The sequence below is a fragment of the Streptococcus sp. KHUD_010 genome, assembly GCF_040207525.1.
GTDB lineage: Bacteria > Bacillota > Bacilli > Lactobacillales > Streptococcaceae > Streptococcus > Streptococcus hominis.
The window spans coordinates 475,001-532,671 of record NZ_CP157941.1 but is presented as its reverse complement, the minus strand read 5'-3'; the positions used below and the strand labels follow the sequence as shown (position 1 = coordinate 532,671).

56 protein-coding genes, 4 tRNA genes, 4 pseudogenes and 1 riboswitch (2 of these 65 running past the window's edge) are annotated in these 57,671 nt (G+C 38.8%); of the genes and pseudogenes, 12 read left to right on the top strand and 52 right to left on the bottom strand.

Going from position 1 to position 57,671, the window contains the following annotated elements; genetic code table 11:
- The 4 genes and pseudogenes from ABKA15_RS02640 to ABKA15_RS02625 all read right to left on the bottom strand — a co-directional run.
- Positions 1–581, bottom strand: partial view of a phosphatase PAP2 family protein gene (locus tag ABKA15_RS02640; protein WP_049511932.1) — the 5' portion only. 70 nt of this gene lie to the left of the window's left edge; 581 of the gene's 651 nt are visible here — the first part of the coding sequence; the start codon lies at positions 579–581; its stop codon lies off the left edge, out of view.
- Positions 571–1,134: an ECF transporter S component gene (locus ABKA15_RS02635; RefSeq protein ID WP_049511933.1), complete on the bottom strand. Its 564-nt coding sequence runs from the start codon at positions 1,132–1,134 to the stop codon at positions 571–573. The genes ABKA15_RS02640 and ABKA15_RS02635 overlap by 11 nt, the downstream gene beginning before the upstream one ends.
- Positions 1,135–1,282: 148 nt before the next feature.
- A riboswitch (FMN riboswitch) is annotated at positions 1,283–1,507 on the bottom strand.
- Between the two features lie 68 nt (positions 1,508–1,575).
- On the bottom strand, positions 1,576–2,088 hold the full coding sequence (locus tag ABKA15_RS02630; RefSeq protein WP_021001954.1) for a tRNA (cytidine(34)-2'-O)-methyltransferase: 513 nt from the start codon (positions 2,086–2,088) through the stop codon (positions 1,576–1,578).
- Positions 2,089–2,375: 287 nt separating this feature from the next.
- A pseudogene (locus tag ABKA15_RS02625) lies at positions 2,376–3,395 on the bottom strand (IS30 family transposase).
- A 230-nt stretch (positions 3,396–3,625) separates the two neighbouring features.
- Here ABKA15_RS02625 and trkA point away from each other — a divergent pair.
- The 4 genes and pseudogenes from trkA (at position 3,626) to ABKA15_RS02605 (ending at position 8,669) form a co-directional block, all read left to right on the top strand.
- Positions 3,626–4,975, top strand: a complete 1,350-nt coding sequence (gene trkA / locus ABKA15_RS02620; RefSeq protein WP_049512385.1) for a Trk system potassium transporter TrkA — start codon at positions 3,626–3,628, stop codon at positions 4,973–4,975.
- Between the two features lie 3 nt (positions 4,976–4,978).
- On the top strand, positions 4,979–6,418 hold the full coding sequence (locus ABKA15_RS02615) for a TrkH family potassium uptake protein (protein ID WP_049512384.1): 1,440 nt from the start codon (positions 4,979–4,981) through the stop codon (positions 6,416–6,418).
- Between the two features lie 241 nt (positions 6,419–6,659).
- Positions 6,660–7,609: pseudogene (locus ABKA15_RS02610) on the top strand (peptidoglycan bridge formation glycyltransferase FemA/FemB family protein); the annotation flags it as partial.
- Positions 7,610–7,649: 40 nt separating this feature from the next.
- Positions 7,650–8,669: pseudogene (locus ABKA15_RS02605) on the top strand (IS30 family transposase).
- Positions 8,670–9,109: 440 nt separating this feature from the next.
- On the opposite strand, the gene ABKA15_RS02600 reads toward ABKA15_RS02605, so the two are convergent.
- From ABKA15_RS02600 to ABKA15_RS02530, 15 genes are all read right to left on the bottom strand, one after another.
- Positions 9,110–9,595, bottom strand: a complete 486-nt coding sequence (locus ABKA15_RS02600) for a thioesterase family protein (protein ID WP_049513987.1) — start codon at positions 9,593–9,595, stop codon at positions 9,110–9,112.
- Between the two features lie 346 nt (positions 9,596–9,941).
- A complete protein-coding gene (yidD, locus tag ABKA15_RS02595; protein ID WP_049513985.1) occupies positions 9,942–10,196 on the bottom strand; it encodes a membrane protein insertion efficiency factor YidD in 255 nt (84 codons plus the stop codon).
- Positions 10,196–10,921: a pseudouridine synthase gene (locus ABKA15_RS02590; protein WP_049513984.1), complete on the bottom strand. Its 726-nt coding sequence runs from the start codon at positions 10,919–10,921 to the stop codon at positions 10,196–10,198. The genes yidD and ABKA15_RS02590 overlap by 1 nt, the downstream gene beginning before the upstream one ends.
- Positions 10,908–11,474 carry an SMC-Scp complex subunit ScpB gene (gene scpB / locus ABKA15_RS02585; RefSeq protein WP_049513982.1) on the bottom strand — a complete coding sequence of 189 codons (567 nt, stop codon included), beginning with the start codon at positions 11,472–11,474 and terminating at the stop codon, positions 10,908–10,910. The genes ABKA15_RS02590 and scpB overlap by 14 nt, the downstream gene beginning before the upstream one ends.
- Positions 11,467–12,177: a segregation/condensation protein A gene (locus ABKA15_RS02580; RefSeq protein WP_049513980.1), complete on the bottom strand. Its 711-nt coding sequence runs from the start codon at positions 12,175–12,177 to the stop codon at positions 11,467–11,469. Before ABKA15_RS02580 ends, scpB begins: the two co-directional genes overlap by 8 nt.
- On the bottom strand, positions 12,177–12,908 hold the full coding sequence (xerD, locus tag ABKA15_RS02575; RefSeq protein ID WP_049513979.1) for a site-specific tyrosine recombinase XerD: 732 nt from the start codon (positions 12,906–12,908) through the stop codon (positions 12,177–12,179). Before xerD ends, ABKA15_RS02580 begins: the two co-directional genes overlap by 1 nt.
- A complete protein-coding gene (gene cbpB, locus ABKA15_RS02570) occupies positions 12,905–13,366 on the bottom strand; it encodes a cyclic-di-AMP-binding protein CbpB (protein WP_350015374.1) in 462 nt (153 codons plus the stop codon). The genes xerD and cbpB overlap by 4 nt, the downstream gene beginning before the upstream one ends.
- Positions 13,363–13,884 (bottom strand): metallophosphoesterase, encoded by a 522-nt coding sequence (locus ABKA15_RS02565; protein ID WP_049513975.1) that lies wholly within the window; start codon positions 13,882–13,884, stop codon positions 13,363–13,365. The genes cbpB and ABKA15_RS02565 overlap by 4 nt, the downstream gene beginning before the upstream one ends.
- Entirely contained in the window at positions 13,860–14,846 is a 987-nt protein-coding gene (locus ABKA15_RS02560) for a nucleoside-triphosphate diphosphatase (protein ID WP_049513973.1), read from the bottom strand. Before ABKA15_RS02560 ends, ABKA15_RS02565 begins: the two co-directional genes overlap by 25 nt.
- On the bottom strand, positions 14,843–15,637 hold the full coding sequence (gene racE, locus ABKA15_RS02555; RefSeq protein ID WP_003038626.1) for a glutamate racemase: 795 nt from the start codon (positions 15,635–15,637) through the stop codon (positions 14,843–14,845). The genes ABKA15_RS02560 and racE overlap by 4 nt, the downstream gene beginning before the upstream one ends.
- A 93-nt stretch (positions 15,638–15,730) precedes the next feature.
- Complete coding sequence (locus ABKA15_RS02550; protein WP_003023631.1) at positions 15,731–15,979, bottom strand: YneF family protein; 249 nt, start codon at positions 15,977–15,979, stop codon at positions 15,731–15,733.
- A gap of 54 nt (positions 15,980–16,033) precedes the next feature.
- Positions 16,034–17,284 (bottom strand): diaminopimelate decarboxylase, encoded by a 1,251-nt coding sequence (locus ABKA15_RS02545; protein WP_049513992.1) that lies wholly within the window; start codon positions 17,282–17,284, stop codon positions 16,034–16,036.
- 84 nt (positions 17,285–17,368) lie between these two features.
- Positions 17,369–18,052, bottom strand: a complete 684-nt coding sequence (locus ABKA15_RS02540) for a Bax inhibitor-1/YccA family protein (protein WP_049513971.1) — start codon at positions 18,050–18,052, stop codon at positions 17,369–17,371.
- Positions 18,053–18,077: 25 nt separating this feature from the next.
- Positions 18,078–18,569: an HD domain-containing protein gene (locus ABKA15_RS02535; protein WP_049513969.1), complete on the bottom strand. Its 492-nt coding sequence runs from the start codon at positions 18,567–18,569 to the stop codon at positions 18,078–18,080.
- A gap of 45 nt (positions 18,570–18,614) precedes the next feature.
- Positions 18,615–19,355 carry an RNA methyltransferase gene (locus ABKA15_RS02530; protein WP_049513967.1) on the bottom strand — a complete coding sequence of 247 codons (741 nt, stop codon included), beginning with the start codon at positions 19,353–19,355 and terminating at the stop codon, positions 18,615–18,617.
- A gap of 31 nt (positions 19,356–19,386) precedes the next feature.
- Between ABKA15_RS02530 and ABKA15_RS02525 the strand changes: the two genes are divergently transcribed.
- Both ABKA15_RS02525 and yidC read left to right on the top strand, forming a co-directional pair.
- The gene (locus ABKA15_RS02525; RefSeq protein ID WP_003029956.1) at positions 19,387–19,665 is read left to right on the top strand and encodes an acylphosphatase; all 279 of its coding nucleotides are present in this window, start codon (positions 19,387–19,389) and stop codon (positions 19,663–19,665) included.
- Positions 19,666–19,744: 79 nt separating this feature from the next.
- Entirely contained in the window at positions 19,745–20,662 is a 918-nt protein-coding gene (gene yidC, locus ABKA15_RS02520; protein ID WP_049513966.1) for a membrane protein insertase YidC, read from the top strand.
- A gap of 475 nt (positions 20,663–21,137) precedes the next feature.
- Here the strand turns inward: yidC and ABKA15_RS02515 are convergent, their stop codons facing one another.
- Positions 21,138–21,752 (bottom strand): nitroreductase family protein, encoded by a 615-nt coding sequence (locus ABKA15_RS02515; RefSeq protein WP_049513964.1) that lies wholly within the window; start codon positions 21,750–21,752, stop codon positions 21,138–21,140.
- A gap of 101 nt (positions 21,753–21,853) precedes the next feature.
- On the opposite strand from ABKA15_RS02515, the gene ABKA15_RS02510 reads away from it, so the two are divergent.
- Entirely contained in the window at positions 21,854–22,168 is a 315-nt protein-coding gene (locus ABKA15_RS02510; RefSeq protein WP_049513962.1) for a helix-turn-helix domain-containing protein, read from the top strand.
- A gap of 102 nt (positions 22,169–22,270) precedes the next feature.
- Here the strand turns inward: ABKA15_RS02510 and ABKA15_RS02505 are convergent, their stop codons facing one another.
- The 14 genes from ABKA15_RS02505 to nrdR all read right to left on the bottom strand — a co-directional run bounded on the left by ABKA15_RS02505 (position 22,271) and on the right by nrdR (position 36,978).
- Positions 22,271–22,735, bottom strand: coding sequence for an NUDIX domain-containing protein (locus ABKA15_RS02505; protein ID WP_003031591.1), 465 nt, complete (start codon positions 22,733–22,735; stop codon positions 22,271–22,273).
- Positions 22,736–22,832: 97 nt separating this feature from the next.
- Positions 22,833–23,315: a transcription elongation factor GreA gene (gene greA, locus ABKA15_RS02500; protein WP_003029952.1), complete on the bottom strand. Its 483-nt coding sequence runs from the start codon at positions 23,313–23,315 to the stop codon at positions 22,833–22,835.
- Between the two features lie 342 nt (positions 23,316–23,657).
- Positions 23,658–25,262, bottom strand: coding sequence for an endolytic transglycosylase MltG (mltG, locus tag ABKA15_RS02495; protein WP_350015373.1), 1,605 nt, complete (start codon positions 25,260–25,262; stop codon positions 23,658–23,660).
- Between the two features lie 114 nt (positions 25,263–25,376).
- Positions 25,377–25,871: a GNAT family N-acetyltransferase gene (locus ABKA15_RS02490; protein ID WP_049513957.1), complete on the bottom strand. Its 495-nt coding sequence runs from the start codon at positions 25,869–25,871 to the stop codon at positions 25,377–25,379.
- Positions 25,868–26,392 carry a GNAT family N-acetyltransferase gene (locus tag ABKA15_RS02485; protein WP_186832590.1) on the bottom strand — a complete coding sequence of 175 codons (525 nt, stop codon included), beginning with the start codon at positions 26,390–26,392 and terminating at the stop codon, positions 25,868–25,870. The genes ABKA15_RS02490 and ABKA15_RS02485 overlap by 4 nt, the downstream gene beginning before the upstream one ends.
- Positions 26,382–27,713, bottom strand: a complete 1,332-nt coding sequence (murC, locus tag ABKA15_RS02480; RefSeq protein WP_049513953.1) for a UDP-N-acetylmuramate--L-alanine ligase — start codon at positions 27,711–27,713, stop codon at positions 26,382–26,384. Before murC ends, ABKA15_RS02485 begins: the two co-directional genes overlap by 11 nt.
- Positions 27,714–27,793: 80 nt before the next feature.
- Positions 27,794–28,438: a hypothetical protein gene (locus ABKA15_RS02475; protein WP_049513952.1), complete on the bottom strand. Its 645-nt coding sequence runs from the start codon at positions 28,436–28,438 to the stop codon at positions 27,794–27,796.
- A 40-nt stretch (positions 28,439–28,478) separates the two neighbouring features.
- On the bottom strand, positions 28,479–31,589 hold the full coding sequence (locus ABKA15_RS02470) for a DEAD/DEAH box helicase (RefSeq protein WP_049513951.1): 3,111 nt from the start codon (positions 31,587–31,589) through the stop codon (positions 28,479–28,481).
- An 80-nt stretch (positions 31,590–31,669) separates the two neighbouring features.
- The gene (locus ABKA15_RS02465; RefSeq protein ID WP_186832589.1) at positions 31,670–32,008 is read right to left on the bottom strand and encodes a hypothetical protein; all 339 of its coding nucleotides are present in this window, start codon (positions 32,006–32,008) and stop codon (positions 31,670–31,672) included.
- 88 nt (positions 32,009–32,096) lie between these two features.
- Positions 32,097–33,407 carry a ribosome biogenesis GTPase Der gene (gene der / locus ABKA15_RS02460; protein ID WP_049513950.1) on the bottom strand — a complete coding sequence of 437 codons (1,311 nt, stop codon included), beginning with the start codon at positions 33,405–33,407 and terminating at the stop codon, positions 32,097–32,099.
- Positions 33,408–33,745: 338 nt separating this feature from the next.
- Complete coding sequence (locus ABKA15_RS02455) at positions 33,746–34,459, bottom strand: nitroreductase family protein (protein ID WP_049513948.1); 714 nt, start codon at positions 34,457–34,459, stop codon at positions 33,746–33,748.
- Positions 34,456–35,355 (bottom strand): primosomal protein DnaI, encoded by a 900-nt coding sequence (gene dnaI / locus ABKA15_RS02450; protein WP_049513947.1) that lies wholly within the window; start codon positions 35,353–35,355, stop codon positions 34,456–34,458. Before dnaI ends, ABKA15_RS02455 begins: the two co-directional genes overlap by 4 nt.
- Positions 35,356–36,504, bottom strand: coding sequence for a DNA helicase (locus tag ABKA15_RS02445; RefSeq protein WP_049513945.1), 1,149 nt, complete (start codon positions 36,502–36,504; stop codon positions 35,356–35,358).
- Positions 36,505–36,978, bottom strand: a complete 474-nt coding sequence (nrdR, locus tag ABKA15_RS02440) for a transcriptional regulator NrdR (RefSeq protein WP_049513943.1) — start codon at positions 36,976–36,978, stop codon at positions 36,505–36,507. It lies immediately after the preceding gene.
- A gap of 300 nt (positions 36,979–37,278) precedes the next feature.
- Between nrdR and ABKA15_RS02435 the strand changes: the two genes are divergently transcribed.
- Entirely contained in the window at positions 37,279–37,755 is a 477-nt protein-coding gene (locus ABKA15_RS02435; protein WP_225620259.1) for a hypothetical protein, read from the top strand.
- A 46-nt stretch (positions 37,756–37,801) separates the two neighbouring features.
- Here the strand turns inward: ABKA15_RS02435 and ABKA15_RS02430 are convergent, their stop codons facing one another.
- From ABKA15_RS02430 to ABKA15_RS02410, 5 genes are all read right to left on the bottom strand, one after another.
- Complete coding sequence (locus tag ABKA15_RS02430; protein ID WP_049513942.1) at positions 37,802–38,617, bottom strand: endonuclease/exonuclease/phosphatase family protein; 816 nt, start codon at positions 38,615–38,617, stop codon at positions 37,802–37,804.
- A gap of 16 nt (positions 38,618–38,633) precedes the next feature.
- Positions 38,634–40,823, bottom strand: coding sequence for a PTS transporter subunit IIBC (locus tag ABKA15_RS02425; protein WP_049513940.1), 2,190 nt, complete (start codon positions 40,821–40,823; stop codon positions 38,634–38,636).
- A 210-nt stretch (positions 40,824–41,033) separates the two neighbouring features.
- A complete protein-coding gene (locus tag ABKA15_RS02420) occupies positions 41,034–41,723 on the bottom strand; it encodes a response regulator transcription factor (RefSeq protein WP_049513939.1) in 690 nt (229 codons plus the stop codon).
- 8 nt (positions 41,724–41,731) lie between these two features.
- Positions 41,732–43,156 carry an NADP-dependent phosphogluconate dehydrogenase gene (gene gndA, locus ABKA15_RS02415; RefSeq protein ID WP_049513937.1) on the bottom strand — a complete coding sequence of 475 codons (1,425 nt, stop codon included), beginning with the start codon at positions 43,154–43,156 and terminating at the stop codon, positions 41,732–41,734.
- A 91-nt stretch (positions 43,157–43,247) separates the two neighbouring features.
- Positions 43,248–43,784 (bottom strand): DUF177 domain-containing protein, encoded by a 537-nt coding sequence (locus ABKA15_RS02410; protein WP_049513936.1) that lies wholly within the window; start codon positions 43,782–43,784, stop codon positions 43,248–43,250.
- Positions 43,785–43,896: 112 nt separating this feature from the next.
- On the opposite strand from ABKA15_RS02410, the gene ABKA15_RS02405 reads away from it, so the two are divergent.
- Together ABKA15_RS02405 and ABKA15_RS02400 are read left to right on the top strand one after the other, a co-directional pair.
- The gene (locus ABKA15_RS02405) at positions 43,897–44,754 is read left to right on the top strand and encodes an Rgg/GadR/MutR family transcriptional regulator (RefSeq protein WP_049513934.1); all 858 of its coding nucleotides are present in this window, start codon (positions 43,897–43,899) and stop codon (positions 44,752–44,754) included.
- Positions 44,755–44,943: 189 nt separating this feature from the next.
- Complete coding sequence (locus tag ABKA15_RS02400) at positions 44,944–46,173, top strand: hypothetical protein (protein WP_049513933.1); 1,230 nt, start codon at positions 44,944–44,946, stop codon at positions 46,171–46,173.
- A 96-nt stretch (positions 46,174–46,269) separates the two neighbouring features.
- Here the strand turns inward: ABKA15_RS02400 and htpX are convergent, their stop codons facing one another.
- Together htpX and ABKA15_RS02390 are read right to left on the bottom strand one after the other, a co-directional pair.
- A complete protein-coding gene (htpX, locus tag ABKA15_RS02395) occupies positions 46,270–47,166 on the bottom strand; it encodes a zinc metalloprotease HtpX (protein WP_049513931.1) in 897 nt (298 codons plus the stop codon).
- A 1-nt stretch (position 47,167) separates the two neighbouring features.
- Positions 47,168–47,728 (bottom strand): LemA family protein, encoded by a 561-nt coding sequence (locus tag ABKA15_RS02390; protein WP_080984166.1) that lies wholly within the window; start codon positions 47,726–47,728, stop codon positions 47,168–47,170.
- A gap of 147 nt (positions 47,729–47,875) precedes the next feature.
- On the opposite strand from ABKA15_RS02390, the gene rsmG reads away from it, so the two are divergent.
- A complete protein-coding gene (rsmG, locus tag ABKA15_RS02385) occupies positions 47,876–48,589 on the top strand; it encodes a 16S rRNA (guanine(527)-N(7))-methyltransferase RsmG (RefSeq protein ID WP_049513930.1) in 714 nt (237 codons plus the stop codon).
- A 39-nt stretch (positions 48,590–48,628) separates the two neighbouring features.
- Here rsmG and ABKA15_RS02380 read toward each other — a convergent pair whose 3' ends face one another.
- From ABKA15_RS02380 to ABKA15_RS02350, 7 genes are all read right to left on the bottom strand, one after another.
- Positions 48,629–49,456: a glycosyltransferase family 8 protein gene (locus ABKA15_RS02380; protein ID WP_049513928.1), complete on the bottom strand. Its 828-nt coding sequence runs from the start codon at positions 49,454–49,456 to the stop codon at positions 48,629–48,631.
- Positions 49,457–49,477: 21 nt separating this feature from the next.
- On the bottom strand, positions 49,478–50,230 hold the full coding sequence (locus ABKA15_RS02375; protein WP_049513926.1) for an SDR family oxidoreductase: 753 nt from the start codon (positions 50,228–50,230) through the stop codon (positions 49,478–49,480).
- A 32-nt stretch (positions 50,231–50,262) separates the two neighbouring features.
- On the bottom strand, positions 50,263–51,099 hold the full coding sequence (locus ABKA15_RS02370) for an energy-coupling factor transporter transmembrane component T (RefSeq protein WP_049513925.1): 837 nt from the start codon (positions 51,097–51,099) through the stop codon (positions 50,263–50,265).
- Positions 51,092–52,771 (bottom strand): ABC transporter ATP-binding protein, encoded by a 1,680-nt coding sequence (locus ABKA15_RS02365; protein ID WP_049513923.1) that lies wholly within the window; start codon positions 52,769–52,771, stop codon positions 51,092–51,094. The genes ABKA15_RS02370 and ABKA15_RS02365 overlap by 8 nt, the downstream gene beginning before the upstream one ends.
- A gap of 10 nt (positions 52,772–52,781) precedes the next feature.
- Positions 52,782–53,543: a nucleoside phosphorylase gene (locus tag ABKA15_RS02360; protein ID WP_049513922.1), complete on the bottom strand. Its 762-nt coding sequence runs from the start codon at positions 53,541–53,543 to the stop codon at positions 52,782–52,784.
- A 671-nt stretch (positions 53,544–54,214) separates the two neighbouring features.
- Positions 54,215–54,760, bottom strand: a complete 546-nt coding sequence (locus tag ABKA15_RS02355; protein WP_049513920.1) for an ECF-type riboflavin transporter substrate-binding protein — start codon at positions 54,758–54,760, stop codon at positions 54,215–54,217.
- Between the two features lie 18 nt (positions 54,761–54,778).
- Positions 54,779–55,627 carry an S-adenosyl-l-methionine hydroxide adenosyltransferase family protein gene (locus tag ABKA15_RS02350; protein ID WP_037619080.1) on the bottom strand — a complete coding sequence of 283 codons (849 nt, stop codon included), beginning with the start codon at positions 55,625–55,627 and terminating at the stop codon, positions 54,779–54,781.
- 511 nt (positions 55,628–56,138) lie between these two features.
- On the opposite strand from ABKA15_RS02350, the pseudogene ABKA15_RS02345 reads away from it, so the two are divergent.
- Positions 56,139–57,302 (top strand): annotated as a pseudogene (locus tag ABKA15_RS02345) (ISL3 family transposase); the annotation flags it as partial.
- Positions 57,303–57,376: 74 nt separating this feature from the next.
- Here the strand turns inward: ABKA15_RS02345 and ABKA15_RS02340 are convergent.
- The 4 genes from ABKA15_RS02340 to ABKA15_RS02325 all read right to left on the bottom strand — a co-directional run.
- Positions 57,377–57,450, bottom strand: a tRNA-Pro gene (locus tag ABKA15_RS02340).
- 40 nt (positions 57,451–57,490) lie between these two features.
- Positions 57,491–57,564: transfer RNA gene (locus tag ABKA15_RS02335), tRNA-Arg, on the bottom strand.
- A gap of 9 nt (positions 57,565–57,573) precedes the next feature.
- Positions 57,574–57,659: transfer RNA gene (locus ABKA15_RS02330), tRNA-Leu, on the bottom strand.
- Positions 57,660–57,666: 7 nt separating this feature from the next.
- Positions 57,667–57,671: transfer RNA gene (locus ABKA15_RS02325), tRNA-Gly, on the bottom strand; it runs 67 nt beyond the window's last position.

Genomic DNA, 57,671 nt, shown 5'->3' with positions numbered 1-57,671 from the left:
ATCCCCACTCCTAATAAAAGGCTTCCTAAAACATCTGTCGGATAATGCACACCCAGATAAACACGTGACATTACAATGAGAAGAATCATCGCAATCAATAAACCTTGCAATAAACGTTTTGTCTGTACGGTTTGCATTCGTTGGCTAACAATAATCAACAAGGTACCAAAGATTAAAGTTGAAGCCAAAGCATGTCCGCTTGGAAAAGAAAAACCACTTTCTACCACTAAATGTTGAAGTGCAGGACGTGGACGTTGATAAACGCCTTTTAATAGCTTGACTAACAATCCTGTTAACACCAGATTGCCTCCCAACAGCAAAGCCTCACTCCACCATTTTTTATAAATGAAAATCACAAGTAAAAGAGCAACCCAAGTCACAATAACAGGAGTATTAATCAGACTAGTCAAGCTAGAAAAAAACACGGTCAATGCATGCGGCAAATTGCCACGCAAAGTCGTTTGAAGTAGACTATCAAAACCTTTTAATTGACCTGAATGAAACTTAACAACATATCCTAGAATTACAAAAAGCAAAAGGGCGAAAGAGCCCTTGGTTAAAAAAGTTTGTTTATTTTTCATATTTGATTAAAATCGGTTTTAAAAGCAGATAAATCAGCCAGAAGGCAACTGCAAAAACCACACCTTCTAATAGATTAAATGGAATGACCATTGCAAATAGATAGTTTGCCACACCCAGAATCTTTGAAATATCAAAATTAGCAAATGTTGCATAGAGTGGAATAGCATAGGTATAGTTGAGAATCAGCATTGCCAAGGTCAATCCGAGCGTCCCCACCACAGAAGCGATTAGAAAACGAACGGTTGTCTGCTCTTTTTTCCAAATCAAGGCAAAAGCAATTACGAAAACAGCAACCGCAATGATATTCATCGGCAAGCCAATATAAGTATTGACACCTTGATTGTTCAGCAACAATTTGAGCGCCGAACGAACCAATAAAATGCTCAAAACACCACCTAAATCTAGCACCACTAATCCCAGTAGGATTGGTAAAATACTGAAATCCAACTTTAAAAAGCTAGCCCCCGGTAAAATCGGGAAATCAAAGAACATCAGCAAAAATGAAATTGCTGAAAGAATGGCAATAACAGCCATTTTGCGTGTATGTGTCATAACAGGTTCCTCCAATTTATAAAAATTAGAGAAGTTGGAAGGCTTGCTGAAGAATGGTTTCTCCAAATCAACGGAACCTTTGAAATAGTATAAGAAAATCTCCTTAAATAAAATTTAAAAGCTGTAATTTTAGACCTTCTACATTGCCTTTCGTCTTCTCCCATCCAGACTGTACTGTCGGTTGTGGAATTGCACCACATCAGCTTACGCTCGCGGACTTAAAACAGCTATCCAGTTGGCAAAAATTTTGTTTTTAAATGAGGTGGCACTACAAAGATATACCATGAAACTCCAACGCTATATAAAAACAAAAGATTGTCAACGGCTGCAAATTACCGCCGGTCGGGAATTTCACCCTGCCCTGAAGACCCTTTAATCATAACAAAAAAAGCCTGCTAGAGCAAGCATTTTATCCGATGTCGTCCATTCTTTTAAGAAATCCTATTTTAATTTGTCATGTGCATAGTGATGTACTAGCTCCAAACCTGCAAAATTCTGTTGCCGCAAGGCTTCATACACCAGCATACAGACTGTATTTGACAAATTCAGACTTCTGACATGTTCATCATTCATCGGAATCCGCAGGGCTTTTTCAGAATGAGCACGCATAAAATCTTCTGGCAATCCCTTATCCTCACGCCCAAACATGAAATAGTGATTTCCAGCAGTTGCAAAATTTTCTTCCGCATAAACCTTCTCCGCAAACTTAGAGATCAAATACAATTGTCCGTCCATTTTACTCATGAACTCTTCTAAATTGTCATAATAAGTAATGTCCAGCTTATCCCAATAATCCAAGCCAGCTCGTTTCATCTTACGATCATCAATCGGAAATCCCATTGGTAAAATGATATGAAGAGGCGAATTGGTCGCCGCACAAGTCCGTGCGATATTTCCTGTATTTTGAGGAATTTGTGGTTCAAAAAGAACAATGTGATTTTGAAATGTTGTCATATCTTATAGCCTTCTCATCTATCTTAGTGAACTGTGATTGCTACCAAGCAAAAAAATAGCCACACTGCCCGGAGTCAAGCTCAGCAGACAGCGTGGTTTAAGGCTCATTAACTTACATCACAACAGGTTTGAGGTAAATCAATGAGGGTACTTTCTTAGTATATCACTTTCTTAGCACATGTCAACAAAAAAAGCTTTATTTTTTTATATTTTCTAGATTTATATGACGAATCCCAATTGTCAAGTCAAGTGCAACAAAGTTGTTCCTCTGATTAAGTGAGTATCTTTCAAGCTGTTTGAGCTAGCTCAAACAGCTTTTTTGCGGACTGATAGCCATGGATTCGTCTAGGTCTTTCATTGATAGCCTTTGTATAGTCCTCTAAAAGTGTCGGATTTAGTTTTTTTAGTGAGGATCCTTTGGGAATGAACTCTCTTAATAATCCATTGAAATTCTCATTTGTGCCTCGTTCATAAGATGAATAGGCATGTGCAAAATAAACATCTAATCCCTCTATCTTACTCAATGATGAAAATTCGTTTCCATTATCTGCAGTTATGGACTTAATGGGATAAAGTTTCATACACTCTAAGACTGCTTGATTGACATACTCTGCTTTCTTTTCCACGAGTTTCTTTGTGACAGCATAGCGTGTTTATCGTTCTACCAATGTTAAAATAGAAGGTTCTCCTATTGTCTTTCCACCCAGAACAGAATCGATTTCCCAATCTCCAAAACGGGAACGATTATTAATCTCCTCTGGCCTTTCTTCAATTGACTTTCCTAGATGTTTCTTGGTAGAGGGACGCTTGTTAAATTTCTTACGAATCCGCACTGCTCTTGGTAAATCAATAACCTTAATCTCTAACAAACCTTGATGGATATAGTTATAGAGCGTCTTGGTTGAAGGAACAACTGCATCTACATGTTGGAGTCTATAGGTATGAACAAAGGTATCCACGCTATGCACCCTTGGTTTCTCTCTCATCGCTTCTATAAATTTTGTCAGAAAATCGTTCGATACACGATCCAGTTTTAGATAATAGCTGGTTTCTCTAGCATCCCGATAACGGTTATGGGCAGCATCTGCATAATAGTGTTGGTAGTAGACCTTCTGCCCATTGACTTTTTTCAATTGTGTTATGGAACCACGATTAATTTCACGAGTAATAGTAGAGCGATTTCTCCCCAGTCTACGAGCAATTTCAGCAGGTTTGAGTCCTACGCTTAAATAAGCTTCAATTTCTCCTCGCTCAGCTTCAGATAAGTGCTTGTAGGATTGATTTGTGGTAGAATAATTTGTGGACATGTTCATCTTCCTTTATACTGTTTTTCGCAACTCTAGTATATCAGATGAACATGTCTTCTGTGTTGCACTTCATTTTACAACAGGGCATTATATGACGAATTTTCAAGTTTTATCTTTTTATTTTCAATTACTAGACTCTTCTGAATAAAATATCTCTTTTTCTTTCTTCAAAACGATGAAATTTTTGCAAAAAAAGGGTATGACAGAGGGGTATACTTGGGAGGTATAACATGAAAATTATTGTCGTTGGTGGCGGTAAAGTAGGCTCTGCACTTTGTCGTTCACTTGTGGCTGAAAAACACGATGTGATTCTCATTGAGCAAAACGAAGCCGTACTGAATCGCATCACCAAGCGTTATGATATTATGGGCATTGTTGGTAACGGTGCCAATTTTAAAATTTTAGAGCAAGCTGATGTAGAGCATTGCGATATTTTCATTGCCATGACAGAGCACGACGAAGTCAATATGGTATCAGCTGTGTTGGCAAAAAGAATGGGAGCAAAAGAAACGATTGTCCGAGTGCGCAATCCAGAGTATTCTAATTCTTATTTTAAAGAAAAAAATATCCTTGGTTTCTCTCTCATAGTCAATCCTGAATTACTAGCAGCACGCTATATTGCAAATATCATTGAATTTCCAAATGCGCTCTCTGTTGAGCGATTTGCCAATGGACGCGTCAGCTTAATGGAATTTAAAGTTAAGCAAAATAGTGACCTCTGTCAGATGACCATGTCTCAATTTCGCAAAAAATTTGGCAATGTCTTGATTTGTGCCATTAACCGCAATGGACAATTGCTCATTCCAGACGGTGAAATTACCATTTTACAGAATGATATTATCTATGTCACCGGAAATCGGGTAGAAGTCATTATTTTCCATAATTTCGTGCGACCCAAAGTCATTAAAAGTTTGACGCTCATTGGTGCAGGAAAAATCGCCTACTATCTACTTAATATTTTAAAAAATAGCAAAATCAAACTAAAAGTGATTGAAATCAATCCAAAGCATGCTGAATGGTTTAGTCAAGAATTTCCACATTTACATATCGTTCAAGGTGACGGTACTGCAAAAGACATTCTGCTAGAAGAAAGTGCTCAACACTATGATGCTGTTGCCACTTTGACTGGTGTCGATGAGGAAAATATCATTTCATCTATGTTCCTTGAAAGCATGGGCGTGCAAAAAAATATCACGAAAGTCAATCGAACTAGCTTGCTTGAAATCATTGACAGTCAGGAATTTTCAAGCATTGTAACACCAAAGAGAATTGCTGTTGACACAATTATGCACTTTGTCCGCGGACGTATGAATGCTCAATATTCTGATTTACAGGCCATGCACCACCTCGCCAATGGACAACTTGAAACTCTGCAATTTCAAATAAAGGAAGAAAATAAAATGACTGGAAGACCACTTTCCAGCCTCAAACTGAAAAAAGGTGTCTTGATTGCTGCCATTATCCGAAATGGAAAACCTATTTTCCCAACGGGGGAAGACCACATTCAAATGGGCGACCAAATCATCGTCACAACACTAATCCAAAATATCACGCAAATCTATGATTTATTAGAGAGGTAAGCCATGAATAGAAGTATGATTCGTTTCCTCCTCTCAAAATTGTTAATCATTGAAGCAGGATTACTGCTAATTCCACTCATTGTAGCGTTTATCTATCATGAACCCAATCAAAACCTGCTCTCAATTTGCACCACAATTGGTATTCTCTTAGCAGTCGGATTTTTAGGTATCTCTTTTAAACCTAAAAATCATCACATTTATGCCAAGGAAGGGGTCCTGATTGTCGCCTTATGCTGGATACTTTGGTCCTTTTTTGGGGCTCTTCCTTTTGTTTTTTCGGGACAAATTCCTCATCTCATTGATGCTTTCTTCGAGATCAGTTCAGGCTTTACAACAACTGGAGCTTCAATCTTACCAGACGTTTCTGTTTTGTCGCATTCCCTCCTCTTTTGGCGCAGTTTTACCCACTTAATCGGAGGTATGGGAGTACTTGTCTTTGCTCTTGCTATTATGGAAAATAATAAAAATAGCCATTTGGAAGTGATGCGAGCAGAAGTTCCTGGTCCTGTTTTTGGGAAAGTTGTCTCTAAATTAAAGGACACTGCACAAATTCTCTATTTGTTGTATTTAGCACTTTTTGCTATTTTTGTAGTGATTTATTATCTGGCAGGAATGCCTTTATTTGATAGTTTTATCATTGCCATGGGAACAGCGGGAACAGGAGGCTTTAGTGTTTACAATGATGGTATTGCGCATTATCACAGCTCATTGATTACTTATTTAGTGAGCTTTGGTGTGCTCATCTTTGGTGTGAATTTTAATCTGTATTATTTCCTACTACTACGAAAATTCAAAGCCCTTTTTGGCGACGAAGAATTACGAACCTATCTCATTATTGTAGCATCTGCAACGATTTTCATCTGCCTTAATGTCTTTCATATCTACCAAAACCTCTCTCAAACTTTGGAGATTTCATTTTTTCAAGTCTCTAATATTATTACCACAACTGGATTTGGTTTGGGGGACATCTCAGCTTGGCCACTCTTTTCTCAATTCATCCTTCTCATTCTCATGTGCATAGGAGGGTCTGCTGGTTCAACCGCCGGCGGTTTAAAGGTGGTTCGTTGCTTAATCTTAGTCCGCATTGCTAAAAATCAAGTATTGTCCACCCTCTCACCAAAGTGGGTATTGACTCTGCACGTCAATCATAGTGTCATTGACAAAGACACCCAGCATAAAATTTTAAAATATCTTGTTCTGTATACGATGAGTATCATCTTTCTCATTTTTATCGTCAGTTTAGACAATAATAGCTTGATGACGGTCGTCAGTGCCGTTCTTAGCTGTTTCAACAACATTGGACCAATGTTAGGAACAACTGATAGCTTTGCAATCTTTGGTCCTATTTCCAAACTCTTACTCTCTCTTGCCATGATTGCAGGGCGTTTAGAAATTTACCCAATGATCCTGCTCTTTATGCCACAGACATGGTCAAAACGATAGCATATCACCTGAAACTCACTGGTCATAGAACTAACATCTCAGACTGTAGACAAATCACCATTTTGGTAGGTTTGTCTTTTATTTTTTAGTGGAAATGCTTCTTTGCTAATTTTTTATTTTCTTTTATCAGCTAAGTCATAAATAAAATCCGTAAGAAACCTGAATTTCCTACGGATTTCGTTTGTATATTCTTTTATAAATACAAGATTTTATAAGTTAACAGTCTCACAATGTTAAAATTCATCAAGTCTTCAATAGTAAAGGTGAACCTATTAGTACAGAAAAGAAGGAACTTGTATCTATGCTCACCAACCTGAATTACCAATTTGATGGCTTACAAAAGGACTATCTTGGAGGTGAAGGTGATTGGCATTTTGTAAAAGACCTAAATGACTTAACAGAAGAAATATTACTAAAATCTTTTACTAAACAAGGAAAATCATCAGTCAAAAAGGCTAAAACACTGGGTATAGAACTGCATAAAATTAAACGTAATGAGCTTTATAAATTTAAGCAGATTACTTCATCAACTTCTGAACGTCGCAACTATAATGATAAGACTTTAGATTATTATGAAAAATTTTATGATAGCTTTGGAAGCAATGCAGAATTTATTATAGCGAGCATAAATTTCAAAAATTATCTGGAGCATTTACAAATTAATCAGAGTGAATTATCTAAAAAGATTAAATTACTACAAGCTTATCTTGAAGAAAACAACCATTCCTCTGAAAAAAACTGAATCAAATTTGAGAACTATCTAGTCAATTTGAAACGTTTGAAATACGAAAAAACGAAGCATACCAACTATTAAAAAAGTATGGAGACGAAAGTACAATATTAGCTGGCAGTCTTTTTGTATACACTCCCCACGAAACGGTCTATCTCTTTTCTGGATCCTATCCTGAATTTAACAAATTCTACGTACCTGTTCTTCTACAAGATTATGTAATGCGAGAATCAATCAAGCGAGGTATTCCCTGTTACAACCTTTTGGGTATTACTGGTCATTTTGATGGTTCTGACAGTGTACTTCGTTTTAAACAAAATTTCAATGGTTATGTCCTAAGAAAAATGGGAACTTTTAGATATTATCCTTTCCCGTTTAAACATAAAACTATTCAAATAATTAAAAAAATTTTAAAGCCCTGTTGTAAAATGAAGTGCAACACAGAAGACATGTTCATCTGATATACTAGAGTTGCGAAAAACAGTATAAAGGAAGATGAACATGTCCACAAATTATTCTACCACAAATCAATCCTACAAGCACTTATCTGAAGCTGAGCGAGGAGAAATTGAAGCTTATTTAAGCGTAGGACTCAAACCTGCTGAAATTGCTCGTAGACTGGGGAGAAATCGCTCTACTATTACTCGTGAAATTAATCGTGGTTCCATAACACAATTGAAAAAAGTCAATGGGCAGAAGGTCTACTACCAACACTATTATGCAGATGCTGCCCATAACCGTTATCGGGATGCTAGAGAAACCAGCTATTATCTAAAACTGGATCGTGTATCGAACGATTTTCTGACAAAATTTATAGAAGCGATGAGAGAGAAACCAAGGGTGCATAGCGTGGATACCTTTGTTCATACCTATAGACTCCAACATGTAGATGCAGTTGTTCCTTCAACCAAGACGCTCTATAACTATATCCATCAAGGTTTGTTAGAGATTAAGGTTATTGATTTACCAAGAGCAGTGCGGATTCGTAAGAAATTTAACAAGCGTCCCTCTACCAAGAAACATCTAGGAAAGTCAATTGAAGAAAGACCAGAAGAGATTAATAATCGTTCCCGTTTTGGAGATTGGAAAATCGATTCTGTTCTGGGTGGAAAGACAATAGGAGAACCTTCTATTTTAACATTGGTAGAACGATAAACACGCTATGCTGTCACAAAGAAACTCGTGGAAAAGAAAGCAGAGTATGTCAATCAAGCAGTCTTAGAGTGTATGAAACTTTATCCCATTAAGTCCATAACTGCAGATAATGGAAACGAATTTTCATCATTGAGTAAGATAGAGGGATTAGATGTTTATTTTGCACATGCCTATTCATCTTATGAACGAGGCACAAATGAGAATTTCAATGGATTATTAAGAGAGTTCATTCCCAAAGGATCCTCACTAAAAAAACTAAATCCGACACTTTTAGAGGACTATACAAAGGCTATCAATGAAAGACCTAGACGAATCCATGGCTATCAGTCCGCAAAAAAGCTGTTTGAGCTAACTCAAACAGCTTGAAAGATACTCACTTAATCAGAGGAACAACTTTGTTGCACTTGACTTGACAATTGAGAAAAAAATTTTAAATAGATGAAACCTAAATAAATTCCGTGATTTTGCTACACTTGCTTAAAAGACTATGTAAGCCAATATAAAGTCTTCATTAGGTGTGTAATCCTAGTGAGATCTTTGTAATTAGTAGTTCATTATGTTTATCGCAAAAAGCAACAATCACTCTTACTCATTTTCCACTGAGATTAGTGTACTATCTACTTCTTATCAGATAAACTATGATGATTCTATTTAAACACAAAAAGAATGTTAGAGACAAACTAACATTCCATAATTTTTCACTCTGATTGTATTATAGAGAAAGTATTTTTGCACTATTTTAAAGTTTACCGTATAGGAACTAAATGAAACAATAATTTATTATATAGTCTCATCTTCGAAACATACTACATGTTATCTTTCACTGCGACTGCTACCATTCTAGCTTTGGCACGCACCTGACCCGCTACTGTCATCTCCATTGCCACAATGGCTTTTCTTTGGCCTAGTTCTTCAAGTCGAGAAATGACCGTAATTTCCTCATCAATGGGTGTTGGACTTTTATAATCTATTTCCAAGCAAGCTGTGATAAATCGTCCAATGACCGTTTCTTCTGTCAAATCTAAGCCCTTATTTTGATGAGCAAACCAGGCTGCTGAAGCGGTACCATGACAGTCAAAAATCATGGCAATCATACCGCCAAATAGATTAGCTGGAACACCACCGGTATACTGTTGAGCTGGTGTTATCTTGCTAATACAACTAGTTCCATTTAAACTAGGATAAGTTTTTAAATGCAAGCCTGACTCATTCTTAGAACCACATCCCCAACAATGCTGGAACCGCTCACCATAAGTATCTTGAATAGCAATATTTCTTGTTTCCAAAATCATTTATTCTCCTTTTTAAAATTAATTTTACAAGCGCTTTCATGATTATTATATCAGTCTTTAAATGAAGAGTAAACACGAAGTAGATTCAAGATATTTTAATCGTTCGTCTAAGCTGACTTTATAGAAAAGATAGTTAGATTTCACACAGCGAATGCCTTTAAAACTTTTCAATTTTCATTGAATATGAGATGAACCGGCAACAAAAGGCCCGCGAGAAATACAAAAAACGAGCAATTTGATTTTCTGTTAGTTAGAATGTCAAAATTGTTCGTTTTTTATATTTTTACTATTAAGTTATAGTATTTTACAAAGAATCTCTGGTTGACCTCTTTATAGAGAATGCGTCTCAACCTCTTTCTTTGTCTTCTGCATAATTACGCTTCAAGCTAAATACATCCGGCACAGGATCATCTCCTCCTTCTGCCCAAGGATGACAACGCAAAATACGTGCTGTTCCCATTAAGACACCTTTAGCACCGTGCTTTTCAATCGCTTGAATCATATAATTTGAGCAAGTCGGCTGATAGCGACAAGAAGGTGGAAAGGCTGGCGAGATAAACTTTTGATAAAAACGCACTGGTGCGATAAGGATTTTTTTCATCATTTTTTCTTCGTCACAGCTAGGTTATGTAACTGGCTGACCTCTTTTTTATTGAGACGGCGAGCTTCACCTGGACGAAGTCCCGTTAAATTCAAATGACCGAATTGCGTACGAGAAAGTTTATCTACTTGCAAACCAACCGCTTCAAACATCTTTTTCACTTGATGATTTCGTCCTTCATGAATGGTCAACTGGACAACCGAACGATTCTTAACCGGGTCTACTTTCAGAATTTCATAAACTGCTGGTTTGGTTTTTTTGCCGTCAACTTCCACACCTCTTGTCAAGGGACGGAGAACTTCTTTATCAGCCACCCCCTTGACACGAGCTACATAGACCTTATCAATTTCATTTCTAGGATGAATCATCTCATCTGTAAAATCGCCATCATTTGTCAAAATCAAAGCACCCGACGTATCCCAATCAAGTCGACCAACTGGATAGATTCTCTCTGTGACATTTGGCAACAAATCAACTACTGTTGGACGACCTTTGTCATCTGTCACGCTAGAAATGACACCGCGAGGCTTGTTTAAGAGATAATACACTTTTTCTTCATTGTAAATCGGCTGACCACTGACCTCAACACGATCACCTGACTTAATCGTCGTTGCCAACTCACGAACAACTTGTCCATTCACAGTGACAAGCCCTTGTTTTATCAACTCTTCTGCCTTTCTACGACTCGCAATCCCTGCGTGAGCAATATATTTATTGATTCTCATCCTCTATCCTTTCGGTAAATAGCTGACTTTCTTCTGCTATTAACTCTGTTTCTTCTACTATTGGCAATTCTTCTAAGCTATTGATTCCCATATAATCCAAAAAATAATCCGTTGTCACATAAAGATTTGGGCGCCCTAGCACTTCTTTTTTCCCATTTTCACGAATCAAGTCAAATATCTGCAACTTTGAAATCGCACCACTAGAATTGACTCCACGAATCTCATCCACTTCCACTCTCGTAATGGGCTGCTTATAAGCAATAATGGATAAGGTTTCCAAGGCAGCCCTTGATAAACTTTGATTGATTGGTGCTTTTGAATATTCCCGCAACAATTCAGCAAACTCTTGCTTGGTAACAATTTTATAAGTATTCGACGTCTCTAACAAGGCAAGACTCGAATCTTCATCTTTTTGATACTTTTCTGCCAATTTCTCCAAGCTCTGTGTCACACCTGTCGGAGGTATAGAGAGGAGCTCTGCTATTTGACGGACCCGCAAGCCGTCTTCGCCCGCTACAAAGAGCAGGGCTTCAATCTCTGCTAACTTACTCATTTCTTTTTCCCATTAGATAAATATTCCCAAAATTTTCTTCTTGTATTACTTGGATTTCTTGGACTTTTACTAGTTCCAATGTCGCTAAAAATAAGGTAATCACTTCATTCATATCTTTTGTCTCTGAAAAAATGGCTTGCAGAGTAATTTTTTCTTGAGAATAACAGCGCTCACGTATCACATCCATCATGTCTTCGATTTTATATTCATCTTTAACAATCGTTGTATGACTTTGAGCAAATTCTTCTCTTTTTTGCGTCATCAATTTAGAAAAAGCCAAAAACAAATCAATCGTTGTCTTATCATGGAGCAATGTTGCATCTTCATACACCAATTCAATTTTAGGTTTAGAATAATAAAGAGCTCGTTCTTCATGTTGCTCCGCCATTTTCTCACCTAACAATTTGAATTTCCGATATTCCTCAATTTGAGAAAGCAAATCTTGCTCCAAATCTTCTTCAGCTTCTAAGCTATCAGCTACTTTTGGCAAGAGTTTTCGGCTTTTAATCAACATGAGCTGACTTGCCATAACCATGTATTCTCCCGTCACTTCTAACTTCATTGCTTGAAGAGTCGCCACATAAGCCAAATATTGCTCAATGACCTCCGTAATCGGCACATCATAGATATCCATTTGATATCTTGACACCAAATGAAGCAATAAGTCCAATGGGCCTTCAAAATCTTTAATTTTTATGTCCATTATCTATATTTTTCCAACGTCATCATTGTTTTCAAACCTAAATTGCGCGCAATTTCATACAATTCAACACCTTGCTCTCGCTGACGTAAAATATATTGCTCTCGCAAACTCTGAGCTGATAAAGTAGCTTGATTTTTTTCAATCAAAAAAGCTTCTAATTGACGAAAGCCCCATTGGCGCGAATAGCTTTTCCCATTCTTTTCTAACAAATAAGTTCCTTCCAGAGTTGTTTCCAATTCTCCAATCAACTGGTCTGGAATGGGCACAATGCGCTTTTGACCTGCTTTCTCAATGCGAATAATCTGAAAATCCAGATTGACATCTGCTACTTTCAACTGCAAAATTTCGCTTGGTAAAAGCCCCATTTCTAAAATGAGAAGCGCAATCAAGCGACCGTTGTATTGATTTGTATCTGCATAAAAATCAGACAAATCCAAAATTTCCACATCGTGTCCTTTCGGAATACCAACTTTTGGCAACTCCAAACGATAAAAGTCTGAAATCAACCGTTGCTTGTATAAATAATGCAAAAATTGATTGATAGCAGATAATTTTCGTTTCTGAACAGAAGGTTTGAAATCAGCGATAGAAGCTTGGTAAATCCGCAGATTTGTCTCTGTAATTTTTGCATGGGTCACATCTACGAACTGCTCCAAATCATAAAAATAAGCTGTTTTTGAATTCTCAGATAAATTTTTTCCTTCTAAAAAGGTTGTTATTTCTTCTTTCATTTTGGATGAATCTCGTATTCATTCGCAAAACTATGCAAAAGAGCATTAACTGCTTTTAGGATAGATTTGCGTGTAATAATTCCTTGAAATGTATTGTCCTGATCAACAACTGGCAAGAAGGACTCGTCTACTAACTTATGCAGCACTTCTGTCAGTGTAAAATCTGGACCGACTGTCAGGTCATCTTTTTTCACCATATGAACAATATCCGTTGTCATAAACTCCTCATCAGGGATTTCGTGCTGCATTTGATAAGACAAGATATCTGTTATCGAAATGGTGCCAACAAACTTCTTTTGATCTGTCACCACGGGTACTCGTGAGTAGGTCATCTGACTCAACAACAAAATAGCATGATCAGCATTGTGAGTATCAATCAAAACAGCTAAGTTTTCTGCCGGTGTTAAAAAAGTATCTTCTTGCTGTAAGAGAAAATCTTCAAATTCCTTAGCAATCATCGAGCAAACTCCTTTGATAGACGAGAATACAGTTCGTGGCTACGCGTGTAATAGTCTACTTTAAACATATCATCTGTAATTTCTACTTTAGCATACAGTCGCTCATTGATGACACCGCGCGGTTGACTGATAGAGCCGGGATTTAAAAAGAGTGTTTTTCCTTCCATCCACGCATCTGGAATATGTAAATGCCCATACAAACAAATATCTGCGTTTACCTCTTGTGCCCAGAGGTCCAATTTTTGAAAACCAAAATTAATCTGTTGAAGGTGACCATGAGTTTGTGCGATAATCGTTCCGTTTAAGTCTGTCACTAAACGGTCTGGATACCCACCATAGAAATCCATGTTCCCAGCCACAACGTAAATTCCTTGCCACACTTCATCATCACTAGGCAACTCAGAATCACCGTTATGAAAAATAGCATCTACTTTCCCAAGATAACGATGTTTTATCTCTTCCACAATAGCACGATCGCCATGAGAATCACTCATTACGATGATTGTTTGTTTTTCCATGCTGGAAATACCTCCACTAATTTTTGAACTGCTTGAGCTCGATGTGATTGAGCGTTTTTTTCTTCCATTGTTAATTCAGCAGATGTTTTACCTGTTTCGCCTACTAAAAATAAAGGATCATAGCCAAATCCATTTTCGCCTTTCGGCTCAAAATTGATATAGCCCGGCCAATCAGCCTCTACGACCAGACTTTCTTTGTCAGGACTTGCCACTACCAGAGTGGTATGAAACTGTGCTGAGCGGTCTTTCAAGTCGAAAACCATTGCCAATTCATGCAGCAATTTTGCATTGTTCTCTAAGTCTGTTGCATCATTTCCAGCAAAGCGAGCAGACCAAACTCCAGGCAGACCACCTAGTGCATCCACTTTTAAGCCTGAGTCATCCGCCAATACCATTTTGCCAGTCAGCTTAGAAATGGTCTCTGCTTTCAAACGAGCATTTTCTTCAAAAGTCATTCCTGTCTCTGCTACCTCTGGCAAATCAGGGTAGTCATTCAGGTTTTCAATTTTGTAGCCTAATTTTTCAAATATTTTACGAAATTCAGCAGTTTTTCCTTCATTGCGAGTAGCGACTAAGATTGTATCTCCGACTGTCAAACCTGGCAAATCTTTCTGAGAAAAGAAATCATTCAGCTGAACCCCATTTTTAGGCAAATGCACTAAAACTAACTGTCCCTTTTCCGTAATCAGAATAGCACCTTTATGAAATTGTGCTTGAAATTGGGAGTCTTGGTTCTCGTTAATCATTTGCAGGACAAATTGAACAAACGACATCATGGAGTTATATTGAATCACTGCAACAGAAAAAGACTGCTCTTCAACTACTAATTGACGGAGCTCTTCTTCCATGCGACTGAGTTCTTCCGAATCAACATCCTTAAAATGGAAAGTTCCGCCACGAGAAGACCATTCTCCAACATACCAATCTTGGGTATCTTTATACTCATAAATTTTGCTACTCATAAGGTCACATGCTCCACATTTATTTCTTTGTTTAACCACGTTTCTGCAATTTCAGCAAAACTTTTTGCATTTGCTGTGGTAAAAAAGCGGTGTTGAGGAAGTTCTCCTTCTCTGCTGTGATTGATTTCAAAATAATTGAGCAAAACAGAAATGTCCCGCACACACTCTGCTCCACTATCAATCAATTTCACAGTTGGTCCCATTACATTTTGAATGATTGGTTTTAGCAAGGGATAATGCGTACAGCCTAGCACTAAAGTATCTACCTTGCCTTTTAACGGCATCAAGCTCTCATAGACCACTTTTTTCGTAATGCTAGACGACAGCTCGTTAGACTCTACCAGTGGTACAAACTTGGGACAAGAAAGACTTGTCACCTCCACTTCTGGTAAGAGACGCTCAATTTTTTGCCGATAAATATCTGATTGAATCGTCATTGGCGTTCCAATAATGCCAATCGTCCCATGTTGAGAAGCTTTAATTGCTGCGCTAGCTCCCGGTAAAATCACTCCCAAAACTGGAATATCCAATTTTTCTTTGATTTCTTCCCAAACCACAGCAGTAGCTGTATTGCAGGCAAGAACAATCATTTTGACATTTTTAGTTAAGAGAAATTGCACTAATTGCCATGTATACTCGCGAATCTGATCTGCTGGTCTTGGTCCATAAGGCGCACGCGCAGAATCACCAATATAAATCACTTCCTCATGTGGAAGCTGCCGCATCAGCTCGCGAACAACTGTCAAACCGCCCACGCCTGAGTCTAAAAAACCAATTGGTCGATTATCCATAAGTTCTTCTTTCTAAAGAAGGGACTGGGTGCAAGTCCCAAATCCCCATTCATTTATCTCTTTAAAAATCAAATTTTATACTGTTTTAACAGCTTATTTTTTCTTTTTAGCATTTTCAAGTGCTGCTTTTTGTTGATTTTTAATTTGACGATACACTTGTTGTACCTTTGCTTCATTTGGTTTTTGTCCATTTGCAGATAGCATTGTACGAACCGCATCAATATTCAAACGTGGATTGTCTGCAAATTCTTTTTCAATTTGTTTGCGGACAAGGTACATTCCAGCGAGCATACCACCAAAGAAAGCCAGAATAATCAACAAAATAGCTAATAGTAAATTCATAAATATGTAATCCTCTTTTCCCTTTTTACATCTTCTTATTATATCAAAAATTGTCTATTTTTCAAAATCAAAGCCATACAAAGTTGCGAAGTAATCCTCCGGTATTTCAGCACGCCGAATCATTCGCACACTGCCGTCTTCTTCCAGTAAAATCTCAGCTGAACGAAGTTTGGCATTATACTGATAGCCCATTGAAAAACCGTGCGCTCCTGTATCGTGAATCGCTAAGGTATCTCCAATATTGGTAATCGGCAGTTTGCGCTGAATGGCAAATTTATCATTGTTTTCGCAAAGACTGCCGACCACATCCACTATTTCTGTCGGTCCATCTGGATGATCCATATTTGTAATATGGTGATAAGCGCCATACATAGCCGGGCGCAGCAGGTTCACTGCTGAAGCATCTACACCAATGTAAGTACGGTAAGTCTTCTTTTTATGCAATACTTTCGTCACCAATAATCCATGAGGGGCCAGCATAAAACGTCCCAGTTCCGTAAAAATTTTAACCTTTCCTAAACCTGCAGGTGTTAAAATTTCCTCATAAACTCGGCGAACTCCTTGCCCAATCGCTAAAATGTCATTTGCTTTTTCTTCTGGACGATAAGGAACGCCTACTCCGCCTGAAAGATTGATAAAATCCAAGTCCACATTGGTCTCAGTTACGACCTCAATGGCTAATTCAAATAGCTGACGGGCTAATTCAGGATAATAATGATTCGTAACAGTGTTAGAAGCCAATAAGGCATGAATCCCAAATTTTTTAACGCCCAACTTTTTTAAATCTTTAAAAGCCTGAATAAGCTGCTCTTTGGTCATCCCGAATTTGGCTTCTTCTGGAGAATCCATAATATCTGTTCCCAATTCAAACACACCGCCTGGATTATAGCGACAAGAAATAACTTCTGGAATGCTCGCCACTTCCTGTAAAAATGCAACATCTTCATAAGCATCAAGATTGATAGTAGCTCCCAATTCACGCGCAAATTGCATTTCTTTTGCAGGCGTGTCATGGGACGAAAACATCATGTCATTTCCTGAAAAGCCTACTTTTTGGCTCATCAAAAGTTCTACATAGCTGGCGCAATCTACTCCACAGCCTTCATCTTTCAAGATTTTCAAAATAGCCGGATTCGGAGTTGCCTTTACTGCAAAATACTCTTTAAATCCTTGATTCCAAGAAAAGGCTTCCTGAAGCGCGCGAGCTGTCTCACGAATTCCTTTCTCATCATATAAATGAAAGGGAGTTGGAAATTGAGCTGTGATTTCAGCTAACTTTTCGCGATTAAGAAATGGTTCTTTCATAGCAAGTCTCATACTTTCTTTTCATTTGCTTTATTATATCATAAAAAAAGAAGCTGAAACCAGTCCAACTTCTAATTCTTACTTTTAATTATCTCTTCCAAAAATACGAAGAATGCTGAGGAACAGATTGATAAAATCAAGGTAAAGGCTTAAGGCGAGTGAAACTGCCCAACCAGCCGCTACATTTCCGTCTGATTGCTCATAGACATAGCGGATTCTTTGATTATCCCAAGCAATCAATCCAGAGAAGATAATCACACTAATAATGCTAATGATGAAATCTAGTCCAGAACTTCTAAGGAAAATATTCACCAAACTAGCGATGATAACTCCAATCAGACCTGCAATAAAGGCTCTACCCAAGCCAGAAAGATCTTTTTTGGTAAATTTCCCAATCAATGCCATAGCAAAAAACATCGCTGAAGAAGTAACGAAGGCTGCTAAAACCGTTGCTTGTGTGTAAAGAGCCAATACTAAACTAATCGTAAAGCCATTTAAAGCCGAATAAACTAGAAAAGTCGGCAATGCAGCTGGATTGTTTTTGGCAGACATCCCTGAAGCTACCCAGACAAGAACCAACTCAGCAAAAATAGCTAAGTAAAAAATCCAACTATTCGCCATTATTACTGAATAAATCACATCTTGAAATATTGTTAACATTAAAGCCGAGACAAGGGCAGAAATGCCAATCCCCATACCGACTAATGAATAAACTTTAGCGTAAAAACTATTGATACCACTATTTTCTTGAATAACTGTATTGTTCATAAGCTCTCTCCTTTATTATGATATGTTACGATTTTAACATTTTTCGATGAAAAAGTCTTCTTTTAGCAATTCTTTTCCGAACTGGCGCCATGGCTTCCTTGATTGCCCAGTATTTATCCACCATAGTGACAATATAGCCTTCTTTATACCGTGGCGGCGCCAATGTTGCTCCCCACATGTGTTTGAGAATGATGTCTTCTTCTACTTTATTTAAATTGGTTACTTTCCGTGCATTTCGTACTGCTAAGCGAGGGTGTACCCAAGCATGGCTTTTATTAAATTTCGTTTCCCGCCAATCATAATAAAACATATCGTGCAGAAGTCCACCACGTGCGGTACTTTTTGCATCCCAACCTAATTTTTTCGCAATTTTATAACTCGTATAACTAACATGAATCGAATGCTCCAAGCGATTGGAATAAATATGGTGTGTTATGGTTTTTAATTTCTGGACGCGTGATTGAGCAATCAATTGTCCAACATGCTCCATATACTCTTTATCTTCTTTATAAAGCATAGAACCACCTCCATGTGCTTCTAATTATAAATACATTTCTAAATTTTAACTTAAAGAAAAGATGAGAATGCCTGCTGCCACGGCGACATTTAAACTCTCAGCTCGTCCTTTCATCGAAATATGAATGAGGTTATCAGCTGCTTCTGCCATTTCATGACTAATACCCTGTCCTTCATTTCCCAACACAAGAGCAAAATCCGACAGTGGTGCTAACTCTCGATAATCCATCGAATCTTTTGAAAGCGTCGTTGCTAATATCGGTAATTGTACTTGCTTGGTAAGATTAAGAAAATCTGATGTTCTCACTCTATAAATAGGTAAATGGAAATGACTGCCTTGCATGGAACGCAGAGTTTTCAAATTATAAATATCTGCCGAATGCTGCGAAATAAATACCCCGTCATAGCCAGCCGCATCAGCTGTTCGGATAATCGTGCCCACATTCCCCGGATCCTGCACATCTTCTAAAAAGAGATATTTTCCTTTGAGAACTGCAGGAATCGGCGCTTCCTCAAAAGCAATCTCTGCCACGATGCCTTGTGGTGTTTTAGAATCAGCCAAATCAGTCAAAATTTCTGAGGTTACCACATGAACTTGAGAAAAATCTTTCACTTTATCAAAAAAATTTTCTAAAACAAAGATATGTCGAATCTCAACTTGTGCATTTACTGCTTCTTCAAATAAATGCCAGCCCTCAATTAAGTATGAGTCTTTCCGATACTTTTTTTGAAGTAATTTCTTGGTATTTTTTACCACATTATTAGCTTTTGAGGTTATAATATTCATAGAACTATTATATCACAAAAAGGAGGTTCACATGCAAAAAGTCAGAATGATTGCACAAGGTCGCGTGCAAGGAGTTGGCTTTCGTTGGGGTGTTTACACACTTGCCACAGAAATCGGTGGCATCACTGGACGTGTCTGGAATAATGAAGACGGAACTGTAGAGATCTTAGCACAAGCGGAGAATTCTGCCCTCATGGCAAAATTTATCCAAGAAATCCGCAAAGGACCAACGCCATTTTCAAAAGTCAGCTATTTAGATGTCACAATGGCTAATTTTGATTCCTATTCAGATTTTAAAATTGCAAATTAAGTCCTAAGAACTATTGTATATTTAGGAAAAAAACAGTAGAATAGAAAGGTATTATTTTTTAGAAAAGGGAAACAAACACGTGAAAAAATTAAATCGTATTTTATTCTCAGGGTTAGGGCTGTCTATGCTTCTGCTACTCTCAGGATGTGTGCAAGTCAAAGATGGCAAGCCTGCTGGATTTGTCTGGGATATTATCGGAAGACCAATGAGCCTTGCCATTCAGTATTTTGCTAATAATATGGGACTTGGTTTTGGTATGGCCATTATCATCGTCACCTTGATTGTGCGCCTGATTATCCTTCCGCTTGGACTTTATCAATCTTGGAAATCAACTTACCAATCAGAAAAGATGAATTACTTGAAGCCTATTTTTGAGCCGATCCAAGAACGCATGAAGAATGCTGAAACACAAGAAGAAAAACTGGCTGCTCAGCAAGCACTCATGGCTGCTCAAAAAGAAAATGGTGTCAATATGCTCGGAGGTATCGGATGCCTTCCTCTCCTGATTCAATTACCATTTTTCTCTGCCCTTTATTTCTCTGCTCAATACACTGAAGGAGTGGCTAAGAGTGTATTCCTAGGAATTCCACTCGGAAAAGCCAGCATTCTCCTTACTGTTATCGTCGGAGTTTTGTATTTTATTCAATCTGCTTTGACTCTTGTCGGTGTTGACGAAGTTCAAAAAGAGCAAATGAAGAAAATGATGTACATGAGCCCACTCATGATTGTCATCTTCTCTTTCACAGCTCCTGCAGGTGTAACACTTTACTGGGTAGTCGGTGGTTTCATCATGATTATCCAACAATTGATTATCAATCATTACATCCGTCCTCAGCTCAGAAAACGCGTAGCTGAAGAATACAAAAATAATCCACCTAAAGCCATTAAAAATTCTGGTCGTAAAAAAGATGTGACACCTCAAGCACAGGCCGTTATTGGAAATAGAAAACAAAATAAAAAGAAAAATCGTAACGCTGGAAAACAACGTTCAAGATAAACAAAAAGGCTGGAAAGATAATTTCCAGCTTAAACTGATGAAGAGTCTGTTTCAGGGACTTTTCTTCAGTTTTTCTTTTTATAATAATAATGAATACTCCATTTAGAGTTCCGTTGCTATTTTTAAACATTGAGCAAGCTTGATTACTTGAAAAAGTAGTTTGTCTCTATATTGAAAGAAATAAATTAGAGGTATTGGAGTCTCATTTTATTAATTCAATAGAATAAATTTGTAAGGTTATCGTAAATAGGTCGAACTTGCTAAATATTTTTTCACTCTTAGCTAAATTACCTATACTCTCAATTATCGATATCATATCTCTTTGTCTATTTATTATTGCAAGATAATGAAATTAAATAATCTTGTAGCATTATCATCTATAAAGCAACCGGACAAATCCAAAAGCTAGCCTTACACATATTTGAGTTAGTCATCTTTGAATATATATTATGTTTTTATTACTCACAACATTATTCTATTCAATGATTTCGGCAAATTCTTCAACAGACTTTCTCACATGTGGATAACCCGCCTGTAAGGCCTTTCCCACTGGCAGCATCAAAATTGGTTCCCAATCATTTGGTACTTTGAGATAGATTTTGATTGCCTCAAAATCAACCCCCCGCATAGGTACGCTATCATATCCAAAAGCTCGCACCACCTGCATGAGATTCATAGCAAATAGACCAACATCCAATCGCAATCCCTCAATCTCCTTGTCTTCAGGGTGAAGAGCAAAATACTGACGAATCCTATTAGTGCGTTCAACAGCATTATCCTCTGTAATGACTCCTTCTTTCAAATGAAAAGCCTGCCATCGCTCTAAATTATAGGACTCTTTATCCCCAAACAGAAGAAATACCGCTGAAGCTGTCTCAACTTGTGGCTGATATGCTGACAGTCTCTTTAACTCTCTTTGCTTTTCTTTGTTTTTTACAACTACAACTCGCCAAGGCTGGAAATTATTGCTGGATGGAGCATAGCTAGCATGCTTTAGCATTTCCTTAATAAGATCGTTTGATAAAATGGTATTAGGATCAAACTGCCGAACGGATGCACGCTCATCTAAAAAGTGTAAATAATCATTCATGATAAGTCTCCTTGTTTTTTTAAGATAGCTTTATTATAATAAAATTAGCAAGAGAAAAATAGTAGGCACTTTTTTGTGACCTACTTAAAAGGAGAAAGACTGTGCAAACAAAACCAAATTGGAACTGCGGTTTAACTAGCGTCATGGATGCTCTTTCAGGAAAATGGAAACTCCAGATCTTTTGGAGCATTTCGAAGCACGAACCGATACGTTTTAACCAATTACAACGTGAAGTAGAAGGCATCACAAAAACTATGCTAATTCGCTCTTTAGACGACCTAATACAGCACAAGCTTATCGCTAGAGAAGACTTTAAAACATGGCCGCTCCACACCCAGTATTCTCTGACTAATAAAGGACAAGATTTGCTAATATTACTACTACAAATCAACGATTGGGGCAAAGAAAATTTATAAAATGATTCAAATAATTACATGTAGGAATATTTCGTGTTCCGATAAAACAGTAAACTTCAAACATCAACTTGAACGACAGAATATTCTCATTTCAAAATAAAATTACCAAAATTCACGGACAAAATCATTTTCTAAGCGTTCACTATAAAACAATTCTGACAATGACTTGTCATCAAAAATACGTAGCAAATTTTTTAAATCATAAGCCAATTCGAGAGTATCCAACTCTTCACGCGCCACCCACCTAACTTCACCTTCTTCTGATGAGCGGAGATGTCCTGAAAATTCATTTGTGCGATAAAGAAAGACCAGATAACGAATGCCTTCTGCCGTGTACCAATGTTTCATACCAACCAGTCTAGGATGATGGATTGTTAGTCCCGTTTCTTCATAAATTTCACGCACAACTGCTTGGTGGAGGCTCTCCTTTTCTTCTATATGTCCACCAGGTAAAGCTGCTCCTGACCAAGAATACATCTTGGGGTCACGAATCTGCATGACAATGCGATTCTGATCGTCTTCAATCAGACACATATTAGTTAAAATTACTTGAGATTTACGGGACATATTTTTCTCCTCTAAACTTTGTATCAAATAGATAAGAATTTGGGACAGGTTTCATAGTTGCTATCGCAGCCATCAACCTATCCCAATCCTTTATTTTTTAAGCTGTTTTTTCGACTTTTAGAATTTTTACATCATAACTGCCCACAGGTGTTTCAACTGTAGCAGTATCGCCTGTTTTCTTGCCAATTAGAGCTTGTCCAATAGGACTTTCATTAGAAACCTTTCCAGCAAAAGCATCTGCTCCTGCTGCACCCACAATCATATAGACTTCTTCATCCGTTTCACCAACTTCTTGAATCGTAACGGTCTTACCGATAGCAACTTCATCTTGTGCCACTGCATCGCTATTTACAATTTCAGCGTAACGAATCTTAGTTTCCAGACTTGAGATTTGTCCTTCAACAAAAGCCTGCTCATCTTTGGCTGCTTCATACTCACTATTTTCTGATAAGTCTCCATAAGAGCGAGCAATTTTAATACGTTCTACCACTTCTGGACGACGAACTAATTTAAGTTCTTCTAATTCTTTTTCAAGTTTTTCCTTTTCTTCAAGGGTCATGGGATAAGTTTTTTCTGCCATTATTTTTTCTTCTTTCTATTTTTAAAATAAAGAGGGAGTGGGACAGAACTCATCTTGAAAATTTTAGTTCCTAGTCTCACCCCCGCAGGGTTGCTCAACAGTCTGGAAGACTGTTGAGCAATCAGTAACTGCGTCGTTGGTTTATTATAACTATATACTTTATACTTTATACTTTGAAGCTGGAGACTTTCGTCCCAGCTTCTTTTTAATATTCGCTTGCTTGCAAGATGCATTCTTCATCTAGTCTAAAATACACTTATAGCAATCTTTTTAGACTTATACATCATTGCTCAGAGGTGAAACAAAATCGAGTTCTAGGAGTTACGATTTTGTTCCGCTTTTTTAATTCGAACTACTTGATTGTGTCAATTTACTATTAACATGTTCTTGAACATTTTTTTCATGTTCTTCATAGGTATTTGCGAAATAAACATTTCCTGTTTCTGTATTGGCTACGAAGTAAAGATAATCCGTTTTGGCTGGATTGACAGTCGCTTCAATAGCAGAAAGACTAGGATTATCTACAGGACCAGGCATTAAACCGGTATTTTTATAGACATTGTAAGGCGAATCAATATTAGTATCAATCGCAGCGTCTTCTGCTAAGGTTGTCTTTTGACCAAGCTTCCCTTGAGCATACAAAATTGCAATATTACTTTGCAACGGCATGTTTTGATTTAAACGATTGTAAAAGACACTTGCAATGTTCTTTCGATCTTGATCTCTTGAGCCCTCTTTTTCAACCAAGGACGCAATTGTTAAAACATCGTGAACAGTCAAATTCTTTGAGGCTAAAACATCATAATATTGCGACATAGTTTTATCCATTGCTGCTAACATTTGGTCAATGAGCGTTTCAGCAGTTATGCTGTCGGTCACATTGTAAGTAGCAGGGAAAAGATAGCCTTCTAAGCGATACTTCACACCGCTCTCTTTTTTAGCTAAATTGCCTAATAAGTTTGGATATTTTGTAGCTTCCTGAGTGATAAAATTATCATCTTGCACTTTCTTTAAGAACGTATCCGAAGACAATTTACTTTTCTTCAACTTCGCAATCGTTTTTGCAATTTGGTCAATCGTATATCCTTCTGGAATGGTTAATTTTTCCATTGAGGGATCCTGCGGAGTGTCCGTTCCACCTTGCTGTAGCTTTTTAGCAATCGTATCCAAACTCATGCTCTTTTGCAGATTGTAATAACCCGATTGAAAATCTGCATAGTTATTAAACTTAGCATAATAGCTAAAAATCTGAGCATTTTTGATCAAACCAGCTTTTTCCAAGACCGTTCCAATTGCTTTGGTGCTCGATCCAGTCGGAATCTTAACCGTCACATACTTTGTATTTTTCGCATCAACTGGTTGTAAAGCTGACGTAACGTAACGATATGCAAAGAAACCAGTTAAACCAATCCCTAAAAGCAGCAAAATTAAGACCGTTTTGACGATTTTTCCGGCGATTTTGTTTTGACGCTTCTTCGTGTTAATCGTTTGAGCAGTCCGATTTGAACGAGAAAGTTTCTTTATGTCTTGCTCCGTTCCGTAAACTGCAGGTTGAACCAATTCTTCCGGAGCTTTACTTTCTTCAACCGCTTGATTGGTTGGATAAGAAACAGGAACTTTCGTTGTATGAGTATTAAATTCTTTCTCTTCCCTAGCTGCCGCTTCGGCTTCTATTTGTTCAACGGTTGGAAGGGGACTTTCTAAAGGAGCTGGCTCTGGTTCGCCACTTTCTTCTTTTTGAACTTTTGGTATATCCGTTTCAGAAGCAGTTGTTTTCTCCTCTTCCTGTGCAGAAGGAAGCACAGATTGACCCAAACCTAACTTTTCCTGCAAGTCATTAGATTCTTCTACAGGTTTTGGTTGTTCAGTTCCCTTTGCTTTTGCCAAGTCGCGCAGAATCTGCTCTTTAAAACTCAGCCCTTCTTTTTCTTGTGAATCTTCAGCCAAATAGTTGACCTCCTTGTTCAATATCCCTACTATTATATCTTAAAAGGTAAAGAAAAGCAATAAGAGAATGCCTTTCTTTCAAGCATTCTACAGAATAATCAATTCTTTTCTCCACTATTTGGGGGTTTTCCAAAGCATATCATACCAAACTTCACCTGCATAGGTAGATTGGGATACACCCTCATTGATAAAACCATGTTTTTCGTAGTAAGCTACCAAATAATCATGACAAGTTAAGTTGATCCCCAAACGCTGGTCGCGAACAGCAATATCCTTCATTGCATTCAACAAACTTCGACCTAACCCCATATTTTGAGCATTTTTAGCAATAGATAAACTGGTCAACGAAATATAATGGTCTGTCAAATGGCTATAATCTTCTACCTCAGAAGTAAAGGATTGGTCTACTAAATGGCGCTCAGGACGAACAGGTCCTTCAAGGTAGCCTAAAATCTGACCGTCTCGTTCAGCGACTAAGAAACTAGTTGTTAGTTTTTGGATATGGGCTTCCAAAATCTCTCGACTCAGAGCTTCTTCTGGTCCAAAGTTTTCCCATTCAATAGTCGTAATAGCATCCAAATCTGCTAAATTTGCCTGTCTAATCTTCATTTTTCCTCCTTAAAATATGGATTATCCCAAACAAGTTCATATAAAATAGCATGGCTATCTCCCCTTTCAGAAATTCCTTCATTTATGAAAGCATTCATTTCGTAGTAAGAAATCAACTCATCCGAACAAACCAACTGAAGACCTTTTTGATTTTGTGCAACAGCCATTTCTTTGCAAGCAGCTAAAAGCAAAGTTCCCAGTCCCTGCTCTTTAAAATCTGGATGAATGGATAAGCGCTGAATCGTCATAAAATCAGAATCTTGCTGCTGTTTTGACGAATTATCTATCATTTCATTTGTCAAATGACGTGAAAAAACGGCTGACCCTACAATGTAGCCAGCTATTTTCTCATTTAATTCTGCTATTAAAAAGTTCGTTTGACCCTGTTCAATCCATTTTTGGAGCGTTTCTGCACCAGCTGCTTCTGTGGAGAAATTCGCCTCCTCAATCGCAACGATTGTCTCCCAATCTTCCGAAGCAGCTTCTCGAAGGGTGACTTGTGGTATTAGATTACTGGACATTGCTTGTCAAATTAGATAGCAAACGTTCAAAAGAATATTCATAAGTCTGAATATCCCCAGCTCCCATGAAAACATAAACAGCATTTGGGTGTTCTAACAATGGCGAAACATTGTCAACAGTAATAATTTCTGCCTTTTTGATAATTTTTTCAGCCAAATCTTCTACTTTGACATCTCCGTGATCCACCTCACGCGCAGAACCATAGATTTGCGCCAAATAAACAGCATCGGCTTGGTTCAAGGCTTCGGCAAATTCGTCCAAAAGTGCAATGGTTCTGGTAAAAGTATGTGGTTGGAAAATCGCAACAATTTCTTTACTTGGATATTTCTGGCGAGCTGCATCTAAAGTTGCAATGATTTCAGTTGGATGATGCGCAAAATCATCAATAATTGTCGTTCCATTGACCATTTTTTCAGTGAAGCGACGTTTCACACCACCAAAAGTGACTAAATGCTCCCGAACTAAATTCAAATCAAATCCAGCGGTGTATAACAAACCAATGACTGCTGTTGCATTCATAATATTATGACGACCAAAGCTAGGAATCTTAAATTCTCCTAATTCTTCGCCATGGAAAGAGACTTTAAAGCTAGAGCCTGTCGTAGAACGGAGTAAGTCATGAGCGATAAAGTCATTGCCTTCCTTAAAGCCATAGTAATAAATAGGAGCGTTAGCTGTGACCCGGCGCAATTCTTTGTCTTCACCGTAAACAAATAACCCTTTGCTAACCTGCTTAGCATAATCATTAAAAGCATTGAAAACATCTTCTAAGCTGGTGAAATAATCTGGGTGATCGAAGTCAATATTCGTGATAATTGAATATTCAGGATGATAAGGCATGAAATGACGCTCATATTCATCTGCTTCAAATGCAAAGTATTTCGCATTTGCAGAGCCGCGCCCCGTCCCGTCACCAATCAGGTAACTGGTATCCGTAATGTTTGACAAAACGTGTGCCAACATACCCGTCGTTGATGTCTTTCCATGTGCCCCTGCCACTCCCATGCTGACAAAATCACGCATGAAAGTTCCCAGAAATTCATGGTAGCGCTTATAAGCAATTCCATTTGCATCAGCATAGGCAATTTCAATATTATTATCCGGACGAAAAGCATTTCCCGCAATGACTTCTACATCTGCTTGAAGATTTTTTTCGTCAAAAGGCAGGATTTTAATCCCTGCTTGTTCTAAGCCACGTTGTGTAAAATAATATTTCTCCACATCGCTTCCCTGAACGTGATGTCCCATTTGATGCAGCATCAATGCTAAAGCACTCATTCCAGAGCCTTTAATCCCGATAAAATGATAGGTTTTTGTCATAATTTCTCCTTAAATGCTAAGAGCGTTAAATTTAGTGAAACCAAGTTCACACAAAAATAATTACTCTTGTCAACGTTCGATTATTTTTCTTCCAGCCGTGTTAAATTTAGCTCTTGTGCTATCCGGCGCTCTCTTTGGCTTTGCAATTCTTTTTTATTGTAAATTTGACTTGTCTTTAAAAAGTCATAATTATTTTTAGCTTTTTTGGGCAATTCATTTGGCTGATGTACAGAAGGCTCCGTCTTGATATCTGCTAAAATATATTGCTCCTGTTTCAAATTCCGACTGTATTTTGCCAGTTCACTACCATTTTCCTTTTGGAAAAATGCTGTTGGTTGATGTGAAATAGCTGTGTTACCATTCGTAACGGCAGGATAGGAGCGCTTTTTAGCAGTAAAATCGGATGTCAAATAAGCTGCTGAGCGTTTCTTTTTCAAATCTGCTCTGGCTTCTTCTCTAGCCAATTCTGCATAACTTTTTGGGGCAGGTTTTGCGACTTCAGCAGACGGAATAGCTGAAGTTGCTTGGTATGCTTTTCCTTTCCCTCCTTTTACTTGACTGTCTGCAATTTTCTTTACAATTGGTTCCCATTCTAAATAATTTTTATCGACATAGTCACCATTAATATTGCTGATAAGATCGCTTTCATCATAAAGGTTCATACGCGGCATTTCTGATAGCATGACTTCATCGTCAGAAATCAATGGAAAAGATTTTTCTTTCATTAGCACATTCCTTTCAACACTTCATTATAAACTATTGATGCTATTTTTCAAGTGTTTCTGGAGAAATTCCTAGAATTTCTCGTATTTCAGCAACGGTTAGGCTGCTGCGCGACTCCGTTCCGTCTAGGATAGTTGACACGAGATGGCGCTTGCTTTCTTGCAACTCTTGAATTTTTTCTTCAATCGTGCCTCGCGTAATCAGGCGGTAGACTTCTACATTTCTTTCTTGTCCCATACGGTGAGCTCGACCAATCGCCTGAGACTCTACTGCTGGATTCCACCAAAGGTCAACTAGAATAACGGTATCTGCACCTGTTAGATTCAAACCAACACCTCCAGCTTTTAAAGAGATTAAAAAGGCGTCCCCTTCTCCATCATTAAAAGCATTTGTCATTTCTTGTCGATCTTTTGCTGGTGTAGAACCTGTAATTTTAAACGTCTCCATTTTCATCTTTTTCAATTCTTTTTCGATAATGTCTAGCATTCCTCGGAATTGAGAAAAGATTAACACACGGTGGCTTCCTGTCTGAATCTGCTCTAATAGTTCTAGTAGGCTTTCTAGTTTGCCACTCTCTCCATGATAGTCCTCCATAAAGAGCGCTGGCGTATCACAGATTTGTCGTAAACGCATCAAGCCAGATAAGATTTCCATTTTGCTGCGATTGAGTTCTTCCTCTGTAGAAGCAAGCACGCGCTCCTGCATTTGTTTTAGCTGCGCTAGGTAGATAGCCTTTTGACTATCTGCTAACTCATTGCGATAAGACACTTCGATAAGATCTGGCAATTCTTGCAAGACATCTTCTTTCTTTCGCCGCATGACAAATGGTTTGATAAAACGAGCGACAGTTTCTGCAGGCAGTTTCAAAAAGTTCTTTTTGCTAGGTAATAATCCTGGTAAAACAATTTGAAAAATAGACCATAATTCGCCGAGGTTATTTTCAATCGGCGTTCCAGAAAGAGCAAAGGTATTTTTGACCTCAAAATTTCGTAAATGATGAGCAATCTTGGTCTGTGCATTTTTCATGACCTGCGCTTCATCTAAAAAGAGATAATCGAAGTTCAATTGACTATATTCTTCAACATCTTGACGGAAAGAAGCATAGCTTGTAATCATCACCTGATGACCTTCTGCAATCAAGTTATCTCTGACTGGCTTTAGTCCATAAATGACCGCTACATCCATTTCTGGCGCAAATTTTGCAAACTCATCCAGCCAATTGTAAATCAAACTAGATGGAGCCAAAATCAAAACATTGGTCTCTTTTTTTAGCTGACTACTTAAAAAAGCAATGGTTTGAAGGGTTTTTCCCAACCCCATATCATCTGCTAAAATACCACCAAATCCGTAACGATGAAGCATAGACATCCATTTGACACCCGTTTCTTGGTAATCACGCAAAGTTGCTTCCACTTTTAACGCCGGTAGTGCAAACTCCTCTGGATGCGTCAAATCAAAGGCTAAATGGCGGAACTCCTCTGAAAAGCTAACTTTTTCTTGGCTTTTAAACAATTCAGATAGCTGATAAGCAGCAATCTTCTGCGTTTGGAAAATGCCGTCTTTTCCTTTTTTAGCTCGTAAATCCTGTAAGGTTTTGCTGACTCTTTTTGTTTCTTCGTCAAAAACGAGCACCTTGCCAGAGCGACTAATGAAATAATCATTAGCCGAAAAAAGAGCTTCTAACGCATCGTCCACTTCTGTCTGGTCAATACTTGTAAAGTCAAACCCGATATCCAACAAGCCACCATTTGTCTGAACAGAAACTGCTGGTCTTTCCACTTGGTACAAGGCTGTCAGGTTTTCTGCCACAGATACCCTTCCCAAGTGTCTAAAATGAGGCAGAGCCACTGTGAAAAAGGAGTAGATTTCTTGTGGTTGCAATGGCGGACGGGTGCTTGTGAAATCTGCTTCAAAACCAGCAGACAGAGCTTGTTGAAAAACCTTTTGTTCTAACTGGAAATCGCTGGCAAATGGCAATTCTTCCAACTCAAGACGAGTATCCACAACGCAATTTCCATAGTCAAACTGGATTTTGAGACGAATTTCCTGAGTATCCAATAACCCGAAATCAAACAGCGGAGTAAACGTATGAATCACCAAACTTTCTGGTGCTTGAATAGCACCAACTTTACCAAATTCTAATAGTCCTGAAGCCAGTTTGGCTTGATCGCTTGTATCAAATTGAAGGCGTTTTTTGCGATCGGTATCCACAGGTAATTCTCGAATCACCTGAATCATCCGCTTTTGTTGCTCCGTCAGTTGATAAAAATGATCTCCATAAAAAATAAAGTCACCACCGTATAAGATTTTATAATTTTGCTCTGTAATGATGAGCTCAAAATAATCTGAATTTTCCTCTACTGTAAAATCATAGATGCCTACTTCAGCATGCAAATCTTGAAAAAAGATTTTGTCATAGTCATAAAGACTGTATTCTAAGCGGAAATGCGGCAAATTCATAAGCCGATTCACGCCTTCTTCAAACAGACTAGACGGAAAATAAAGATGTCTAGCTGCATTTGGAAAGATAAAAGAAGCATCTTGATCTTGCTGATAAGAAACAAGTCCTCGTAAAAACTGGATCACCTCTTGACTAGCTTCATCAAAAGCAGCCAATTGCATTTTTTCATAATAGTGCTTGCCGATTTGATAATAATCGCCTTTTTCAACAATCTTTAAAAAAGCACGAATATCCCGGATAACATAGGAGCGCTCATCTGGTAAACGACTGATGCGCAAGGTCCACAAAAATTGTCCTGTATAATCATCTTCTTGCCCGACCGCAGACAGTTCATAGCGGACGGCTACTTCTTCTGTCTGGAGGATTTTATCCAAGAAGAGACTGCCAAAAGAAACCTTCGTTTGAGTTTCTTCTGAAGTTGTTTGCTCCTCTTCAAGATTAGTCAAAACGACTTTTCCTTCAGGGTCATTTTTAAGAAAATATTCTAAACCTGCTAGATGAGCACAGTATTTCTTTTTTTGAAAAAAATCACAGGCACAAAAAATGGCTTCGTCGTCCAAGCTATATCGCAGATTGTGATTTTCAACTCGGCTGTAAATCATCTGATCTTTCACTTTAAGAATTTCAATTTTCCCTGCTTCGTAAAGAGCAATTCCTTCCGTCCGAATCTTCCCAGGAATCAATTTTGCCATAAGTACCACCTTTATTTTATCTATTCATTATACCATATTTTCAGCATAAAGAAAAAAAGCAAGGTTCTCCTCGCTTTCTTTTAGAAAATGTCCTCGTTGAGCTTTTTATAGTGCTTAGTGCGTGCAATCAACACTTTCATAAAACCGACTAGCAATATTGTATTTCCTATTACTAAGAATACTAAAAGGAGCCAAATTCCCAGTAAAAGTATAGAGAATTTTGTTATCATAAGCCAAATGACTCCCAATGTTATAGCAGCCAAGAAAAGATGTGCAATTCCTACAACTATCAGACTAAAAAGTGATAACCAATAGCGAAAACCAAACGGTTTGTACTTTCTATCATCATAATGAATATTCACATAAGCTGCACTTGCAATTCCAATGAGCACCACTTTAGCAATATTTATCCAATTCATATTTCTTTCTCACATAAGTACATTAGATTATCTTGTACTGTACCACTTCTACTATTTTTATGTTCAGCCTTATTTAGCTAGCTCCGCCCTACTTCCGCTTTCTGGCAATGAGATGAATTGGTGTCCCTTCAAATACGAAAGCCTTGCGGATTTGATTTTCTAGGAAACGCATATAAGAAAAGTGCATGAGCTCTTCTTCATTGACGAAAATAACAAAGGTTGGCGGTTTGGTCGCAACTTGTGTCGCATAGAAGATTTTCAGCCGTTTGCCTTTGTCGGTCGGTGTTGGATTAATCGCAATGGCATCCATGATGACATCATTGAGTACTGCAGACGGTATGCGGGTATTTTGGCTTTGACTAATTCTCTTAATCATGTCTGGTAATTGATGCAAACGTTGCTTAGTCAGAGCTGATACAAAGACAATCGGTGCATAAGAGAGATACTGAAATTGGTCGCGAATATCGGCTTCCCAATTTTGCATGGTCTTGTTATCCTTTTCCAGCGTATCCCACTTGTTAACAACGATAATAATTCCTTTACCTGCTTCATGAGCAAAACCAGCAATCCGCTTATCATACTCGCGAATCCCCTCTTCAGCATTGAGCACCATGAGTACTACATCGGAACGGTCAATGGCTCGCATAGCTCGCATAACAGAATACTTCTCTGTATTTTCATAGACCTTGCCTGACTTGCGCATACCTGCTGTATCAATCATGGTAAATTCTTGTCCCTCATTGTCCGTAAAGACCGTATCAATCGCATCACGAGTAGTACCAGCCACAGGACTAGCAATCACACGGTCTTCTCCCAGAATCGCATTGATTAGGCTAGACTTGCCGACATTGGGACGACCAATAAGGCTGAATTTAATCATGTCTGGATTTTCAACGGCTTCTTCATTAGGGAGATTTTCAACAATGGCATCTAAAATATCCCCCGTGCCAATCCCATGAACGGAAGAAACAGGATAAGGGTCACCCAAGCCAAGAGCATAAAAATCAAAAATTTCACTACGCATCTCTGGGTTATCTACTTTATTAACCGCTAGAATAATCGGCTTGTGGGTCTTGTAGAGCATACGAGCCACGTATTCATCCGCATCTGTAATACCTTCTTTTCCAGACACCACAAAAACGATGACATCAGCCTCATCCATGGCAATCTCTGCTTGGTGCTTGATTTGCTCCATAAAAGGTGCATCTACGTCATCAATCCCGCCTGTATCAATCATGCTAAACTTGCGATTCAGCCACTCAGCCGTTGCATAAATACGGTCTCTAGTTACTCCTTCAACATCCTCAACAATCGAAATCCGCTCCCCAGCAATCCGATTAAAAAATGTTGATTTGCCGACATTAGGACGGCCGACAATGGCAATGGTTGGTAAAGCCATAGTGTTCCTCTTTCTATTCCAAGAAGCTGGGACAAAATGCTCAGCTTCACTTGTTTATGTAGTTATAATTACAGGACGCAGCGGTTTGGAGAAACTCTGTTGACTTTAGTCAATTTAGAATTTCCCATGCACAATTGATTAGCACCTTAGTGCCAATCAATCACTGCTAAGTGGGGGCTAATGTGCTGATAAATCAGCTTTTACAACTCTTTTGACGTCAAGTTTCACTTGACTATTTCCAACTTCGAAAGATTCCCCAAACCTTTCGAGCTGTGCGGGGTGAACCAACAAAATCGAATTGCTTCGAAATGACTGTTTTTGGTCTCGCTTCCTTTACTTTATAATAATTTCTTGTCTTGTAATAGATTCTGGCTAGCAGGATTGGGCTTTTGAGCAAATTGATTCGTCAACCGCTCGCTCCATGTATCAGTTGCTCGATCTCCAGCATAGTCTGCCTGAATCTGATCATAAGCCTGAATAACAGACGCATCCTGCTCTTGATAATCTTCCTCAAAAACAACTGCTTCATATGGTAAGCGTGGTTTCACAACATGGTGCTGAGCTGGCTTTCCCAAAGCCATTCCAAAAATAGGATATGTATAATCTGGTAAATTAAACAGCTCTGCTATTTCCTTAGAAGCATAGCGAATCAAGCCAATGATGACCCCGCCATATCCCAGACTTTCAGCCGCCAAAAGAATATTCTGCGCGACCAAACTAGCGTCAACAGAACTAATCAGAAGATTCTCCATTCCTTGTGGGTAAAAGGCATTTGTGTGAAGTCGCACACCTTTCTCAGCTCGATTGAGGTCTCCGATAAAAAGAAGAAAAACAGACGACTGACGAATAGCCTCCTGAGTCACCAAATCAAACAAGGCTGCTTTCTTTTCCTGACTACGAACAACAATAATCGAATAAGACTGGAAATTCTTCCAGCTGGATGCTGCTCGACCAGCATCAATAATCGACTTCAAATCTTCATCTGAAATCTGCTCCTCTGTAAAACGACGAACGGAAGTATGTTTTTTCATCAAATCAATCGTTTCATTCATCGGCGATTTTCTCCTTCCAGACGAACTTCCTCTGCTAAAAATTTTATTCTTTCCATGACCCGACGAGCCTGCCAGGTTTCATCTCCGTTTTTGGATGTCGCAAAATGGCGTTCCAAATCCGCAAAATTAAAATTTGATGTAAAGAAAGTTGGCAAATTTTCCTGCATCCGATGCTGCAAAATAACCTGCAAAATCTCATCTCGCATCCAAGGACTTGATTGCTCCGCACCAATATCATCCAAAATCAAGACTTGTGCTACTTTTACTTCATCAATCCTTTCCTTCACCAAACCGGAAGAAATGGCATTCTTTACATCCAAAACAAAACTAGGATAATGAAGCAAGGTCGTAGAAACATTACGTTTTTCCGACAAATCATGTGCCAAGGCCGCCATCATGTAACTTTTCCCTACGCCAAAATCACCATAAAGGTAAATCGCTTTTTTGTAGTTTGGATAATCTGCCACAAAATTCGTCAGCAACTCAAAAGCCTTGTAACGACCAACATCGTCCAAATCCACTTTTGCCAAACTAGCTTCCTTGAGACTAGCAGGAAGACTAATCAAGTTTAAACGTGCATTGATAGTTGCCTGTTTCTGCGCTTCAACTAATTCTGGAGTTTCTTCATAAGAAACATCCGCATAACCCTCATTTTTCACCAAGATTGGCTTATAGCCCTTAGCAATATACGCTTCATCTCCCAGTAAGAATCGATTGCGTTCAGAAATATACTGATTAAACTTAGAAATGCTCCGTTTGATTTCAGCTGGTGTCAACCTTTCTGACTGGATAAAAGCCGCCACATCTGGATCGGCTACGATTTGCTTCACCAACTCTTCATAGTTAAATTGACGAACTTGTTTCCTATGCGCCATCGTTTGTCCAACACTCTCCATCTAGTCACCTCCTTGGTCTAATTTCGCTAAAAGTTTTCTCTTTTGCTCCTCTAGCTCAGCCTGCTTTTCAGCACTTGTTTCATTCTTATAGTCAGGATTGCTCCAATCGGGAACATTGCTCTTTGAAGTAGCCGTTTGATTTGCTTTTTTGCTTGGTTGTTGATTTCGCTCACGAATTCGCAAAACTGCCTCTTCTGCTGATGTCACTTCTTGATATGAAAAATCATTTGCTGCTTTCAAAGCGTATTTTTCATTGAGATTAGCCGAATCCACTTTGTTAAAAGTCAACAGCAAAATCACATTAATCACTTCATCTAACAGTCCCAAATTTGCCAATTCTTGCAAACACTGACGTTCTCCTCGTGTGATTGTCGCATGCTTAGTTTTTTTGATTTCTGCTAAAAACTGCATGGCTGACTTACTCTTAGCCTCTCGAATAATCGTTTGTTCAGCGTTAGAAAATCCGCTTGCAGCAGGCTTTTGATTTAATTTTTGCTTCATTCGCTTGGTTGAAATCACATGACCGACAGCCGTCTCCTTAGCCAACAAGTAGGTCTCATACCAAGTCCAATTTTGTTGCTCTGAAATAGCAAAAAGTACCAGCAAATCTTCTTTTTCGTTTTCAAAACGCAAGTTTTCTCGCGCCATCAATTGTTTAAAGTAATCCAAGTCAAAATGATTCTGTTTTGATTGCGTCTCTGACTTTGCATCTTCCACTTGAAAAATCTCTGACAGCTTCACATCTTTCTTCTCACCATTTGGGTGACTAGGTAACAAAGCCTCTACCGCAGCTTCACCAATCTTCTTTTCTAGCAGGCGCTTATAAACAGGATTGCTTAAAAATTCACCAGACGACAATGTGGACTGCAAATAGACCTGAAAATGATTCTCCCTATGATAAAGCTCTACTAACTGCATAGCAGACAACATTTCTAAACTTTTTTGCAAGGCATTCATCCCCAGATTAAGATGATTCAAAATGTGCCCAAAGGTGTAAGATGATTTCCCGTTGTCCCAAAAAGCAAGAAAATACTGATAGATAGAGGTCGCTTCAAGCCCTAAAATTGGTAAATACAGACGAATCAAATTGGTGCTGTCCTGGCTAATCTGATTATTCTTCACAAAAGAAAATTGATCATTCGGTTTCATCTATTGTTCCTTTTTCTTTTTCGCTGTTTTTGTAATCTGTTTCAAGAGATTTTCCAGCTCGCTCACATCTTTAAAGCTACGATAAACACTAGCAAAACGAACATAAGTAATTTCATCTAAATCCGCCAACTCTTCCATAACCAAACCACCGATATACTCGCTTGCAATCTCATTTTCATTACTACTGCGCACTTTTTGCTCAATTCTGTTGACAATTTCCTCAATCTCATCACTAGAAACAGGACGTTTTTGCGCCGAACGAATGATTCCATTAAAGATCTTGTCTCTTGAAAATTGTTCCCGCGTGCCATCTTTTTTAACGACAACGAGTGTCCGTTCTTCTACACGTTCATAAGTCGTAAAGCGATACTGACATTCATCACACTCACGACGACGACGGATTGTGTTGCCATCTTCAGCCTGCCGACTGTCAATAACACTTGATTTACTACCACCACACTTAGGACAACGCATCTGCTTCCCTCCTGAATTCTTAATACTTCATTATACCATGTTTTAACAAATAACAAAAGATAGGACCTTCCTCACGAAAACATATAATAATCCGTTATCCAATTTACTTCTTGCAGGAAATTTTATACAATGAATTGTAAGCGCTATCATAACAAGGAAAATTATGATAAAAAGATTTTTTCTGTTGCCTTTTTTAAAGACAAAAAGAATATCGCTATTCTAACGCTAGTCGTTCTTTTATTGGGATCGTTTTCTGCCATGGGAAACCAGTAGAAAGACGAGAAAGAATATAAGGTACAGATTCAAAAATTAACAAACAGCAATGAAAAAGCCGCGAAAGACTACAAAACATTAAAAAATGAGTTTGACTCCTACAAAAAAGAAAACGAGCAATATATTGCTCTAGGTAAAAAAGAGGAACAGACAAAGAAAGAGAAAGCCGCAGAGGAAAAGAAGAAAAAGGAAGCGGAAAAAGCTAAGCAAGAAAAAGAGACTGCAGAAAAAGCAGCAAAAGAACAAGAAATAGCTAGACAAGCAGAAGAAAAACGAAAACAAGAAGAAGCAGCTGCCGCTCAAGCGCAGCAACAACAAGAGGCTGCTACAGCACAAGAAGCTCAACAGCAGGAACGAACCGTTTATGTAGCTCGTAACGGAACTGCTGATGTTTATTGGTACAGCTTAGATAATATGCCACGCAATACACGGTTTGACAGAGTAGTCACCATGACCGAGGCCGACGCTATCAATGCTGGAAAACGCCACACCTCTAAAGAATGACAACCAAAAACGGGAAGTTTTATCTTGAACTTCCCGTTTCTGATTGTTAAAATGCAACTTCTGCTTCTAACCCAAAATGGTCACTAACAACAGGTGTTGCTTTGCCCTCAAAAACAACAGCAGATTTTTCAATGTTGAAATCTTTACTTGTAAAGATATAATCAATTTTTAGAGCTTCCTTATTTCCAGCCCAGCCAGCAATATCGCCTTCAACCGTTGCTGTACCAACGACTGTGTCAGCAACAGCATGACTATCTTGCAAAGCAAGTGGACTTCTTAGAATGTGCTGATAGCCTTCATAACCGACAGGATTGTTAAAATCTCCCATCAATACCAAAGGCATGTTGCATTGTAATAATTCTTCTTCTATCTGTGCCCACTCTTCTTGGAAGCCTTTATTCCACCAGGAAAGATGACAGGAAGCCACCGTTACAAGCCGTCCATCAACTTCTGTTTCCGCCAAAAGTACTTTTCTAGTGTGATAATCCGTTGGATCGTTGGCATCTGAAACCAATAACTCCCTTGGTTTCAATGGATTTAAGGATAAAATAGCAACTCCCTCATGAAACCGATCAAAACCAATATGATTATAAGCCCAAGACCAATGATAAATAAGACCTTTCTCTACCAATTTCTCCACAAGACAATGTGCAAAGTGGTCTTTATGAATCGCAATGGCGCCATCTACTGCATGATAAAATGGAGCCTGAACAACCTGTTCAGACTCCATTTCTTGATTGACTTCCTGCAGGCAAATGACATCATATTTTTCTTGAAGAATCCGCTCAGCTAGTTGATCTAGCTTTTTTTTTTGCTCATCTTCCATCCAACTATGAGTATTTAAAGTCAGGAATTTTGCCATGATTTCTCTTTTCTATTTACAATTCTACTTTAGCAACAACCGTTTTCACTGCTACTTTGCCGAATGTTTCAACCGTTACAGATTTAATAGCTTGTGCATTTGTGAAGACAACAACTGTTGAAGTTTCACGACCTGCCGCTTTGATAGCTTCTAAATCAGCTGTCACAAGAAGATCACCTGCTGCAACTTTTTGTCCTTCTGCAACATGTACTTCAAATGGTTTACCTTCAAGACTGACTGTATCAAGTCCGATATGAACAAGCACTTCAAGACCATTATCAGTCAAGAGACCAAGAGCGTGTTTTGTAGGGAAAATGCTTGTAACAGTACCTGCTACTGGTGAGTAGATATTGCCATTTTCAGGTTCAACTGCAAATCCGTCACCCATCATTTTTTGTGAGAAGACAGGATCTTTCACATCAGAGATAGCAATGACTTCACCGTCAGCAACCGTTTCAACTTCTTCTGTTACACCTTTGTAGCTCACTTCCGCAGCTTGTGAAGCTGTCATTTGACTCGGAAGAGTTTCAGGAATCACTTCACCTGAGTCAAGTAAGTCTTGAATATCAGATTTAAGAACATCCGCTTTCGGACCATAAATAGCTTGAACACCTTGGCCTTTCATCACCAAGCCCATTGCTCCTTCAGCTTTCCATTGTTCTTCTGTACCAACTTTTTCAGCATCTTTGACAGTCACACGGAGACGTGTCATACAGGCATCTACATCAACGATATTTGCGCGTCCGCCAAGAAGGTTGATGATATTCACAGCTTGGGATGCTTCTGCTACTTTGCCACCAGCTTGAGCAGATGAATCACTATCTTCTCCATCAGCTGTTTCATAGTTACCATTACGTCCTGGAGTTGCGTAGTTAAATTTCTTAATCATGAAGTTGGCAATAAAGTACATTCCAACTGCAAAGAGAACTGTTACCCAAATAAAGTTCACAATATCCATACCCAAACCAGCGTTGATTGCAAGTGGGGTACGAGTCAAGAATTCAATCGAACCAAATGAGTGAACACGCAAGTGAACAACGTCAGCCATTGCAAAGGCTAACCCTTGCACAACTGCATACACTAAGTAAAGAGGCATTGCAACAAACATGAACATGTATTCAATTGGTTCTGTCACACCTGTCAAGAATGTTGCAAGTGCTGTTGCAGTCATCATCCCTCTGTATTTATGCTTTTTATCTGCATCAACATTACGATAGATAGCAAATACAACACCCATCAAAATACCAAATGAACCAATCATTTGTCCAACTTTAAAACGAGCTGGAGTCACGCTGTTTAACAGATGATGATATTGAGACGCATCTGAACCCTTCAAGTTTACAAGGTCTGTCACCCAAGCTAACCAAAGTGGGTCTTGACCAAATACTTGTGTTCCTTTCGCTGCACCAGTCAATACTTCATAAGTACCACCAATTGAAGTGTAGTTCATTGGAATCGTCAACATGTGGTGCAAACCAAATGGAAGCAAGAGACGTTCTAAAGTACCATACAAGAATGGTGCCAAGAATGGCGCTGTATCTTGTGAGTTGGCAATCCAGATACCAAATGAGTTAATACCTGTTTGAATAACTGGCCAAACAGCTGAAAGAATAATCGCTACAACAGCTGAGCGCCAGATAACGACAAATGGTACAAAACGTTTCCCATTGAAGAATGAGAGTGCATCTGGTAATTTGCGGAAATTATAATATTTGTTGTAAGCTGTTGCTCCCACAAAACCAGCAATAATACCAACGAATACACCCATGTTAAGAGCTGGTGCTTCCAGTACACTTACAAAATAATCAGCCACTTTGATTGAAGTGCCAAACAAAGTACGAACAGTTGCACCATCTTTTGCCAATAAATCTGAAGTCACACCAAACATAACCCCAGTAATACGGTTAATCAAGATAAATGACAAACCAGCTGCAAAAGCACCACCAGCACGTTCTTTTGCCCAGCTACCTCCAATAGCTAATGCAAACAAAATGTGAAGGTTTCCGATAACTCCCCAACCAATTTGCTCAAGAATACCGCCTGTTGTAACAAGAGCAGCTACATTTGGATTGATCATTGGAATGGACTTACCAATACTGATCATCAAACCAGCCGCAGGCATTACTGCGATAACGACCATCAGAGCTTTTCCGAATTTTTGCCAAAATTCGAAACTGAATATGTTTTTGAATGTCTCTTTCATCATTCATATCTCCTTATAAAAATTCCACAAACATTTTACGAAAACGTTTGCATTTATTTGACCCTTTAATTATATCATATATTTTTATTTTGTAAAGCGTTTTTATATAATATTTTAAAAATTTTTCCTATTTCTTGCTTGCAAATTGTAATAGACTAGGGAAATACGCCCATTAGAAAAGTGCAGAAAAACGATATTTCCTGCACCTCAGAGTTATTCTTGCATAGCATAACCAACACCACGCACGGTTTTTATATAACTTTTTTGCCCCGCTATATCAATTTTACTACGAAGATAGCGAATATAAACATCAACAACATTTGTTTCAACAGCTCCTTCATATTTCCACACGCGCTCTAACAGCTGTTCACGGCTTAAAGCTTGATGGCTTCCCATCAATGTTGCTAATAAATCATATTCTCGTCGAGTCAAAGCAATCACTTCTTCACCTCGATAAACTGTATGATTTTGCACATCAATCCGAAGATTCCGATAAGATGTTGGAACTTTCATCTGACTACAATGCTGATCAATAAAATCACGTCCACGAAAAATGGCAGAAATTTTTTCAACTAAGTCCGCCACAATGAATGGTTCTACCATGTAAGCAACAGCAAAGCGTTGGATTTCCTCAGTATATTGAAGAATATTATCACGATTATCCAATACAATGATGACCGAAGCAGGCTTTATCACACTTAATTGTGCAGCAAATGCTGTTCCTGTCATATCGTCAAGCATAAAATTCAACAGGAATAAATCATATTGATTCGCTCGCGCAGACGCTAAAGCATCTTTTCCTGTTTCAAAAAGATCAACTCGATAACCTTCTTTTTGTAGTTCTAAGCCAATAAATTGTGCTAACCTTTTTTCTTTCTCAACTAATAAAATCCGCTTCGCCATAGCCTATCCTATTTTTCATCATACCAAGAATAGTGGTAAATTCCTTCTTTGTCCTTGCGTTCATATGTATGCGCACCAAAGTAATCGCGTTGCGCTTGAATTAAATTGGCTGGCAAGTTTTCTGCACGATAGCTATCAAAGTAAGCAATTGCACTAGAGAACGTTGGTACCGGCACACCTGCTTGAACAGCCAAAGCTACTACATCACGAACAGCTTGTTGGTATTTAGCAGTGACGTCCATAAAGTATTCGTCAAGCAATAAGTTTGCAAGATCTGGATTACGTCCGTATGCATCTGTAATTTTTTGCAAGAAACGAGCACGAATGATACAACCAGCGCGCCAAATAGAAGCAATTTCCCCAAATGGAAGGTTCCAATCATGCTCTTTAGAAGCTACACGCAATTGTGAGAAACCTTGGGCATAAGACATAATTTTTGAGAAGTAGAGGGCTTGACGAATTTTTTCAATCAATTCAGCCTTGTCTCCTTCAAATTTAAATGCAGTTGGTTTTGGAAGAACCTTGCTTGCAGCCACACGTTCATCTTTATAAGCAGAAATATAGCGCGCAAAGACAGACTCTGTAATGAGCGGAAGCGGCACACCAAAGTCAAGAGCTGATTGACTCGTCCATTTACCAGTTCCTTTATTTCCAGCCGCATCCAAAATGTAATCGACAATCGGCCCATCTTGACCTTCATCATCTTTACGAGTCAAAATATCAGCAGTGATTTCAATCAGATAGCTATCCAACTCACCTTTATTCCATTCTGTAAAGATGTCAGCCATTTCTGCTGCTGAAAATCCAAGCAAGTGTTGCATTAAATCATAGCTTTCTGCAATCAATTGCATATCGCCATATTCAATCCCATTGTGAACCATTTTTACATAATGACCTGCACCGTTTGGACCGATGTAAGTCACACATGGTGCACCATCTTCTGGTGCTTTGGCTGAAATTTCTTCCAACACATCTGCTACTAATTCATAGGCTTCTTTTTGCCCACCAGGCATAATAGACGGTCCTTCAAGCGCACCTTTTTCACCACCAGATACTCCTGTCCCGATAAAATTGATTCCTGAATTTGCCAATTCTTCTGAACGACGAATAGTATCTTTATAGAAAGTATTTCCACCGTCAATTAAGATATCTCCCTTATCAAGGAAGGGTAAAAGTGCCTGAATCGTTGCATCAGTTCCTGATCCAGCTTTGACCATGAGCATGATTCGACGTGGTTTTTCGATAGAATTTACAAAACTTTCCACATCATAACTTGGAACAAAGTTTTTATCTGGATGAGAAGCAATCACATCCTCTGTTTTATTCGCTGAACGATTATAAATTGCTACTGTATAGCCACGAGATTCAATATTAAGGGCAAGGTTACGACCCATGACGGCCATACCAACAACACCAAAATTCGCTTTTGTCATTTTGTACTCCTCTTTTTAGTTTGTTTTATTTTATCATTTTTAAGCGTGAAAATAAAGGATTTGTTATTAAAAGCCAATGTTGAAGATGGCTTCACTCCTCATCAAACAGACCTTGCAGGCTAGCAAAAGGACTGTTCTTTTCTTTTTGCTCTTGTTTACTTTGCTGATACTCTTCTTCGGTCATGACCTGCCAATCATTTCCAGAAGGCATGCTATCACTCGCTTTCTCCTCGGCTGTCAGCACTTTAAGAGGGATATGCAATAAAATATTATCTGCCACACTTTCAGTTAGATTGATTTCTTCATTTTCAATCGGCAACACCAAATCATCCGCTATCAAATCCTGATCTACTTTTCCACTATGCGCATCGGCAAAAACTTCATTCACTAAGTAGCTCTCTTTTTGCTCTACCGGCTCCATGCTGCGACTTGACACCAGCGTAATGGTATAAGACAAATCATAATCTAAAAAGTAAAGACCGTCCTCATATTGCACCTTTCCACTTACAAAAATGTCTTGGACATTTAAAATTTCAGGATTGCGCATTTGTAATTCTTGCGTCAAATCAAATCCTTGCTCAAAAGCAAGACCATCTGGATTTTTACGAATTTCTTGAATATATAACATCATTTCCTCATTTGTATTTAAATTTCTAGATTTATTATACCATTTTTGAGATGAGAAATAGGAGAGAAACCATTATTTTGTTATAATAATAACAATCAAAAGGAGGATTGTGATGGATAATTTAGGTCGTATATTTAAATCTTTCCGAGATGCTAGACATATTTCCTTGACAGAAGCAACCGGAGGAGAATTTTCAAAGTCTATGCTGTCACGTTTTGAAAATGGTCGGAGCGAACTTTCTGCTCAAAAATTATTTACAGCTCTTGAAAACATCCACACAGATGTTAAAGAATTTACTCTAGCAGCTCATGGACATCAAAAAAATTCCGAACAACAACTAATTGACACCCTTCAAGAACAGTCTGATAATCTAGATTTTATCGAAGCTTTTTACTTAGAAAAACAAGCTCTATATCAAAAATCCAGAAAAAAAGAAGATATGATTGAAGCTATTATTGTCAAAGGTTTTCTTTGTGCCCTAAAAGATGGAGTTACAGCTTCCACAGAGGAAAGTAACTTTCTTCATAATTATCTCTTTTCTGTGGATATTTGGGGTTTGTATGAACTTAAACTTTTCGCCTTTTGTACAACTATTCTCTCCTCAAAACTTTATACACAATATACAAAAGAAATGGTCAACAGAAAAGATTTTTTAGGCTTATTTGAGAGCAATCGTTATACTATTCATACCATTTTTATAAATGGCTTCTTTCTAGCTATTGAATCAAGACACTTTGCGGAAGCTACTTTCTTCGAAAACTGGATTAAAGCTCATTTTTATAAGGAAAATGAAGCCTATCTACGAATCGTTTTTAAATTTGCTCAAGGAGAGCTCCTATTCCTTCAAGGAAATAAAGAAAACGGATTGAAACAAATGAAGCAAGCTGTCCATATCTTGCAACTATTAGATTGCCAGACTAGTGCCGAATACTATCAAAATGGAATCGAAAAGCTTCTCAAAGAAAATTAACTTTTGTTGAATATGTGCAACGTTTTGCTGACGTTGCCTTTTTTCATTTATACTAAAATATATAAAGTTTGCTTGCAAGTTACTTTTCCATATCGTTCACTTACTTAGGATTTATTCCCACTTGCGAAAAGGTTATTGAATTTACTTTTTTGCTTGTTATAATCATTGCAACACATATAGGAGGTTATCATGAAACTTATTTTGAGAAATAAAGTATTTGCTTTTATTAGTCTGTCACGCATATTCAATATCTTGGGCTCTTCCATTTATAATATTGTTTTTGTAGTCTTTGCATCCAGTTTACCAAATCCTAAATTTGCTGTTGGAATTGCTAATTTTATCGTTCTCGTTCCAGTATTTTTCACTATCTTTGTGGGAATGAAAGCTGATCAAACAGCCCATAAAGCTCGTTGGCTCATTCACATGGGCTATCTCCAAGCCATGTTATTTGTCTTTGTAGCATGTCTAACTCGCTCAACTTCTTATCTAGCTTTTTCTGTCGTTTGTTTGCTAAATATCGTATCAGATATGATGAGTGATTATCGTAGTGGCCTGCAAATGCCTATTTTGAAAAAGAATCTAGCAGAGGAAGAGATGATGTCGGCTTTCTCCTTTATACAACTAATTGCTTATCTCTGTAATCTAGCCGGACAAGCATTAGGTGTTTGGCTTCTTGCTGTCAGCAACCAACAATTTGCGTTGGTCGCCTTCATCAATGCCTTAGCTTTCCTACTTTCTTCCACTACTCTTTATTTTGTTCGTCATAAACTCACTCATGACCCAGTCAAAGAAAATGAAAATCCTCTTCCTCTCAAACAACAATTCCTAGAAATGTATCAAAGTTCTAAATTAATTTTTGAGCAAAACGGAGACAGCCATTTTTTGACCTTACTCTTTCAGATACTAATGCTCAATGCACTCGGCGGCTCTATTATGGCCATTTACAATCTTTATTTATTGGATCACCCTTTATTTGGACTCCCTTTCAGTCAATCTCTTCTCATTTTTGAAACAACGATTATTTTAGGAGTTATCTCTGCCAGCCTGACTCCCAATGATTATTTTAGTAAACTTTCCGTCAATAAAATTGCTTTTTGGGCTACTTTAACCATTGCTCTAATTGGCTTCATAAATCTTCTCCAGCTACCTGTTTTCCTTACTATTTTTGCTGTTTTCTTTATCATGTATCTTTCCGGAAAAGTCAATCCAAAAATCAACAGCATGCTCCTCAGCAAACTTCCATCAGATATCTTAGCACAGACTTCTAACTTTCTGAGTTTACTGTTTAGTTTTTCTGTCCCATTTGGAACAATGATCTTTACCAGCCTCGCTATTTGGAATATGAGAATCGCTTGGATTGTGTTTACAATCTGTGGCATGCTATCTCTCTTACTCTCATTCCAAAAACAACATAGATAAGGCTATCGTAACTAAAATTTATATGGTGAAATACAAAAAAAGATTGGGACAGACAGTCATGATTGCTGCACAACCATATAGTCTATCTCAACCTTTTTACATTTTTCTTAAGCGCTCTACTCGCTCTGAAATCGGCGGATGAGTATAAAATAACTTTTGAAGTCCACCTTCTTTTTTCGGATCATTGATATAGAGAGCTGCACTAGCGTCATCTACTTTATGGTGCATCGGCTCGCTATTTTCCAATTTCAAGAGAGCATTAATCATCCCTTGTGGATTGCGGGTTAATTCTACACTTGAAGCATCTGCCAAAAATTCACGCTGACGAGAAATCGCCAACTGAACTAAAGTAGCTGCTAAAGGAGCCAAGATAATCGCAATAAGCGACAGAATCAGCATCAAAATTCCTAAACCGTTGTCATTATCTCGACTATCACGCCTGCGACCACCGCCACCAAACCACATCATACGCCCAGCTAAGCTAGATAGCATGGTCACTGCACTAGCAAGTGCTACCGCAATTGTCGAAATCCGAATATCATAATTACGGATATGGCTCACTTCATGCCCGATGACCGCTTCTAACTCTTCACGGTTCATTAGATTTAACAGCCCTGTCGTTGCGGCAACTGCTGCATTTTCAGGCTTTGAGCCCGTCGCAAAGGCATTAGGCGATGAATCCTCTACAATATATACCCGTGGCATCGGAACTTGCGCTACCATCGCCATATCTTCTACCACATGGTACAAATCAGGAGCTTCAGCCTCAGTGACTTGTCGAGCACCGTTCATAGACATGACAACCTCAGTAGACTGAAAAATCATGCTAAAAGCATAAATGCCGCCAATGATAAAGGCAATTATCACACCACCGAGAGTTGAATCTAACCATAAATACCCTACCGCAGCACCAATAATCGCTAACAGAGCAAAAAAAGCAATTAAGAGAACCCACGTTCGTCTTTTATTACTAGCAATTTGATCAAAGAGCATATTAGTCACCTAGACCGCTAAAATCAACTTTTGGTACGGATTTTTCTTCTTCTGGGACAGCTAAGAAATCTGCCGGCTTAAAGCCGAACATTCCAGCAATAATATTACTTGGAAATGTTTCCAGCTTCACATTGTAATTGCTTGTTACACTATTATAAAGTTGACGAGAATACGAAATTTTATTTTCAGTATTAGTCAATTCTTCTTGCAATTTTACAAAGTTCGCGCTTGCTTTTAACTCTGGGTAATTTTCTGCAACTGCAAAAATACCAGAAATCTGACGCGTCAAGGCATCACTTGCTTTCATAGCTTCTGCTGGCGTTGTAGCAGCTGCCACTTGACGACGAAGCTCTGTTACCTTTTCAAGCGTTGATGCCTCATATTTAGCATACCCTTTGACCGTTTCAATCAAATTTGGCAGCAAATCATTTCGACGTTTTAACTGAACATCAATTTGACTCCACGCTTCTTTGGTTTGCATCCGACTTTTCACTAGACCGTTGTAACTAGCAATCACAAACAATATCAGTACCACAACAATGGCTAAAATAATCATCCACATAATCATTCTCCTTTAAATTTATTATAGACATTATACCAGAAAAATGAAAAGAATAAAAATTTAGACTTCTTCAAAAGAGAAATTTTGAAGATTCTCTTCTGATTATCTGGTATAATAGAAGCAAGAAGATACAAGTAAGGATAAATGATGACACCCAAAGAATTTTATCAACTTTTAAAACAGCAACAGATTGAACTCACGGACCAACAACAGATGCAGTTTGAACGCTATTTTGAACTGCTCGTTGAATGGAATAAAAAAATCAATCTGACAGCTATTACTGAGAAAAAGGAAGTCTATCTCAAGCATTTCTATGACTCCATTGCACCGATTTTACAGGGATTGATTGACAATAAAGACATTAAACTGCTGGACATTGGAGCTGGAGCAGGTTTTCCGAGTCTTCCGATCAAAATCCTCTATCCAGCGCTAGATGTGACGATTATTGATTCTCTAAACAAGCGTATTCTGTTTTTAAATCACTTGGCTGACGAATTAGGTCTGGAAAAAGTTCATTTTTATCATGGTCGGGCAGAAGATTTTGCTCAAGATAAAGACTTTCGCGCCCAGTTTGATATTGTCACTGCACGCGCTGTTGCTCGTATGCAGGTCTTAGCCGAGCTGACCATTCCCTTTCTTAAAGTTGGTGGTCGCCTTTTAGCACTCAAAGCCAGCAATGCTCCTGAGGAATTAACGGAGGCTAATAATGCTCTTTCTCTTCTTTTCAGCAAAGTCGAAGAAAACATTCACTACCAACTTCCCAATGGCGACCCGCGGTATATCACGGTTGTTGGCAAAAAAAAAGAAACTCCCAATAAATACCCGCGCAAAGCAGGGATTCCTAATAAACGACCGTTATAAAAAGAAAAGCCAACCATTTTTAATTGGTTGGTTTCGTTTTTATCTGCCAACTTTTCGGCTGCGATGTTGGTAATGCTTGTAAAGTGCGGCATAGCGTCCGTGGTATTCTGTCAGCCAAGGCTTATCTCGACCGCAAAAGTGAAGAAAAACGGTGTTCTCAATCACCCAATCCAAGTCCCACTCTCCTTTACTCCGAGCATAATACAGCACATTGTAGCGTGCATCATAATTATACAATTCATCTGGAATTTGAATTGTCAAATGCCCATATAAAGCATTCAGCACATCTTGATCCGGTAAAAAGAGTTTAAAACTATTTTGAGCAATGTATTCTAAAATCTTTTCTCGTTTCACTTCTTTTCGAATGGCGGTCAAATTCATAAGCAAAACGCCTGAATTATAATAACTTTCTGCCTCAAAATTTTGTAAGCGCAGCTTATTGACTAAATCTGTCATATTGTCATCTGATCCATGACTAGCCGCAGCATACAAAGAAGCTCCCAACTCCATTTCATAAAGAGGACAAATGTCGTTCAAACATAAAATATCTGCATCCAAATAAAGAATCCGATCCAAATCTTGAGGAAGGTATTCATGTGCCAGCAAGCGATAGTAGATTGTTTCTGGATACCGATCAGTACTTGGAGCATCTTCAAAAGCTTTTTCACCAATCACGACTGGTTCATAGATGATCCCTAGTACCTCACAAAATTCCTCAATCTCCGCATTCTTTTCTAACAATTGTTTTTGCAAGACAAATACATGCAGCAAAGTTGAAGGTGTATTCAAATAAACTGAATACAAAGTCGTTTTAAATTGCTCTACATAGCGATCATCAATTGAAAACAAAAGGTTTATTTCTGTCATACTCTCCTCATTCTATCTCATCTATTCTTCTCGAAAAACAGGCTGCGCTCCAAACGTTTGTGAAACAGGCATGATTTCAATCCGGTTGATATTGACATGAAGAGGCTGTCCAACAATCCAAGCAACAGTATTAGCAATATCAACTGGCTGAATAGCATGAGCTCCTTCATACAATTTTTCAGCTCGTTGATCGTCCCCTTTAAATCGGACATTTGAAAATTCTGTTCCCTCACAAAGACCGGGTTCAATGTTTGTAACACGAATATGATGTCCTGCCAAATCAGCACGTAAATTCAAAGAAAATTGCTTCACAAATGCTTTACTAGCTCCATAGACGTTGGCACCTGGATAAGGAACCGTTCCAGCAGTCGAACCTAGATTGATAATCAATCCGCTATCTCGCTCTACCATTTGCGGTAGGATCTGACGTGTTAGATAAACCAAACCAATAATATTGGTCTGAATCATCGTCAGCCAATCTTGCATATCTGCTTCATAAGCCTTGTCTAAGCCCAATGCCAGACCTGCATTGTTGACCAAAATATCAATCGTTCGCCAAGCATCTGGCAAATGTTCTAAAGCCTGATCCACACTTTTTCTATCCGATACATCCATTTGAAGCGGATAAAAATTTTCAAGACCTAATTCCTGCTGAAGTTGCGTCAACTTTTCTAGTCTTCTCGCTACCCCAATCACTCGGTGACCTTCTGCCACCAAGCGACGACAAATAGCTTGACCAAAACCAGCTGAAGCTCCTGTTACCAATGCAATCATTTTCTTCCTCCTATGTACATTTCAATTCTCATTTATAACCAAGGATTGTAAAAGCGACCGTGATTGACAAAAAAGAGTAGGAAGCTCAGCAGTAAAAATAAAATAGCCAGCAAAATCACTTCAATATCCAACCTCTGAAAAGCCTGATAAGTGTACCAAGTCCGCTTTTTATTTTTACCAAAACGCCGCAATTCCATGGCTGTTGCAATCGTATCAATCCGCTCCAGTGAGCTAAAAATCAATGGAATAATGATTTGCAGGTTCCCTTTGATGCGCTGGCTTATTTTTGCTTTTTTGGACAATTCCAGTCCACGCGCTTCTTGCGACATTCTAATTAGGTAAAATTCCTCCTGCAAGTCAGGAATATAGCGCAGCGTCAAACTGACAGAATAGGCAATTTTATAAGGAATTCCGATTTGATTCATACTGGACGCAAACTGACTAGGGTGAGTGGTCATTAGAAAAATAACTGCCAAAGGAATGGTACAGAGATATTTCAAGAACAGATTAAACAGATAAAAGATTTCCTGCGCAGTTACGGTATAACTGCCCACTCCGCTGAACCAGACCGTCTGTTGGTCATAAATCTCCACTCCGTACTGAGGAGCAAACAGATAAACCATGATAAGATTCAAAGCGGCAAAAATACCTGCAAAAGCCAAAACAAACGATACATCTTTAAAATGAATGTTCGACACTCTAAAAAGAAAGAGTGAGCCAATCGCAATGACCAACAGCAAGCGAGTATCGTAACTAATCATCGCTGCAGTTGATACCAAAATGAAAAACAGTAACTTACTCGCTCCGGATAGGCGATGCAAAAAGGTCGTTCCCGCATGGTAACCAATAAGTTTTTGCTGATTAAGCATGGCTTTCCTCCCTTTCTTGCATATAAAATTCTGTTAAAGCTAGTGGATCAACGTTTAATTTCTTAGCCAAGGAAAAGATAGACGTTTCCTTAAGGTTCGCTGCATGAATCAAAGTCTTATCTGTCAAAACTTCAGCCGGTGATTTGTCCGCCAGAATCTTACCATCCAACATCACAACCGCTCGGTCAGAATAATCCAACATCAGCTGCATATCATGTGTAATCATGATAATCGTATGCCCTTTTTGGTTCAACTCATCTAAGAAATTCATGATTTCTGTGTAATTGCGCTGATCTTGGCCAGCCGTTGGCTCATCTAAAAGGATAATCTCTGGATTTAACACTAAAATCGAAGCAATGGTCACCCGCTTCTTTTGCCCAAAAGACAAGGCAGAAATGGGCCACTGCCGAAATTCATATAAACCGCAGGTTTTTAGCGCGGCCAGTACACGCTCTTTTATCTCATCTTCTGCAATCCCACGCAACTTCAAGCCCAAGGCAACCTCATCAAAAATCATAGTCGTGGAAATCATCTGATTTGGATTTTGCAAAACGTAACCAATCCGTTCTGCCCGCTCCTTAATGGAATCGTCTTTGATGTCTCTTCCCTGCCAAGTATAGCTTCCATCTGTTACGATAAACTGGCAGAGCGCTTTGGCTAACGTGGATTTTCCAGCACCGTTTTTCCCGACAATAGCAATTTTTTCGCCTTTAAAAATTGTAAAATCAATATCTTGTAAAACCTTTTTCTCACCGTAAGCAAAGTGGACATTTTTCAACTCCAGCAAATCATCCTGGGCCTGTGGTTTTTGAATAGAGAATTTTTCACCCGAAAACTGAACAGTAGAGACATCTATCTGAGATAAATTTGCCAACTGTGCAGAATTTTCCAGCTGAAAACCAAGCTGACGCAGCGTTGTAAGATAAAGAGGTTCACGAATACCATTGGCAGCTAGTAAATCCGTATGCAACAAATCATCTGGACTACCATTAAACAAAATTTGGCCATCATTGATGAGGACAATCCGATCAATAGACCGATACAGCACATCTTCCAGACGGTGCTCGATAACAATCGTTGTCGTTCCTGCTTCCGCATGAATCTGATCAATCAGCTCAATCGTATCCTGTCCCGACTTCGGATCTAAGTTTGCCAAAGGTTCATCAAAGAGCAAAATCGGACTTTCGTCAATCAGCACCCCGGCCAAACTGACCCGCTGCTTCTGCCCACCAGATAAGTCTTGGGGGCGCTGGTGCAACAGCGACAACAAATCCAATTTCTCCGCCCACAAATGCACCTTTTCTCTCATCGTCGGCAAATCCACCATGTCATTTTCCAAAGCAAAAGCCAGATCTTCCGCGACACTCAGTCCGATAAACTGTCCGTCCGTATCTTGCAAGACGGTACTGACAAGATTGGACAAGTCATAAATGCTGCTACCAAACGCAGACTTGCCTTGAATCCACAGATTCCCACTCATTTCTCCATGATAAATAGTTGGAATAATGCCATTTAAGCATTGTCCAAGAGTGGACTTTCCCGAACCAGAAGGGCCGACTATCAAGACCTTTTCTCCCTCATAAATCGTCAAATTAACATTTTTCAAGGTTGGTTCTGTCTGTGCTTGATACTGAAAACTAAAGTTTTCAAATTGAATAATTGGTTTTTTCATAGCATGTTCTCTATAAAGCAAGGGCGAGCTGAATCGCCAAGTTAGCCACTTTGTCTTTTTCGTCTAGGTCTGCATGATTGGCTAAATTGCGCATATCCCAAGCTTCTTCTGATAAGTGGTCCGCTGCATAAAAGAAATGACAAACGGAAATCTCACGAAAAGCTGCCAAAGCTGCAACTGCTGAACATTCCATATCTACACAAATCGCTCCCGCATCTTTTCGCGTCCGAAGTTTCGCAGCTGTTTCCCGATAAATGCCGTCTGTCGTCCAAACTTTTCCAACTGTATGAGAAATTCCTTTATCAGCTAAAAATGACCGTAAGAAATCCCGCAAGCCAACATTTACTTCTACCTCATCAGAAGCCGGCAAATAATGATAACTGGTCCCTTCATCACGAATCGCAGTATGGGGCACGATAATAGATGTTTCCCTAATATCCTCATCCAAAACCCCACAAGTCCCAAAGAGAACCAGCTTCTTCATTCCAAAGGCAATCAAATCTTCCAAAATCGCCACACAGGCAGATGCCCCGACTGGTGCATTAAACAGAGCTATTTCTCTTTCTTCCACAAAAACCTTGTAAATAGGAATCTCAATATTTGCCATAGAAGTAGAAGCTAGCAACTCATGCTGAAAATCAGCCAGCATACGCTTAAAGGTATCACGGGCAAAGCAAGATACTACTGTTTCTGGAAAATCCGGCAACGCCTCAACCAAATCTTCTGGATTGATAATCGCCTGACGATTTTCATCAAATTCCTCTAAAATCATCCACTTCTCCTCTTGTACTTACTCATTCTATTGTAGCATAAAAGAAAATAAGATGAAAATCAATTTTGAAGTCCGCTAATACTGCCGTAAAATTAAACCTTGAACGTGAAAAAGAATCTGATCAAACAAAAAGAGTTCAGCTTCCTGCCGACCCTACACGGTTAATGAGAAAGTGTGACAATGGTTAAAATGCTCGACCCGGTTCAACGGAGCAAACTAAAACTCGTTGAAGCTGGTGACCCGGTCGACGGGACAAACCGAAACCCGTTGATACTATCGACCCAGTCGACGAAGCAAACTAAAACTAGTTTGCTCTGTCTGAGCCTTGGATGATATGGACCAAAACTAGTTTACTCTGTCTGACCCTCGGATGATATGAACCAAAATCAGTTTGCTCCGTCCGACCCTCGGATGACATAAACCAATACCAGTTTACTCCGTCTGACCCTCTGACAGCTTACCCAGACAATATTTTTCTCATTAAGTGCTTTCTTAAGCCTAAAAAGCAAATGAAAAGCTCAATCACAGCGCGTTTTACCATTATAAAGCAAGAAACTGGGACAAAAGTACTCAGTTTCTTTGTTTATATAGTCAGAATTATAAGACGCAGTGGTGAGAGTAGGAAGAATCATTTTCAAACCTTCACTCCGTCTCATTCTCGCTTCCTGTCACTAATCTTTTTTCAAACTTCCTGATTTGATTTGCGTGCGGGCATAAGCTAGCAAAAGCACTGTTCCCGCAATGGCAACGGTCAAACCATTAGAAATCGTTGCAACAACACCTTGGACAAACACCTTGTTTGCAGGCTCATTGTAAATCAAAATATCACCTAGCGGCGCGATGACAATCCATACCACAGCATTGGCCAACAATTGAATCACATTAAACGATACAATATCTTTTACTTCAAAAATACCTTGTGTAACACGGATTCTTTTTCGAAACAGTCCAACAATCAAGCCAAACAAACCACTGGCAATGACCCATGACCACCAAGGATTTCCATATTGCAAAGAATCTTTTAAGGCATGCCCGATGAAGCCCGTTAAAAATCCAACCACCGGACCAAAAATCACGCTAAACAAGGCCTGCAAAGCATACTGCAATTGAATGCTCGTATTGGGCACAGGAGTTGGAACACTAATCATTCCAATAACGACGAAGAGAGCTGCACCAATCCCCGTTGCGACAACACTTCTTATTGAATTATTTTTCATAATAATCTCCTTTATTATTTATTTTTCAATCCGCTTGATTTCAATACTCCATTGCGCTCCGACTCCTACATTATAGGCCTTCGCAAAAGACCCCTGATTGATAGCAAGACCAACACGATAAAGAGAATTGATATACAAAATAGGCTGACCAATCCGTACATCCGCAAAAGATTTCCCATAAGTCACCTGGTTCTGATAGACCAGCATATCGTTATTATAAATCGTGACCTCAAACCGATTACCAAATTCAGGACTAAGAGTATAAAATTCCTCACGTGTAATAGACGTCCATAGCGAACCAAAACGAACATCTAAAATATCAATAGCCCCACTAACAAAATCATTCCCAATTGTCGTTTCCACAACAGGAATTTCTACAATTTCATCTATACTTAATTCTGGGCCCACTTCTTCAAATGTAATGTGTCCGCTTGCTAACTTCGCACCAGTATAAGCATAAACATCCCGACCATGAAACGTATAAGAATTTTCCGTATTCTTTCGTCGATTTTCCACTTCCGAAATCTCACGAATCGCTGCAATTCCCACATGTTTCTTGATAAACGAAAGCGTTCCGTTATTTGGCGTGACAATATACTGATTTTGTACAGTTTTGGCAACCACGCTTTTACGCTTAGAACCGACACCTGGATCCACAACGGATACAAACGTTGTCCCTTCCGGCCAATAATTCACCGTTTGAAACAAACGATAGCTTCCCTCAAAAATATTATAAGGCGTAATATCATGGGTCAAATGATGTATTTTTAACGTTGGGGATTCCTCTAAAGCCACACCGACCATTGCCGATACAGCCCCATCTACCAAACCAAAATCTGATTGCAATACAAGTAAATTATTCTGCATCTTCTCTCCTTTATTACACTTATATCATAACATAAATTAAGTTTCTTATCCATATCTATTCTTTATCACGTTGATAAATACTCTCTATAGCTATTTTGCCATTCCAATTCAAAATTGGAACAAATGTTTAATATCAGAAGATAATATTCTTATCAAAACGTAATAATTGCTAATTTAAGATTCATAAAATTTCATTGACTCCAGCCATTGATAACAAATAACTTAGTAGCATTTGAATACAAAAAAACAAAATGCCTCTCCTTTTTTTCGATGTTCGCTGATAATCTTTCCACTACAATTGATATTGAGCAGAAAAAAAGAGAGAATGAACCTATTCTCTCCAGATGTTAAAAACTAACACCTATTTCATCTAATATCAAATAAAATAGGCTCTATAATTTCTGTAGTGGGTAAAACTACCGCAGAGGTTATGGAGCTATTTTTGTGTATACAAAAAGTCCCCTATGACCTATAATGAAAAGCGACGAAACTACTCATTAGAAAGACTCATATGGAACAACTCGATTTTATCACAAAACTCCTTGGAATTAAAGACCAAAATATCAAAATAGACAATCTTTTTGATGCCGGCACTCACAAAGAAATCCTGGCCCACCTTGACTATGATGCCCCTCCATGCCCTGCCTGCAAGGGACAGATGGCCAAATACGACTTCCAGAAACCTTCTAAAATCCCTTATCTGGAGACAGCAGGATACAAAACTCTTATCCGACTCAAAAAGCGGCGCTTTCGCTGTAAGAACTGTGGAAAAATGGCTGTCGCCGAAACCTCCCTCGTCCAGAAAAATCACCAGATTGCCGTCGCAGTCAAACAGAAAATCGCTCAATTATTAGTTGAGAAGCAAGCCATGACTGATATTGCCCACAGGCTCTCAATTTCGACCTCAACCGTCATTCGCAAGCTCAAGGAATTCAAATTTGAAACGAACTGGCAGAGACTGCTAGAGATCATGAGCTGGGATGAGTATAGCTTCAAGAAAGGGAAGATGAGCTTTATCGCTCAGGATTTTAATACCAATGAGGTCCTAGCCATCCTGGACGGCAGAACCCAAGCGGTCATTCGAAATCATTTTCTACGCTATCCTAGACAGGTTCGTATGAGGGTTAAAGTGATGACCACGGACATGTTCAGTCCTTACTATCAGCTGACCAAGCAGCTTTTTCCGCATGCCCAAATCGTTCTGGATCGTTTCCACATTATCCAGCACCTCAGCCGAGCTATGAACCGTGTCCGCATCCAAATCATGCACCAATTCGACCGAAAATCTCAGGAATACCGAGCCCTCAAACGCTATTGGAAACTCATCCAACAGGACAGCCGCAAGCTCAGCCATAAGCGTTTTTACAGACCAGCTTTTCGGGCGCATTTAACCAATCAAGAGATTCTCCATCAGCTACTCAGCTATTCGGACCAACTTCGACAGCACTATGAGCTTTACCAGCTTCTGCTCTTTCACTTTCAGGAAAAGCAAGCTGATTATTTCTTTGACCTGATGGAGGAGGTTATTTCGGATGTTCACCCGATTTTTCAAACCGTCTTTCGGACTTTCCTGAAGGACAGACACAAGATTACCAACGCCTTGGAACTACCCTACTCCAACGCCAAGCTGGAAGCGACTAACAATCTCATCAAGGTCATCAAGCGAAACGCTTTTGAGAGAACGAATCTCGTCCTCTCGCGATGGTAGCTGACATCGACCCACTACAGTTGACAAAGAGCCATAAAATATCGGGAAGACAGGATTCGAACCTGCGACACCTTGGTCCCAAACCAAGTACTCTACCAAGCTGAGCTACTTCCCGTATGGATAGAAAAAATGAAGTCTAAGAGACTTCTTTTCTATGCACCCTAGAGGAGTCGAACCTCTAACCGCCTGATTCGTAGTCAGGTACTCTATCCAGTTGAGCTAAGGGTGCTCTTTCCTATGCCGAGGACCGGAATCGAACCGGTACGATTGTTTCCAATCGCAGGATTTTAAGTCCTGTGCGTCTGCCAGTTCCGCCACCCCGGCTTCCTCAAGCGA

Coding starts and splice junctions, on each gene's coding strand:
- ABKA15_RS02635 (WP_049511933.1), bottom strand. CDS start 1,134: ATGACACATACACGCAAAATGGCTGTTATTGCCATTCTTTCAGCAATT.
- ABKA15_RS02630 (WP_021001954.1), bottom strand. CDS start 2,088: ATGACAACATTTCAAAATCACATTGTTCTTTTTGAACCACAAATTCCT.
- trkA (WP_049512385.1), top strand. CDS start 3,626: ATGAAAATTATTGTCGTTGGTGGCGGTAAAGTAGGCTCTGCACTTTGT.
- ABKA15_RS02615 (WP_049512384.1), top strand. CDS start 4,979: ATGAATAGAAGTATGATTCGTTTCCTCCTCTCAAAATTGTTAATCATT.
- ABKA15_RS02600 (WP_049513987.1), bottom strand. CDS start 9,595: ATGATTTTGGAAACAAGAAATATTGCTATTCAAGATACTTATGGTGAG.
- yidD (WP_049513985.1), bottom strand. CDS start 10,196: ATGAAAAAAATCCTTATCGCACCAGTGCGTTTTTATCAAAAGTTTATC.
- ABKA15_RS02590 (WP_049513984.1), bottom strand. CDS start 10,921: ATGAGAATCAATAAATATATTGCTCACGCAGGGATTGCGAGTCGTAGA.
- scpB (WP_049513982.1), bottom strand. CDS start 11,474: ATGAGTAAGTTAGCAGAGATTGAAGCCCTGCTCTTTGTAGCGGGCGAA.
- ABKA15_RS02580 (WP_049513980.1), bottom strand. CDS start 12,177: ATGGACATAAAAATTAAAGATTTTGAAGGCCCATTGGACTTATTGCTT.
- xerD (WP_049513979.1), bottom strand. CDS start 12,908: ATGAAAGAAGAAATAACAACCTTTTTAGAAGGAAAAAATTTATCTGAG.
- cbpB (WP_350015374.1), bottom strand. CDS start 13,366: ATGATTGCTAAGGAATTTGAAGATTTTCTCTTACAGCAAGAAGATACT.
- ABKA15_RS02565 (WP_049513975.1), bottom strand. CDS start 13,884: ATGGAAAAACAAACAATCATCGTAATGAGTGATTCTCATGGCGATCGT.
- ABKA15_RS02560 (WP_049513973.1), bottom strand. CDS start 14,846: ATGAGTAGCAAAATTTATGAGTATAAAGATACCCAAGATTGGTATGTT.
- racE (WP_003038626.1), bottom strand. CDS start 15,637: ATGGATAATCGACCAATTGGTTTTTTAGACTCAGGCGTGGGCGGTTTG.
- ABKA15_RS02550 (WP_003023631.1), bottom strand. CDS start 15,979: ATGAATTTACTATTAGCTATTTTGTTGATTATTCTGGCTTTCTTTGGT.
- ABKA15_RS02545 (WP_049513992.1), bottom strand. CDS start 17,284: ATGAAAGAACCATTTCTTAATCGCGAAAAGTTAGCTGAAATCACAGCT.
- ABKA15_RS02540 (WP_049513971.1), bottom strand. CDS start 18,052: ATGAACAATACAGTTATTCAAGAAAATAGTGGTATCAATAGTTTTTAC.
- ABKA15_RS02535 (WP_049513969.1), bottom strand. CDS start 18,569: ATGCTTTATAAAGAAGATAAAGAGTATATGGAGCATGTTGGACAATTG.
- ABKA15_RS02530 (WP_049513967.1), bottom strand. CDS start 19,355: ATGAATATTATAACCTCAAAAGCTAATAATGTGGTAAAAAATACCAAG.
- ABKA15_RS02525 (WP_003029956.1), top strand. CDS start 19,387: ATGCAAAAAGTCAGAATGATTGCACAAGGTCGCGTGCAAGGAGTTGGC.
- ABKA15_RS02515 (WP_049513964.1), bottom strand. CDS start 21,752: ATGAATGATTATTTACACTTTTTAGATGAGCGTGCATCCGTTCGGCAG.
- ABKA15_RS02505 (WP_003031591.1), bottom strand. CDS start 22,735: ATGTCCCGTAAATCTCAAGTAATTTTAACTAATATGTGTCTGATTGAA.
- greA (WP_003029952.1), bottom strand. CDS start 23,315: ATGGCAGAAAAAACTTATCCCATGACCCTTGAAGAAAAGGAAAAACTT.
- ABKA15_RS02490 (WP_049513957.1), bottom strand. CDS start 25,871: ATGAAGATTAGACAGGCAAATTTAGCAGATTTGGATGCTATTACGACT.
- ABKA15_RS02485 (WP_186832590.1), bottom strand. CDS start 26,392: ATGTCCAGTAATCTAATACCACAAGTCACCCTTCGAGAAGCTGCTTCG.
- murC (WP_049513953.1), bottom strand. CDS start 27,713: ATGACAAAAACCTATCATTTTATCGGGATTAAAGGCTCTGGAATGAGT.
- ABKA15_RS02475 (WP_049513952.1), bottom strand. CDS start 28,438: ATGAAAGAAAAATCTTTTCCATTGATTTCTGACGATGAAGTCATGCTA.
- ABKA15_RS02470 (WP_049513951.1), bottom strand. CDS start 31,589: ATGGCAAAATTGATTCCTGGGAAGATTCGGACGGAAGGAATTGCTCTT.
- ABKA15_RS02465 (WP_186832589.1), bottom strand. CDS start 32,008: ATGAATTGGATAAATATTGCTAAAGTGGTGCTCATTGGAATTGCAAGT.
- der (WP_049513950.1), bottom strand. CDS start 33,407: ATGGCTTTACCAACCATTGCCATTGTCGGCCGTCCTAATGTCGGCAAA.
- ABKA15_RS02455 (WP_049513948.1), bottom strand. CDS start 34,459: ATGAATGAAACGATTGATTTGATGAAAAAACATACTTCCGTTCGTCGT.
- dnaI (WP_049513947.1), bottom strand. CDS start 35,355: ATGGAGAGTGTTGGACAAACGATGGCGCATAGGAAACAAGTTCGTCAA.
- ABKA15_RS02445 (WP_049513945.1), bottom strand. CDS start 36,504: ATGAAACCGAATGATCAATTTTCTTTTGTGAAGAATAATCAGATTAGC.
- nrdR (WP_049513943.1), bottom strand. CDS start 36,978: ATGCGTTGTCCTAAGTGTGGTGGTAGTAAATCAAGTGTTATTGACAGT.
- ABKA15_RS02430 (WP_049513942.1), bottom strand. CDS start 38,617: ATGGCAAAATTCCTGACTTTAAATACTCATAGTTGGATGGAAGATGAG.
- ABKA15_RS02425 (WP_049513940.1), bottom strand. CDS start 40,823: ATGATGAAAGAGACATTCAAAAACATATTCAGTTTCGAATTTTGGCAA.
- ABKA15_RS02420 (WP_049513939.1), bottom strand. CDS start 41,723: ATGGCGAAGCGGATTTTATTAGTTGAGAAAGAAAAAAGGTTAGCACAA.
- gndA (WP_049513937.1), bottom strand. CDS start 43,156: ATGACAAAAGCGAATTTTGGTGTTGTTGGTATGGCCGTCATGGGTCGT.
- ABKA15_RS02410 (WP_049513936.1), bottom strand. CDS start 43,784: ATGTTATATATTCAAGAAATTCGTAAAAATCCAGATGGTCTTGCTTTT.
- ABKA15_RS02405 (WP_049513934.1), top strand. CDS start 43,897: ATGGATAATTTAGGTCGTATATTTAAATCTTTCCGAGATGCTAGACAT.
- ABKA15_RS02400 (WP_049513933.1), top strand. CDS start 44,944: ATGAAACTTATTTTGAGAAATAAAGTATTTGCTTTTATTAGTCTGTCA.
- htpX (WP_049513931.1), bottom strand. CDS start 47,166: ATGCTCTTTGATCAAATTGCTAGTAATAAAAGACGAACGTGGGTTCTC.
- ABKA15_RS02390 (WP_080984166.1), bottom strand. CDS start 47,728: ATGTGGATGATTATTTTAGCCATTGTTGTGGTACTGATATTGTTTGTG.
- rsmG (WP_049513930.1), top strand. CDS start 47,876: ATGACACCCAAAGAATTTTATCAACTTTTAAAACAGCAACAGATTGAA.
- ABKA15_RS02380 (WP_049513928.1), bottom strand. CDS start 49,456: ATGACAGAAATAAACCTTTTGTTTTCAATTGATGATCGCTATGTAGAG.
- ABKA15_RS02375 (WP_049513926.1), bottom strand. CDS start 50,230: ATGATTGCATTGGTAACAGGAGCTTCAGCTGGTTTTGGTCAAGCTATT.
- ABKA15_RS02370 (WP_049513925.1), bottom strand. CDS start 51,099: ATGCTTAATCAGCAAAAACTTATTGGTTACCATGCGGGAACGACCTTT.
- ABKA15_RS02365 (WP_049513923.1), bottom strand. CDS start 52,771: ATGAAAAAACCAATTATTCAATTTGAAAACTTTAGTTTTCAGTATCAA.
- ABKA15_RS02360 (WP_049513922.1), bottom strand. CDS start 53,543: ATGATTTTAGAGGAATTTGATGAAAATCGTCAGGCGATTATCAATCCA.
- ABKA15_RS02355 (WP_049513920.1), bottom strand. CDS start 54,760: ATGAAAAATAATTCAATAAGAAGTGTTGTCGCAACGGGGATTGGTGCA.
- ABKA15_RS02350 (WP_037619080.1), bottom strand. CDS start 55,627: ATGCAGAATAATTTACTTGTATTGCAATCAGATTTTGGTTTGGTAGAT.